Origin of the sequence: Corynebacterium glyciniphilum AJ 3170 (assembly GCF_000626675.1) — a bacterium.
In the GTDB taxonomy this organism is placed as follows: Bacteria; Actinomycetota; Actinomycetes; order Mycobacteriales; family Mycobacteriaceae; genus Corynebacterium; species Corynebacterium glyciniphilum.
Map to the genome: position 1 here is coordinate 170439 of NZ_CP006842.1, position 56974 is coordinate 227412.

At 65.2% G+C, this 56974-nt stretch carries 52 protein-coding genes (2 of these 52 only partly in view); 32 read left to right on the forward strand and 20 right to left on the reverse strand.

The window, feature by feature from the left end; genetic code table 11:
- The 8 genes from CGLY_RS16585 to CGLY_RS00875 all read left to right on the forward strand — a co-directional run.
- Window positions 1-270, forward strand: the 3' portion of a protein-coding gene (locus CGLY_RS16585) for an alpha/beta fold hydrolase (protein WP_052539406.1). The gene continues 2184 nt to the left of window position 1, outside the view; 270 of the gene's 2454 nt are visible here — the last part of the coding sequence; the start codon falls outside the window, past its left edge; its stop codon occupies window positions 268-270.
- Between the two features lie 2 nt (window positions 271-272).
- Entirely contained in the window at window positions 273-1109 is an 837-nt protein-coding gene (locus CGLY_RS00845; protein WP_038545247.1) for an SDR family NAD(P)-dependent oxidoreductase, read from the forward strand.
- Window positions 1110-1179: 70 nt separating this feature from the next.
- Window positions 1180-2184: an esterase/lipase family protein gene (locus tag CGLY_RS00850; RefSeq protein WP_144313610.1), complete on the forward strand. Its 1005-nt coding sequence runs from the start codon at window positions 1180-1182 to the stop codon at window positions 2182-2184.
- A 113-nt stretch (window positions 2185-2297) separates the two neighbouring features.
- Window positions 2298-3053 (forward strand): ABC transporter ATP-binding protein, encoded by a 756-nt coding sequence (locus tag CGLY_RS00855; protein ID WP_038545250.1) that lies wholly within the window; start codon window positions 2298-2300, stop codon window positions 3051-3053.
- A 4-nt stretch (window positions 3054-3057) separates the two neighbouring features.
- Window positions 3058-5658, forward strand: coding sequence for an ABC transporter permease (locus CGLY_RS00860; protein WP_038545253.1), 2601 nt, complete (start codon window positions 3058-3060; stop codon window positions 5656-5658).
- A 104-nt stretch (window positions 5659-5762) separates the two neighbouring features.
- Window positions 5763-7328 carry an MFS transporter gene (locus CGLY_RS00865; RefSeq protein ID WP_227590323.1) on the forward strand — a complete coding sequence of 522 codons (1566 nt, stop codon included), beginning with the start codon at window positions 5763-5765 and terminating at the stop codon, window positions 7326-7328.
- Window positions 7329-7477: 149 nt separating this feature from the next.
- Complete coding sequence (locus CGLY_RS00870) at window positions 7478-9484, forward strand: OPT family oligopeptide transporter (RefSeq protein ID WP_038545259.1); 2007 nt, start codon at window positions 7478-7480, stop codon at window positions 9482-9484.
- Between the two features lie 73 nt (window positions 9485-9557).
- Window positions 9558-10133 (forward strand): NADPH-dependent FMN reductase, encoded by a 576-nt coding sequence (locus CGLY_RS00875; protein ID WP_038545263.1) that lies wholly within the window; start codon window positions 9558-9560, stop codon window positions 10131-10133.
- Between the two features lie 20 nt (window positions 10134-10153).
- Here CGLY_RS00875 and CGLY_RS00880 read toward each other — a convergent pair whose 3' ends face one another.
- On the reverse strand, window positions 10154-12262 hold the full coding sequence (locus CGLY_RS00880; RefSeq protein WP_081803713.1) for an acyltransferase family protein: 2109 nt from the start codon (window positions 12260-12262) through the stop codon (window positions 10154-10156).
- A 224-nt stretch (window positions 12263-12486) separates the two neighbouring features.
- Here CGLY_RS00880 and deoC point away from each other — a divergent pair, with 224 nt between their 5' ends.
- The 3 genes from deoC (at window position 12487) to CGLY_RS00895 (ending at window position 16798) form a co-directional block, all read left to right on the forward strand.
- Window positions 12487-13143 (forward strand): deoxyribose-phosphate aldolase, encoded by a 657-nt coding sequence (gene deoC, locus CGLY_RS00885; RefSeq protein WP_038545266.1) that lies wholly within the window; start codon window positions 12487-12489, stop codon window positions 13141-13143.
- A gap of 62 nt (window positions 13144-13205) precedes the next feature.
- Complete coding sequence (locus CGLY_RS00890; RefSeq protein ID WP_038545269.1) at window positions 13206-14963, forward strand: ABC transporter ATP-binding protein; 1758 nt, start codon at window positions 13206-13208, stop codon at window positions 14961-14963.
- Window positions 14960-16798 carry an ABC transporter ATP-binding protein gene (locus tag CGLY_RS00895; protein WP_038545273.1) on the forward strand — a complete coding sequence of 613 codons (1839 nt, stop codon included), beginning with the start codon at window positions 14960-14962 and terminating at the stop codon, window positions 16796-16798. The genes CGLY_RS00890 and CGLY_RS00895 overlap by 4 nt, the downstream gene beginning before the upstream one ends.
- 4 nt (window positions 16799-16802) lie before the next feature.
- Here the strand turns inward: CGLY_RS00895 and CGLY_RS00900 are convergent, their stop codons facing one another.
- Window positions 16803-17120 (reverse strand): hypothetical protein, encoded by a 318-nt coding sequence (locus tag CGLY_RS00900; RefSeq protein ID WP_052539410.1) that lies wholly within the window; start codon window positions 17118-17120, stop codon window positions 16803-16805.
- 163 nt (window positions 17121-17283) lie between these two features.
- On the opposite strand from CGLY_RS00900, the gene CGLY_RS00905 reads away from it, so the two are divergent.
- The 3 genes from CGLY_RS00905 to CGLY_RS00915 all read left to right on the forward strand — a co-directional run bounded on the left by CGLY_RS00905 (window position 17284) and on the right by CGLY_RS00915 (window position 20534).
- Window positions 17284-17748: an SRPBCC family protein gene (locus tag CGLY_RS00905; RefSeq protein ID WP_038545276.1), complete on the forward strand. Its 465-nt coding sequence runs from the start codon at window positions 17284-17286 to the stop codon at window positions 17746-17748.
- A gap of 89 nt (window positions 17749-17837) precedes the next feature.
- Window positions 17838-18719, forward strand: a complete 882-nt coding sequence (locus tag CGLY_RS00910) for an AraC family transcriptional regulator (protein WP_038545279.1) — start codon at window positions 17838-17840, stop codon at window positions 18717-18719.
- A gap of 165 nt (window positions 18720-18884) precedes the next feature.
- Window positions 18885-20534, forward strand: coding sequence for an ABC-F family ATP-binding cassette domain-containing protein (locus tag CGLY_RS00915; protein WP_038545281.1), 1650 nt, complete (start codon window positions 18885-18887; stop codon window positions 20532-20534).
- 1 nt (window position 20535) lies between these two features.
- Here CGLY_RS00915 and CGLY_RS00920 read toward each other — a convergent pair whose 3' ends face one another.
- Both CGLY_RS00920 and CGLY_RS00925 read right to left on the reverse strand, forming a co-directional pair.
- Window positions 20536-21147: a hypothetical protein gene (locus tag CGLY_RS00920; protein ID WP_144313611.1), complete on the reverse strand. Its 612-nt coding sequence runs from the start codon at window positions 21145-21147 to the stop codon at window positions 20536-20538.
- A 15-nt stretch (window positions 21148-21162) separates the two neighbouring features.
- Window positions 21163-21789, reverse strand: coding sequence for a hypothetical protein (locus CGLY_RS00925; RefSeq protein WP_038545287.1), 627 nt, complete (start codon window positions 21787-21789; stop codon window positions 21163-21165).
- 178 nt (window positions 21790-21967) lie between these two features.
- Here CGLY_RS00925 and CGLY_RS00930 point away from each other — a divergent pair, with 178 nt between their 5' ends.
- A complete protein-coding gene (locus CGLY_RS00930; RefSeq protein ID WP_038545291.1) occupies window positions 21968-22309 on the forward strand; it encodes a hypothetical protein in 342 nt (113 codons plus the stop codon).
- Here the strand turns inward: CGLY_RS00930 and CGLY_RS00935 are convergent.
- On the reverse strand, window positions 22291-22977 hold the full coding sequence (locus CGLY_RS00935) for a response regulator transcription factor (protein ID WP_038545294.1): 687 nt from the start codon (window positions 22975-22977) through the stop codon (window positions 22291-22293). The genes CGLY_RS00930 and CGLY_RS00935 overlap by 19 nt on opposite strands.
- Window positions 22970-24208, reverse strand: coding sequence for a sensor histidine kinase (locus CGLY_RS00940; RefSeq protein ID WP_052539412.1), 1239 nt, complete (start codon window positions 24206-24208; stop codon window positions 22970-22972). The genes CGLY_RS00935 and CGLY_RS00940 overlap by 8 nt, the downstream gene beginning before the upstream one ends.
- Before the next feature lie 110 nt (window positions 24209-24318).
- Here CGLY_RS00940 and CGLY_RS00945 point away from each other — a divergent pair, with 110 nt between their 5' ends.
- Genes CGLY_RS00945 through CGLY_RS00955 form a run of 3 tightly spaced genes read left to right on the forward strand, consistent with a single transcriptional unit; the run spans window position 24319 to window position 27608 of the window.
- The gene (locus CGLY_RS00945) at window positions 24319-25086 is read left to right on the forward strand and encodes an ABC transporter ATP-binding protein (RefSeq protein WP_052539414.1); all 768 of its coding nucleotides are present in this window, start codon (window positions 24319-24321) and stop codon (window positions 25084-25086) included.
- A complete protein-coding gene (locus CGLY_RS00950; RefSeq protein WP_038545297.1) occupies window positions 25083-27041 on the forward strand; it encodes an FtsX-like permease family protein in 1959 nt (652 codons plus the stop codon). The genes CGLY_RS00945 and CGLY_RS00950 overlap by 4 nt, the downstream gene beginning before the upstream one ends.
- Window positions 27042-27050: 9 nt before the next feature.
- Window positions 27051-27608 (forward strand): cysteine hydrolase family protein, encoded by a 558-nt coding sequence (locus tag CGLY_RS00955; RefSeq protein ID WP_038545300.1) that lies wholly within the window; start codon window positions 27051-27053, stop codon window positions 27606-27608.
- 25 nt (window positions 27609-27633) lie between these two features.
- Here the strand turns inward: CGLY_RS00955 and CGLY_RS00960 are convergent, their stop codons facing one another.
- The gene (locus CGLY_RS00960; RefSeq protein WP_227590462.1) at window positions 27634-28860 is read right to left on the reverse strand and encodes a DUF418 domain-containing protein; all 1227 of its coding nucleotides are present in this window, start codon (window positions 28858-28860) and stop codon (window positions 27634-27636) included.
- Between the two features lie 112 nt (window positions 28861-28972).
- Between CGLY_RS00960 and CGLY_RS00965 the strand changes: the two genes are divergently transcribed.
- From CGLY_RS00965 to ggt, 5 genes are all read left to right on the forward strand, one after another.
- Window positions 28973-29734 (forward strand): class I SAM-dependent methyltransferase, encoded by a 762-nt coding sequence (locus tag CGLY_RS00965; protein WP_038545306.1) that lies wholly within the window; start codon window positions 28973-28975, stop codon window positions 29732-29734.
- A gap of 52 nt (window positions 29735-29786) precedes the next feature.
- Window positions 29787-30263, forward strand: a complete 477-nt coding sequence (locus tag CGLY_RS00970; protein WP_227590324.1) for a DoxX family protein — start codon at window positions 29787-29789, stop codon at window positions 30261-30263.
- Window positions 30264-30380: 117 nt separating this feature from the next.
- Complete coding sequence (exaC, locus tag CGLY_RS00975) at window positions 30381-31922, forward strand: acetaldehyde dehydrogenase ExaC (protein ID WP_038545312.1); 1542 nt, start codon at window positions 30381-30383, stop codon at window positions 31920-31922.
- Window positions 31923-31989: 67 nt separating this feature from the next.
- Window positions 31990-32544, forward strand: a complete 555-nt coding sequence (locus CGLY_RS00980) for a type 1 glutamine amidotransferase domain-containing protein (RefSeq protein WP_038545315.1) — start codon at window positions 31990-31992, stop codon at window positions 32542-32544.
- A 102-nt stretch (window positions 32545-32646) separates the two neighbouring features.
- Window positions 32647-34758 (forward strand): gamma-glutamyltransferase, encoded by a 2112-nt coding sequence (ggt, locus tag CGLY_RS00985; protein WP_407080817.1) that lies wholly within the window; start codon window positions 32647-32649, stop codon window positions 34756-34758.
- A 20-nt stretch (window positions 34759-34778) separates the two neighbouring features.
- Here ggt and mgrA read toward each other — a convergent pair whose 3' ends face one another.
- The gene (mgrA, locus tag CGLY_RS00990; protein WP_038545318.1) at window positions 34779-35825 is read right to left on the reverse strand and encodes an L-glyceraldehyde 3-phosphate reductase; all 1047 of its coding nucleotides are present in this window, start codon (window positions 35823-35825) and stop codon (window positions 34779-34781) included.
- Window positions 35826-35987: 162 nt separating this feature from the next.
- Here mgrA and CGLY_RS00995 point away from each other — a divergent pair, with 162 nt between their 5' ends.
- Both CGLY_RS00995 and CGLY_RS01000 read left to right on the forward strand, forming a co-directional pair.
- Window positions 35988-37367 (forward strand): hemolysin family protein, encoded by a 1380-nt coding sequence (locus CGLY_RS00995; protein ID WP_227590326.1) that lies wholly within the window; start codon window positions 35988-35990, stop codon window positions 37365-37367.
- Entirely contained in the window at window positions 37360-38427 is a 1068-nt protein-coding gene (locus CGLY_RS01000; protein WP_038545323.1) for a CNNM domain-containing protein, read from the forward strand. The genes CGLY_RS00995 and CGLY_RS01000 overlap by 8 nt, the downstream gene beginning before the upstream one ends.
- A gap of 153 nt (window positions 38428-38580) precedes the next feature.
- Here the strand turns inward: CGLY_RS01000 and CGLY_RS01005 are convergent, their stop codons facing one another.
- Together CGLY_RS01005 and CGLY_RS01010 are read right to left on the reverse strand one after the other, a co-directional pair.
- Window positions 38581-39435, reverse strand: coding sequence for a PaaI family thioesterase (locus tag CGLY_RS01005; RefSeq protein ID WP_038545326.1), 855 nt, complete (start codon window positions 39433-39435; stop codon window positions 38581-38583).
- Between the two features lie 2 nt (window positions 39436-39437).
- Entirely contained in the window at window positions 39438-40307 is an 870-nt protein-coding gene (locus CGLY_RS01010; RefSeq protein ID WP_052539416.1) for a PaaI family thioesterase, read from the reverse strand.
- 110 nt (window positions 40308-40417) lie between these two features.
- Here CGLY_RS01010 and dps point away from each other — a divergent pair, with 110 nt between their 5' ends.
- The 3 genes from dps to CGLY_RS01025 all read left to right on the forward strand — a co-directional run bounded on the left by dps (window position 40418) and on the right by CGLY_RS01025 (window position 43437).
- Complete coding sequence (gene dps / locus CGLY_RS01015; protein WP_038545329.1) at window positions 40418-40921, forward strand: DNA starvation/stationary phase protection protein Dps; 504 nt, start codon at window positions 40418-40420, stop codon at window positions 40919-40921.
- Between the two features lie 206 nt (window positions 40922-41127).
- Complete coding sequence (locus tag CGLY_RS01020; RefSeq protein WP_052539418.1) at window positions 41128-42378, forward strand: glycosyltransferase 87 family protein; 1251 nt, start codon at window positions 41128-41130, stop codon at window positions 42376-42378.
- A gap of 63 nt (window positions 42379-42441) precedes the next feature.
- Window positions 42442-43437, forward strand: a complete 996-nt coding sequence (locus CGLY_RS01025; protein ID WP_038545333.1) for a GmrSD restriction endonuclease domain-containing protein — start codon at window positions 42442-42444, stop codon at window positions 43435-43437.
- Window positions 43438-43484: 47 nt separating this feature from the next.
- On the opposite strand, the gene CGLY_RS01030 is transcribed toward CGLY_RS01025, so the two are convergent.
- Window positions 43485-44279, reverse strand: a complete 795-nt coding sequence (locus tag CGLY_RS01030) for a CPBP family intramembrane glutamic endopeptidase (protein ID WP_081803715.1) — start codon at window positions 44277-44279, stop codon at window positions 43485-43487.
- Between the two features lie 277 nt (window positions 44280-44556).
- Here CGLY_RS01030 and CGLY_RS01035 point away from each other — a divergent pair, with 277 nt between their 5' ends.
- Window positions 44557-45993, forward strand: a complete 1437-nt coding sequence (locus tag CGLY_RS01035) for a dicarboxylate/amino acid:cation symporter (protein WP_038545336.1) — start codon at window positions 44557-44559, stop codon at window positions 45991-45993.
- Between the two features lie 61 nt (window positions 45994-46054).
- Here the strand turns inward: CGLY_RS01035 and CGLY_RS01040 are convergent, their stop codons facing one another.
- The 6 genes from CGLY_RS01040 to CGLY_RS01065 are packed head-to-tail and all read right to left on the reverse strand — an operon-like array spanning window position 46055 to window position 51028.
- Window positions 46055-47581 carry a carboxylesterase/lipase family protein gene (locus tag CGLY_RS01040; protein WP_038545339.1) on the reverse strand — a complete coding sequence of 509 codons (1527 nt, stop codon included), beginning with the start codon at window positions 47579-47581 and terminating at the stop codon, window positions 46055-46057.
- A 17-nt stretch (window positions 47582-47598) separates the two neighbouring features.
- Window positions 47599-48876 (reverse strand): NAD(P)/FAD-dependent oxidoreductase, encoded by a 1278-nt coding sequence (locus tag CGLY_RS01045; RefSeq protein WP_081803716.1) that lies wholly within the window; start codon window positions 48874-48876, stop codon window positions 47599-47601.
- A gap of 45 nt (window positions 48877-48921) precedes the next feature.
- Complete coding sequence (locus CGLY_RS01050) at window positions 48922-49104, reverse strand: rubredoxin (protein WP_038545341.1); 183 nt, start codon at window positions 49102-49104, stop codon at window positions 48922-48924.
- A gap of 51 nt (window positions 49105-49155) precedes the next feature.
- Window positions 49156-49332, reverse strand: a complete 177-nt coding sequence (locus CGLY_RS01055; RefSeq protein WP_407080801.1) for a rubredoxin — start codon at window positions 49330-49332, stop codon at window positions 49156-49158.
- A 43-nt stretch (window positions 49333-49375) separates the two neighbouring features.
- Complete coding sequence (locus CGLY_RS01060; RefSeq protein ID WP_038545344.1) at window positions 49376-49762, reverse strand: hypothetical protein; 387 nt, start codon at window positions 49760-49762, stop codon at window positions 49376-49378.
- 3 nt (window positions 49763-49765) lie between these two features.
- Complete coding sequence (locus tag CGLY_RS01065; RefSeq protein WP_038545347.1) at window positions 49766-51028, reverse strand: alkane 1-monooxygenase; 1263 nt, start codon at window positions 51026-51028, stop codon at window positions 49766-49768.
- Window positions 51029-51365: 337 nt separating this feature from the next.
- Between CGLY_RS01065 and CGLY_RS01070 the strand changes: the two genes are divergently transcribed.
- From CGLY_RS01070 to lepB, 3 genes are read left to right on the forward strand one after another with little or no spacing between them, the layout of a single operon-like run.
- Window positions 51366-53423, forward strand: coding sequence for a hypothetical protein (locus tag CGLY_RS01070; RefSeq protein WP_038545349.1), 2058 nt, complete (start codon window positions 51366-51368; stop codon window positions 53421-53423).
- 11 nt (window positions 53424-53434) lie between these two features.
- Window positions 53435-54214, forward strand: a complete 780-nt coding sequence (locus tag CGLY_RS01075; RefSeq protein WP_038545351.1) for an ABC transporter ATP-binding protein — start codon at window positions 53435-53437, stop codon at window positions 54212-54214.
- A gap of 10 nt (window positions 54215-54224) precedes the next feature.
- The gene (gene lepB, locus CGLY_RS01080) at window positions 54225-54944 is read left to right on the forward strand and encodes a signal peptidase I (protein WP_038545354.1); all 720 of its coding nucleotides are present in this window, start codon (window positions 54225-54227) and stop codon (window positions 54942-54944) included.
- A gap of 15 nt (window positions 54945-54959) precedes the next feature.
- Here lepB and CGLY_RS01085 read toward each other — a convergent pair whose 3' ends face one another.
- The 3 genes from CGLY_RS01085 to phoA all read right to left on the reverse strand — a co-directional run.
- The gene (locus CGLY_RS01085) at window positions 54960-55583 is read right to left on the reverse strand and encodes a histidine phosphatase family protein (RefSeq protein WP_038545357.1); all 624 of its coding nucleotides are present in this window, start codon (window positions 55581-55583) and stop codon (window positions 54960-54962) included.
- Window positions 55583-56815, reverse strand: coding sequence for a dicarboxylate/amino acid:cation symporter (locus tag CGLY_RS01090; protein ID WP_038550779.1), 1233 nt, complete (start codon window positions 56813-56815; stop codon window positions 55583-55585). The genes CGLY_RS01085 and CGLY_RS01090 overlap by 1 nt, the downstream gene beginning before the upstream one ends.
- Window positions 56816-56899: 84 nt before the next feature.
- Window positions 56900-56974, reverse strand: partial view of an alkaline phosphatase gene (gene phoA, locus CGLY_RS01095; RefSeq protein WP_038545360.1) — the 3' portion only. Its footprint extends 1470 nt past the window's final position; 75 of the gene's 1545 nt are visible here — the last part of the coding sequence; the start codon falls outside the window, past its right edge; it ends in the stop codon at window positions 56900-56902.

The window sequence follows — 56974 nt, forward strand, 5'->3', positions numbered from 1 at the left end:
CTGGTCGCTCGGTTCAACCGGGCCACTGCCGGGACGACACCGGTGATGCTGGCGTGGGGCAGGAAGGACCTGATCCTGCCGTACTCGGACTTCCGGGCGGGTCTCGAGCAGATCGACGTCCGGGATGCCGTGGTCTTCGACGACTGCGGGCACATGCCCCAGCTTGAATACCCGCAGGAATTCGCCGAACAGTACCAGCGCTTCCTGTTCGGTGTCTGGGCGACTCATGACGACTCCGAGCGCTCTGCACAGGAAGAAACGGTGAACTGATCATGATCAGAACGAAGAAGCCCGGCCCCCGTACCGTGCTGGTGACCGGCGCAGCCTCGGGTTTAGGGCTGGAGATCTCCAAGCAGTTCCTGGGCAAGGGCGACCGGGTGATTCTCACCGACCTTCACGAGGACATTCCTCCCGCCGTCCAGTCGCTGGCGGGGGACTGGACGTACCGTACGCTCAACGTGACCAGCGACGAGGACTGGCAAGCTGCAGCGGCTGACGTCGACTCCCTCGACATCCTCGTCAGCAACGCTGGCATTGCCATCGGAGGTCGAATCACCGAGACAAAGATGGACACCTGGCAGAAGGCCCTGGACATCAATGTCCTCGGCTCGGTCAGGGGCCTTCGGGCTTTCGTCCCCAAGATCGGGAAGGGCGGGAGGATCGTGCTCACCGCGTCAGCGGCCGGCCTCGTCCATGCCCCCGCCATGGCGACGTACAACGCCACGAAGGCGGCGACCGTTGCCCTCGGGGAGACCGTGGATGCCGAACTGAGACACCGGAAGATCAGCACGACCGTGATCTGCCCCCAGTTCTTCAAGTCCGGCCTCGCCGATTCCCTCATCGGCGACGACGATGCGATGGATGCGGTAGCGCGCGTGCTTCTCAGTAGAACGTGGCTCACCTCGGAGATCATCGCGCGCCGGGCGGTGAAGGGTATCGAGGCCCGTCGAACCGTGGTGACCCCGGACGGCTTCGCCACGTTCAGCTGGTACTCCAAACGCTTCACTCGGGTTCCCTACCTCTTCCTGGTGCGGACCATCGGTTGGGCCGTGGCGAAGCAGGTCAGGCGGTCCGAGGGGCATGCGAAGGTCCGGAACGGAACAAAATAGGCGAACTGCTCCATCGGCCCTGTGCGGCGACGTTAGTCTGACATCCATACATGCCTTTGGAAGGAAAATTATGATGGATGTCGAGCGTAACGGAGCCTTCACCCGGTGGATTCTGCCAAGGAGCCTCGGTGTATTCGCAACCGCCGTAACGGTGGTGCTGGGAATCCTCGTGGCACCGGTGGCGGGTGCGGGAACGGCGCGGGACGCGGGGCCCGCACTGACCACCGACCAGGCTTCACTGGACCGGTCACTACGCTGCCACGGAGATATGTCCGGCAGCGACCACGACCCGGTCATCCTGCTCCACGGGACGACCTCCAATTCCCGGGCCAACTGGTCCTGGACCTGGGAGCCCGCTCTCGCGCAGGAAGGACGCCCGTACTGCACCGTGGACCTGCCGATGAACGGCATGCAGGACATCCAGGTCTCCGCAGAGAACGTTACCCATGCGATCCGCACGGTGCACGAAAAGAGCGGCAAGAAAGTCGACATCGTCGGCCACAGTCAGGGCGGGATGATCGGGCGGTGGACCACAACATGGTGGCCCGACACCCGCGACATGGTCGGCAACATGGTCGGGCTCGGCTCATCCAATCACGGCTCCGACATGATCTCTCTGCTGTGCACCGTCGCTTGCCCGGAAGCGCTGCGTCAGCAGAGCAGTGGCTCCGACTTCCTCTCTATCCTCAACGAAGCCCCTGAGACGTACCCGGGAATCCGGTACACCACCATCGCCACGCATTTCGACGAGATCGTTTTTCCTCACGACAAGGCATTTCTGCCGGCGGGTCCGAACGTCACCAACATCACCCTCCAGGATCAGTGCCCCAATGAACCGGTGGAGCACTTTCTCCTTGCGGCGAGCAACCCCGTGTGGGAGCTCGCCCTGCAGGCACTTGACGGCCGGGACGCGCCCCGCGTCGAGGCGGTGGACTGCATGAAGCTCATGCCGGGAGTGGACCCGGCCCGCCTACATGAGAACGTACCTGCCGCACTCACGTCGACTGTCGATGCTCTGATCTCGACAGAGTGGACGACCAGCGAACCTGCACCGGCCGACTACACCACGCGATAATCAGGGACGTATCTCAGGGTCTTCCCGGAGGTGCTGCCGAGGCCCAGGCTCTACCCTCAGGAGGTAGAGATTGGGGAGAACCGTTCTCCCCACCGTGAGAGAGGACCAGACCAGTGGATTCCCGGCCGTCCCCGACAACCGCACACTCCGCCGCCCGTGCCGAGGGCCTGACCAAGACCTACGGCGCGGGTGACACCCGCGTCACCGCGCTCGACGACGTGACCGTCGACTTCACCGCAGGTGAGTTCACCGCCATCATGGGGCCGTCCGGTTCCGGAAAATCAACGTTGATGCACTGCATGGCGGGTCTGGACAGTCCGACCTCCGGCTCCGCCTATCTCGGGGACACCGACATTTCAGGTCTCGGTGACAAGGCACTGACCAAGCTGCGCCGCGACCGGCTCGGCTTCATCTTCCAGTCCTTCAACCTGGTGCCGACGCTCACCGCCGCCGAAAACATCACCCTGCCCATCGACATCGCAGGCGACAACGTCGACAAAGACTGGTTCGGGGAGATCACCTCCCGGCTCGGATTGACTGACCGGTTGGGCCACCGTCCTTCCGAACTCTCCGGCGGTCAACAGCAGCGTGTCGCCTGTGCCCGGGCGCTGGTGGCCCGTCCCGAGATCATCGTCGGTGACGAGCCCACCGGCAACCTGGACTCCAACTCCTCGGCGGAGGTCCTGGACATCCTGCGCACCGCCGTCGACCGGGACGACCAGACCGTCGTCATCGTCACCCATGATGCCAAGGCCGCCGCCTACGCTGACCGGGTCGTCTTCCTTGCCGACGGACGGATCGTCCACGAACTCCGCAACCCGGACGTGGAACAGATCCTCTCCACGATGACCGGCATTGAGGGGCTGTAGAACCATGGCTGCCCGATCCTCGGCGGCGACGATGCGGCGCGTCTCGCTCCGCAATCTCGCCGCACACAAGATCCGACTGGTCCTCACCGTCCTGGCAGTGGTGCTCGGCACCGCCTTCATCGCCGGCTCGCTGATGTTCACCTCCTCGCTGCAGAAAACCTTCGACACGCTCACCGAGTCCACCACCAGGGGAATCGACGTCGTCGTGTCTGCGCCGCAGTCCGGCTCCTCCTTGCCCCTCGATCTCGGTGACGACCTCGCCGGAATCCCCGGCGTGGACAAGGTGAACCTCAGCGACCAAGTGACCGTCGTCGTGGCCACCGAGAAGGACGGCACGCAGGAGACCCTGCAGACCGGCGGGGCGCCGGCCTTCGCCATGCCCTGGTACGAGCCGGACGACGCCGTCGGGCCCGAGACCGGCATTGTCGACGGCACCTCGCCGCGCGGACCCGACGAGGTCGCCGTCAACAGCACCGCTGCCGAGTCCCACGACCTCACCGTCGGGCAGAAACTCACCGTCGTGGACGCCTCCGGCAGCCACCCGGTCACCATCTCCGGCATCTACGACATCGACATCGACGGTGGCGGATTCCTTGGTCTGATGATGGACGAGCCCGCGTTCGTCGACACCTTCACCGACGGCTCCACCGGCAACGAGTTCTCCCTCGCCGCGACCCCGGGGACCAGCCCCGACACCCTCGCTTCCCAGGTCAGCGACAGTCTCGCTGCCGACCATCCCGAGTTGGGGGACGTCGACGTCAAGACCGGCGCCCAGGTCGGCGAGGAGCAGGCGGCGCAGATTGACGAGGCACTGAGCTTCGTCAACTACTTCCTCATCGCCTTCGGTCTGATTGCCCTGGTTGTCGGCACATTCATCATCGCCAACACCTTCTCCATGATCGTCGCCCAGCGGATGCGGGAGTTCGCCCTGCTGCGGTCCCTGGGGGTCGCATCACGCCAGCTCACCGTCTCCGTGGTTTTCGAAGCCGTCATCGTCGGTATCGTCGGCTCACTGCTCGGTGTCCTCGCCGGCATCGGACTGACCCAGGTCATCTACGCCGTCATCGGTTCCACGGGTGCGGGGCTGCCGAACACCGGTGTCGATATCACCGTCGGTTCCGTCCTGTTGCCGCTGGTCCTCGGTGTGATCGTCACTGTCCTCTCGGCGTGGGCCCCGGCCCGGCGTGCCGGTGCGGTCCGACCGGTCGAGGCGATGCGCTCCGGTGACCAGTCGTCCAGATCCCCGTTGCGTGGCCGTACCACTGTCGGCGTCGTCCTCTTCCTCCTCGGCGTCGCCGCGGCGCTGGTCGGTGTCCTGCTCAGCGGTTCCGGCACCGGGCCCCGGGCAGCACTGGTCGGAGTCGGTGCACTCGGCGTCATCCTGGGAACCTTCCTGTTGTCCCCTGCCCTGTCGATCCCGGTGGTCCGTGGGATCGGCGGAGTGGTCGGAGCACCCTTCGGTCAGGTCGGCCGCCTCGCCGCCACGAACTCGGGGCGTAACCCACGGCGGACCGCAACCACCGCGTTTGCTCTGACTCTGGGTGTGGCACTGGTGGCCTGTATCGGCATGCTCGGTGCCTCGATGAAAGCCTCTATCAGCGGGTTCATCGGTGATTCCGTGCAGTCCGACTACGTCCTCTCCGGGCCGTCCAACGGTGCCTTCCCGGTTCCCCAGTCGGCCCTGGACGCCGTCCGTGAGGTGGACGGCGTGGAGGCGGCCACCGGTTTCGGTTTCCTGCCCGTCACCGTCGGTGGTTTCAGCGGCGGCACCGGTGTCATCGAGGGTGACCCGACCGTGTCCGGGGGTCTGGTGGCTGCCGAGGGAGACCTCTCCCTGGACGCCCCCGGTGTTATCGCCGACGAGGAGGTCGCCGCTTCTGAAGGCTGGACGGTCGGGGACGAACTTCCTCTCACCGTCCGTATGCCCGACGGGCCCGAGCGTGAGATCGGTGAGGCGACACTGCAGGGCACCTATGAACCCAACGAGCTCTTCGGCCAGCATCTGGTGTCCTGGTCGGCGCTTGAACCCCTGGCGGCCCAGGTCGGTGGCGGTGCATCGGCGAACATCTACGCCGTCTTCGTCAACGGCGACGGGTCGATCGACGCCGATACACTGCGCGACAGGTTGGAGGAGGCCACCGCTGACCAGATTGTGGTCCAGGTGCTCACCCCGGAGGAGTACGCCGGTGAACAGGCCGTCCTCATCGACCAGATGCTCAATGTCCTCTATGCGCTGCTGGCTCTGGCGGTGATCGTGGCGGTGCTCGGCATCATCAACACCCTCGCGCTGAACGTCATCGAGCGGCGTCAGGAGATCGGCATGCTGCGTGCCGTGGGTGCTCTGCGCGGCCAGGTGCGCCGCATGATCACCCTGGAAGCGGTCCAGATCTCGCTCTACGGTGCGCTCGTCGGCGTTGTCATCGGCCTGGGGCTGGGATGGGCGTTCCTCGAGGTGTTGGCTGGGGAAGGACTCACCGAAACCGCCGTGCCGTGGGGTCAGGTTGTCGGCATGGTCGTGGCCTCGGGTGTGGTCGGTGTCGTCGCCGCCGCCTGGCCGGCGGTGAAGGCGTCGCGGGTCCGGCCGCTGGAGGCGATCGCCGACTGAGCCGGTAGGGGTCAGCAGATCCCGGCACGGAGATGGAATATTCCGCACCACCGTCAAGTTAAGGATTAGTTCCTAATTCTTATTCGACGGAGGAGTACCCCAGGGTGAACGACAGCAGCGAGCGACAATCCCGGCGGGATGCCCGCCGGGACGTCAGACAGTCCCGGAGCGCTGAGCGAAAGGCGTTACGGGCAGGTCCACCGCCACCGAAGGCAGGCCCGCCGAACCGTCGTTTCTGGGCGGCCGTGACCGTCCTCTCCCTGGGCGGGCTGCTTTTCGGCTACGACACCGGAGTGATCAACGGTGCACTCCCGTCGATGACCGCCGACCTGGGCCTCGAGGAACGCTATGAGGGGATCGTCACCTCCGCGCTCCAGTTCGGCGCCATCTTCGGTGCGATCTTCGGCGGCCGGGTCGCCGACCGGATCGGGCGCCACCGCACCATCGCGATCGTCGCGGTGATCTTCATCCTCGGTTCCCTGGGGTCGGTCCTGGCGCCGACCTGGGTCGTGCTGATGCTCTGCCGCATCGTCCTGGGTATCGCCGTGGGCTCTGCCTCCGGCATCATCCCGATCTACCTCGCCGAGCTCGCCCCCACCCACCTGCGTGGGCGGGTGGTGAACCAGAACGAGTTCATGGTCGTCTTCGGCCAGTTCCTCGCCTTCAGCTTCAACGCGCTCATCGCCCGGGTCGGTGGTGCCGAAGAAGGTGGGACGTGGCGCTGGATGCTGGCGCTCTGCCTGGTCCCGGCCATCGCGCTGTGGGTCGGCATGACGATCGTCCCGGAATCCCCGCGTTGGCTCGCCGGCCACGGCCGTATCGAGGACATGCTCAACGCCCTGCGCACCATCCGAGAAAAGGTGTACGGCTCACCGGACTACGAGACCTCGCGCTACAGCGGCGGGGACGCGCCCCATCCGGACACCGATGAAATCACCCACCCGGTGTCCGGTGACGTCGAAGGGGTTCGTACCCTCGCCGACCACGACACCCAGGCGTCCTCACGGCGGTTCCGCGATCTCTTCGCTGAACCGTGGATCCGCCGCATCATGCTCATCGGTTTCGGGATGGCGGTGATCAACCAGATCTCCGGTATCAACGTCATCCAGTACTACGGCGTGACGATCCTGACGCAGGCGGGATTCGAAGGCAACACCGCCTTCACCGTCAACTTGTTGATCGGTATCGCCGGCGTGATCGGCATGGTGCTGTCGATGTTCCTGAACACCCGCGTCCGGCGTCGCCGCATGCTGATGAGTGGGCTGACCGGAACGGTCATCACGCTGACTCTCATGGGGTTGGTGTCGATGATGATGCCGGACGATGTCGAGGCGAAGAAGTGGATCATCCTGGCCGCCATCGTGGCCTTTGTCGGCATCATGCAGTGTGCTGTCGGTGCGATGACCTGGCTCTTCATGTCGGAGATCTTCCCGATGCGTGTCCGTGGTGAGGCCATGGGGCTGGCTGCGGGTGTGCAGTGGTCGGTGAACTTCTGCGTCGCCCTGTTCTTCCCGTACCTCATGGATGCCATCGGTTTCGGTCCCACCGTGTTCATCTTCGTTGGCCTGCAGCTCATCGCTCTGGTCTGGGTCTACCGCATCGTGCCCGAGACCAAGGACAAGACCCTCGAGACCATCGAGCAGGAGTTCCGCGACGCGGTGTCGGCTTAGGTCAGCGAAAGAATACATAGCCCGCTGTTGTATCTGTCGGGCCGACGACTAGAGTTTCACAGGTCCCACAACTGAACCTATGACGTCCACGGTGCCGGGCCCACGGCGAAAACCCGGCGCTGTCACGTCCGTGAAAGCGAGCCAACGACATGGCCGACAACAACACTGTCTCCCCGATCCGCGAACTCACCGTTCGCGCGATCATCCTCGGTGGACTGATCACCCTGGTGTTTACCGCGGCGAACGTGTACCTGGGGCTGAAGGTCGGCCTGACCTTCGCCACCTCGATCCCGGCCGCGGTGATCTCGATGGCGGTGCTGCGACGTCTGCAGAACCACAGCATCACCGAGAACAACATCGTGCAGACCATCGCATCTGCCGCCGGCACCCTGTCGGCGATCATCTTCGTGCTGCCCGGTCTGATCATGATCGGCTGGTGGACCGGGTTCCCCTACTGGACGACCATGCTGGTCTGTCTCATCGGCGGCATCCTCGGCGTGCTGTACTCCATCCCGTTGCGCCGGGCGTTGGTGACGGGGTCGGACCTGCCGTTCCCGGAGGGTGTGGCGGCCGCCGAGGTACTCAAGGTCGGCGAGGATGACTCCTCGGACGCTTCCGGCTCCTCCAACCAGGACAACCGCGACGGGCTGCGCGCCATCGTCGTCGGTGGCCTCGCGTCGGCCGGGATGTCCCTGCTCTCGGCGTTGAAGGTCACGGCCGCGGAACTGTCGACGACGTTCCGCGTCGGTGCCGGTGGCACCATGGTCGGTTCCAGCCTCTCGCTGGCGCTGATCGGTGTCGGCCATCTCGTCGGTCCGACGGTGGGCATCGCGATGATCGTCGGCCTGCTGATCTCCTTCGGTGTGCTGTTGCCGGTCTTCACCGGCGGAGAGCTGCCTGTTGTCGGTGACATCTCCGACGTCGTCTCCGAAACCTTCGCCGGCGACGTGCGTTTTGTCGGTGCCGGTGCGATGGCGATCGCCGCGGTCTGGACGCTGCTGAAGATCATCGGCCCGGTGGTCCGCGGGATCGCTGCCTCCTTGGCGGCGTCGCGTGCCCGCAAACAGGGCGAACATGTCGCACTCACTGAGCGCGATATCCCGGTGAAGGTTCTCGTGGTCGGGGTCCTGGTGTCGATGCTGCCGATCGGGTGGCTGCTGTGGTCCTTCCTCAGCGGAACCGGGGTCAGCCACCACACAGGCTCGCTGATCACCCTGAGCATCCTCTTCGTCCTGCTGCTCGGCCTGATCATTGCGGCGGTCTGCGGTTACATGGCCGGTCTGATCGGGTCCTCCAACAGTCCGATCTCCGGTGTCGGTGTCATCGTGGTGCTGCTGGCTGCCCTGCTGATCAAGCTGGTCACCGGTAACGACGACGGTGGTCACCCCACGGCCCTGGTGGCCTACACCCTGTTCACGGCGACCGTCGTCTTCGGTGTCGCCACGATCTCGAACGACAACCTCCAGGATCTCAAGACCGGTCAGCTGGTCGGGGCGACCCCGTGGAAGCAGCAGACGGCTCTGATCATCGGTGTGGTCTTCGGTTCGCTGATCATCCCGCCGGTGATGGGGCTGATGGCCACCGCCTTCGGTTTCGCTGGTGCCCCGGGTGCGGGCCCGGACGCTCTCGCTGCGCCGCAGGCGGGCCTGCTGTCGTCGGTGGCCGAAGGTATCTTCGGCGATTCGCTCGACTGGGGCCTGATCGGGCTGGGTGCGCTGATCGGTGTGGGCGTGATCATCGTGGACGAGGTGGTCCGACGTGCGTCCGGACAGCGCTTCGGTCTGCCGCCGCTCGCGGTCGGCATGGGTATGTACCTCCCGATCAGCCTCACCCTCATCATCCCGTTGGGTGCGTTCCTGGGCTGGTTCTACAACCGGTGGGCTGACGGACGCGCGAATGCGTCCACGGCCAAGCGGCTGGGTGTGCTCGGCGCGACGGGCCTGATCGTCGGTGAGAGTCTCTTCGGTGTGTTGAACGCCGGCATTATCGCCGGTACCGGCGATTCGGATGTGTTGGGGATCATGCCGGACGGCTGGGCGGGACCGTCCCAGTGGGTCGGTGCGCTGGTGTTCGTGGGCATCATCCTGGGTGTGTACCGCTGGGTGCAGGCGCGCTCGTCCCGGTCGGTGGTACAGGAGGAGCGGACGACGATGTAGTTGATGTGTCAACTATGGTAACCTCATGCCGGTAACGTAACCGCGACTCCATCCCTCACCAAGGAGGTCAACCATGACCAGCATCGGCATCATCGCAGGTTCCACCCGACCCGGCGCCTTCAACCCCCAGGTGGTCTCCTGGGTTAAGGAGCAGCTCGACGCGGCAGACGTCGACAGCACCGTAATCAACTTCGCCGACTACAATCTCCCCGTCCTCGATGAGGAGATCCCCGGCGGCGCGCACAAGTACGCCAACGAGCACACCAAGGCGTGGGGTGCGGCCTTGGAGCCTTTCGACGGCTACATCCTGGTGACCCCGGAGTACAACCACAGCGTGCCCGGTCCGTTGAAGAACGCGATCGACTTCGTCGGTTCCGAGTTCGCCCACAAGCCGGTCGCCTTCGTCTCCTACGGTGCCGACAAGGGTGTCCGCGCAGTCGAGGCATGGCGCTCAGTGTTCGCCAACTTCCGCGCCGCGACCGTCCGGGACGTCGCCGCATTCTCGATCTTCACCGATGCCACGGACGGGACGTTCACTCCGCAGGAGGTCTCCACGGCGCCGTTCGCGGGACTGCTCAAGGACCTGCTCGCCTGGGCTGAGGGCTTCGCGGTGGTCCGTGACCGCCTCACCGCGCAGATGGTCGGCTGACTGTCTTTCCCTGACGGCGCTCACATCGCGCAGCTGATCGAAGAATCCTTCGTTCCATCGACGGCCTGCTGCAGGCCTTTTTCCACCGCGTCGGTGTAATAGGCCTGGCCGGCGTCATTGGGGTGGACACCGTCGCCGATGAGGGAATCCGGGTGGTTGAGCGCCATCTGACACCAGGGTGCGAGGTACACGTCGGGGTGGGCCGAGGCGTAGTCGAGAGTCTGCTGGGCGGCTGGTGCGATACCGTCCGCGTACCCGTAGGGGACGACGAGGATGATCTTGTGCCCCGGTCCGATGGTCTCGACGATGCGGTCGAGCTGACCGTCGAAAGCCTGTCCGTTGGTGCCGAACCCGAGGACGACGTACTCGCCGAGGGTTCCGTTGGCGGCCATCGCGGCGATCGGTCCCTCGCCTCCGGTGTAGTGGCGGGAGGTTTCGGCGTCGATGGTGATCCCCGGGAACCGCTGTTGCAGAGACAGGGTGGACGCCAGCATCACCGAGTCGCCGATCGCCGTGATGTCTGTCCCTGAGGGCGTGCCCGGTGTCGCCGGTGCAGCAGGGGTGCCGGGCACTGCGGGCGCCTCTGCGGAATTGTCCTGCAGATCCGCCATCTCCTCCAGCTGGGTCTCCAGTTCTGATGTGGCCGGGCTCTGGCCCAGGGCGGAACCCGCGAGGAGGGCCACGACCAGGACGGCGCCCGGGACGGCAAGCAGCTTCGTGGTCCCCAGGGACTGCAGCGTCCTGCGGTAGCCGTTGCGGCGCAGTGGTGTCTCCACCCACCGGTAGGACGCCTCGGTGAGCACCAGGCTCACCAGCACGGCGATGATGCCGACCACCCAGTCCGGGACGTCCGACCCCGGTTCCTGCAGCAGTGCGCGGGCGAAGACGACGACGGGCCAGTGCCACAGGTACAGGCTGAAGGAGCGTTCACCGAACCACCGCAGCGGGCGCCATCGCAGCAGCCCCGCGACCGGTCCAGCCTCTCTGAGGGAGGTGGCGATCAGCGCGACGGACAACAGCGACGCCAGGAACAGGCCACCGCGGTAAGTCAGGGGGTCGGTGTCGGGCAGCGTCAGGAACATGGCGGCCAGCGTCACCAGGGCCAGCGACCCACCGACCCACGCCAGGATCGCTGATCGACGTGACGCGGTCGCGGGGGAGAACGCAGGCCAGGAGTCCGACGACGACTGCCCGGCCGACGTCGTCACCAGCGCGAGCACCACGCCGGCGAGCATGCCGAAGGCGTGGGTGTCCGTCCCGAAGTACACGCGGGACGGGTCGGCGTCCGGATCGTGCAGGACAATCATCGCCACCAGCGAAGCGATACCCAGCACCGTTGCCACGACGGTGGCGACGCGGAACGGGCCGGCTGTCCGTCCGATCCGGTTCCGTCGCAGGACGCGCCGCGAGAACCACAGGCACGCCAACAGCAGCAACGGCCACAGCACGTAGAACTGTTCCTCGATGGCCAATGACCAGTAGTGCATGAAGATCTGCGGTGTGGTGTCGGCGAAGTAGCTGTTCGACTGGGCGATCTGCACCCAGTTGTTCACGGAGAACAGCGATCCGAGGAACTGCGGCACCAGGGCGACGGCCACGTCACCGCCGATGACCCCGGCCACCGCGGTCGAGACCAGTAGGACGGTGACCGCCGCCGGCAGGATACGTCGGGCCCGTCGCCGCCAGAACTCCTTGAGGTTGATCCGGCCGGACGCACCGATCTCACGCACCAGCAGCGAGGTGATGAGGAACCCGGAGAGGACGAAGAAGACGTCCACCCCGAGGAAGCCGCCGGGCAGCACGTCGCCGAAGAAGTGATAGATGACCACGGCGAGGACGGCGATGCCGCGCAGGCCATCCAGCCCGCTGACCCGTCGGATGCGACCTGGTTTCAGAGGAGCGGTGACAGGGACCGTCGTGGCAGGCGGGGGCGGGGTGACCGTCGGTGTCGACGCCACCACCGGTAGCTCCGGCGCGGGTTCCGTGGTCGGTTCAGGTGCGGGCGCGATGTCCACGTCCGGCACCGTGTCCACGGCCCCCTCGATCGCGGTGGTCGAGGCGACACCGGGTGCCGGTGGTGCACCGCCCGGAGCAGTAAGGACGATGGACGGGCGGGAGCTGGTGGCCATTACGTAAGTGGGGGTCTTTCAGGGGACGACGGTGGTGATGCCATAACGGTAGCCGTGGTGCCCGTGTGCCCCAAAGCATGTGGGGAATGCTCCCGGTACCCCCGGCAGTATTCGTTGCGACCTGCGGATTGTTAGTTTAGCGACCGGCTAATCTCACAAGGTTTCGTCAGAAGCGCGGATCCTTGTGAGATTAGGAATGCATCCCGAACGGTAAGCTGCACACCATGCAGCGCACCGAACTCGCCCGCCTGATCGACCACACCCTGCTCAAGCCGGAATCCACGTCCGTCGACGTGGCCGCCCTCGCCGCAGAGGCCGGGGAACTGGGCGTCTACGCGATCTGCGTGTCGCCGTCACAGTTGCCGGTGGATGCGCCATCGGGTGTGCATGTCGCGACGGTGGTCGGTTTCCCGTCCGGTGCGGTGAAGCCCGAGGTGAAAGCCACTGAAGCGGCCCGTGCGGTAGCGGACGGGGCCGACGAGGTCGACATGGTGATCGACCTGGCGCTGGTGAAGGAGGGTCGGTTCGACGAACTGACCAGGGAGATTGCGGTTGTCCGCGCCGCGGTTCCGGCACCAGGGGTGCTCAAGGTGATCATCGAGTCTGCTGCGCTTGATGACGAGGAGGTCGTCGCGGCCTGCCGCTGTGCGGAGGACGCGGGTGCGGACTTCGTGAAGACCTCGACCGGGTTCCACCCTGCCGGCGGGGCGTCGGTGGAGGCCGTACGGGTGATGCACGAGACAGTCGGCGGACGCCTCGGGATCAAGGCGTCCGGCGGGATCCGCTCACTCGAGGCGGCCGAGGCAATGGTCGCCGCCGGGGCAACGCGCCTGGGCCTGTCCGCCTCCACCGCAATCCTCGACGAAGCCGGGTTATTCTGACCACCGGTCTCTGAGGGCATGCTTCCTGGCAGGTCAACCATATAATCGCCTACACTGTCCGGGTGCAATTACTCCGGCTCGTGGGCAGATACGCCCGACAGTATCCGGGGCTGCTGGTGGCAGTCCTCATCCTCCAGACCGTCTCCACCTTCGCGACGCTCTACCTTCCCCGACTCAACGCAGACATCATCGACAAGGGCGTGTCCCTCGGTGACATCGGCTATATCTGGTCGACCGGCGGCGTGATGATCGCCGTCGCTTTCGTCCAGGTCATCACCGCTGTCGCTGCGACGTGGTGCGCCGCGCGCCTGGCGATGTCGGTGGGCCGTGACATCCGCCGTGACGTGTACCGCAGCGTCGACCGGTTCAGCTCGCAGGACATGGGCACCTTCGGTGTGCCGACTCTGATCACCCGTGGCACCAATGACGTGCAGCAGGTGCAGATGGTGTTCGTCATGTTCCTCAGCTTCATGGTGACCATGCCGATCATGTGTATCGGCGGCATCGTCATGGCGTTGCGGGAGGACGCCGGCCTGTCGTGGTTGGTCTGGGTGTCCGTTGCCGTTCTACTGGTGATCGTCGGGCTGATGGTCGCCCGCCTGGTGCCGCTGTTCGGGTCGATGCAGGAGCGTATCGACACGATCAACGGTGTGATGCGTGAGCAGATTACCGGCATCCGTGTGATCCGTGCCTTCGTCCGGGAGAAGTTCGAGACCAAGCGTTTCGAGGATGCCAACCAGGCGGTCGCCTGGGTGTCCGAGCGTGTCGGACGGGTATTCGTGCTGATGGGCCCGGTGATCATGCTGGTACTGCACGCAGCGACGGCGGCGGTGCTGTGGTTTGGTGGCCACCGGGTGGCCGACGGCGCGATCGAGGTCGGTTCCCTCACCGCGTTCATGCAGTACCTGCTGCAGATTCTCGTGGCGGTGATGATGGGGTCCTTCATGGCCATGATGCTGCCGCGCGCGATCGTGTGTGCCGGACGTATCCAGGACGTTCTCGGCCATGAGCCGTCCATCATTGAGCCGGAGGCGGATCCGTCGGTGCAGACGGTGTCGCCGAGCGAGGTGCGTGGCGAGCTGGAGTTCCGCGACGTGTCCTTCACCTACCCGGGTGCGGACGCCCCGGTGCTCACCGACATCAGTTTCACCGTGCGTCCGGGGGAGACCACTGCGGTGATCGGTGCGACCGGTTCGGGCAAGACCACGCTGGTCAACCTCATCCCCCGGTTGTTCGCACCCACCGCGGGTGAGGTGGTCGTGGACGGTGTGCCGGTCTCGTCGATGCCGCGCACGGACCTGGCCCGGTATGTCGGGTTGGTGCCGCAGAAGGCGTACCTGTTCTCCGGGACGGTGGCGTCCAACCTGCGTTTCGGACGTACCGACGCCACCGATGACGAGCTGTGGGAGGCGCTGCGCGTCGCCCAGGCTGACGGGTTCGTCCGCAGTCGCGGTGACGGCGAGGCGGCAGGGTTGGCCTCACCGATCGCGCAGGGCGGCACGGATGTGTCCGGTGGTCAGCGCCAGCGGTTGTGTATCGCCCGTGCCCTGGTGGCGGCGCCGAAGGTGTATGTCTTCGACGATTCTTTCTCGGCACTGGACGTGCGCACCGATGCTGCGCTGCGCTCGGCGCTGCACCCGATGACCCGCGATGCGGCGGTCGTGACGGTGGCTCAGCGGGTGTCGACGGTGCGTGAAGCCGACCAGATCCTGGTGTTGGAGAAGGGGCGCATCGTCGCCCGGGGAACCCATGATGAGCTGCTGGGGTCGAGTACGACCTACCGGGAGATCGTCGAGTCGCAGATGGAGGCGCAGCGATGAGTGACACAGAAGTGGCTGACCGGGGCGCGGAGTCCGCACCGCGCTCGGCGAAGGCGTTCTGGCCGTCCGCCCTCCGGATGGTGGCGCTCATGGCTCCGCGCAAGATCGCACTGACGTGGGTTTTTGTCCTGTTGGTGGTCTGTGTGGTGCTGACCGTCTACGCACCGAAGGTGCTCGGTGACGCAGTTGATGTGATCTACAACGGTGTGCTCTCGGTGTGGAACAACGAGCCGGGGGCCGGTATCGACTTCACCGAACTCGGACGGTTGATCGGTCTTGTGCTGGGCATGTACCTCGTTGCCGGGGTGTTCAACTGGGCGCAGGGATACATTCTCAACAAGATCGTCGTTGCGGTGATCGTGGAGCTGCGTACCGATGTGGAGCGCAAGGTCCACCGGTTGCCGCTGAGCTTCTACGACTCCCGGCAGACCGGTGACCTGCTGTCGCGCACGACCAATGACGTCGACAATGTCCAGCAGGCACTCCAGCAGGCGCTCAGCCAGTTCGCCTACTCGGCGATGATGATCATCGGTGTGACGGTGATGATGTTCCGGGTGTCGTGGCAGCTCGCGATCGTCGCGCTGCTGGCCCTGCCGCTGACCGCGATCGTGGTGGGTATCGTCGGCACCCGGGCGCAGAAGCAGTACGGTGCGCAGTGGGCCGGGACCGGCAAGGTCAACGGCCACGTCGAGGAGTCCTTCACGGGCCATGACCTGGTGGTGGCCTACGGCCGCCAGGACGAGATGTCGGTGACCTACGACGAGCGGAACGACGAGCTCTACGAGGCCAGCGCGAAGGCCCAGTTCCTGTCGGGCATGATGATGCCGCTGATGCAGTTCCTGAACTACCTCAGCTACGTGGTGATCGCCGTGTTCGGTGGTCTGCGGGTCGCGAACGGGCAGATGACCCTGGGCGCGGCGACGGCCTTCATCCAGTACTCCCGTGAGTTCAACCAGCCGCTCGGCGAGCTGGCCGGCATGATGACGATGGTGCAGTCCGGCGTCGCGTCCGCCGAGCGGGTCTTCGAACTCCTGGATGCCGAGGAGCAGGATCCTGATCCGGAGTCGACTGTGGAACCGGCCACCGGCGTGCGTCGCGGCCGGGTCGAGTTCCGTGACGTCGCCTTCAGCTATTCGCCGGAGACCCCGTTGATTGAGAATCTCGATCTCGAGGTCGAGCCGGGTCAGACCATCGCGATCGTGGGGCCCACCGGCGCGGGAAAGACCACGATGGTGAACCTGATCATGCGGTTCTACGAGGTCACCTCGGGCGCGATCCTCGTCGACGGGGTGGACACCCGGACGATGGGCCGGGCCGAGCTGCGGTCGCGCACCGGCATGGTGCTGCAGGACGCCGTCCTGTTCGACGGCACGATCCTGGAGAACATCCGTTACGGGCGTCTCGACGCCACCGATGACGAGGTCAAGGCGGCGGCGAAGGCCGCATACGTCGACCGGTTCGTCCACGCGTTGCCGGAGGGGTACGACACCGTCATCGACCAGGACGGTGGGTCGGTGTCCGCCGGTGAGCGTCAGCTGATCACGATTGCGCGTGCGTTCCTGGCGGAGCCGGAGATCCTGATCCTGGACGAGGCCACGTCGTCTGTGGATACCCGCACCGAGGTTCTGGTCCAGAAGGCGATGAATGCGATCCGTGCGCGACGCACCTCGTTCGTGATCGCGCACCGGTTGTCGACGATCCGCGACGCCGACCGCATCCTGGTGATGGTCGACGGGTCGATCGTGGAGCAGGGATCGCACGACGAGTTGCTGGAGGCCGACGGTGCCTATGCCGAGCTGTACCGGAGTCAGTTCGCCGCCGGCGGAGCGGTGTAGGCGGTCACCTGCTCGTGATGCTGGTTTCCCAGTAGTCCAGGTCGACGGTGTCCTCGGGTAAGGCGGCGACGACCTGCTCGTGCAGGCGTCGCCCCTCCTCCTCGTGGGCGCGGGCCATGTCGCTGGAGGGCCAGCCGGTCTCCCAGCTGAAATGGTCATTGAACTGACGTGACCACTGGCGGATCTTCTGCGACAGTTCTTCCGGGAGATAGGGGAGAGGCGGGTCCTCTTCCGCGCAGAGGTAGGGATGTTCGCTTGTCGTGGCCCAGACGTTCCAGAACGGCCAGTCGACGGTGTATTCGTTCATCATCTTGTAGTGCATCGCGGGTGTTCTCCTGTCATCAGATTCCGTGTAGCTGTGCTTCAGCCCTACCGTCCTGCAGTGGGTGGCACAACCCGGCATGTTGTGGCACGAAGCCCCGGATTGTGTCACCCACACCAGGACTCTGGTAGCAGGTGTGGGCGGGAGAGCTACGCTGAGACCCATGGCCTATGAGATCAGCGACTCCGTCACCGTCCACGCCGCCCCGTCGAAGGTCTTCGACCTCGTCAGTGACGTCACGCGCACAGGGGAGTGGAGCGCCCAGTGCTACCGCGCGGAATGGGACTCGGATGACAGAGGTGAAGGGGCGACGTTCACCGGGCACAACCGCAGAGGGGAGCGGGAGTGGTCGACGGTTTCCGAGGTTGTCTCCGCCCGTCCGGGGCAGGAGTTCTCCTGGCGGGTCACCTCCAGCGGAACACGGTGGGGCTTCCGGATGGAACCGGTGAACCGCCGGGAAGATGCCACGGTGCTCACGGAATTCACTGCTTTCACAGAGGAGGGTGAGGCGTACTTCCAGCAGAAGTTCGGTGATGACGCCCCTGCCCAGGAAGCGGATCGTCGCGACGCCGCCACTTACGGGATCACCGAGACCCTGCAGAGTATCAAGGAGATCCTCGAGGGGTGACCTCGGTCCACATCTGACCACAACGGTCCGCAGAAGTCGGGCGCCGACTGGTCCCCGAGCGGCAGCATGAGAGTCGAAGGAGGTCAACCGTGATCAATGACCTGAACCGGCTCGTCGACTACGTCGAAGGAAACTTGTGTGGGGATGTCGACATCACCGTCGTCGCCCGTTCGTCCGGTGTCACCGGGTACCACCTGCGGCGCATGTTTTCGTCGCTGGCCGGGATGCCGTTGTCGGAGTACGTTCGTCGGCGTCGCATGACGGTTGCCGCAGGTGACGTCCTCGGTGGTGATGATCTGCTGTCGATCGCCGTGCGGTACGGCTACGGTTCGGCGGAAGCATTCGGGAGAGCGTTCCGCGCTGTCCACGGCATCGGCCCTACCGAGGTACGTCGCACGGGAGGCCCCCTTCGCACACAACAGCAACTCAGGTTCCGCCTGACCGTCGAAGGGAGCAGTCGTATGGACGCCCGAATAATCAACCGACCCACCATCCGTCTCGTGGGGCATGCCACGCGGGTCCCGCTGATCTACGAAGGTGTGAATCCGCACATCGCGGAGTTCACGGAGTCACTGTCGGCAGAGGCGCACAGTCGTCTCCATGCACTCGGTGACACCCATGAAGAGGGGCCCACCGGCCTTCTCGCTGTCAACGACGACGTCGCACCGGATTCGGCCGAAGGAACGGAACTGACGTACATGCATGGCGTGGCCGTCACCGGAGACGCGGCCCTGCCGGACGATCTGGACGTCATCACGGTGCCTGCGGGGGACTGGGTGGTGTTCCGTTCTTCTGGAGCGTTCCCCGAGTCGCTGCAGACGATGTGGGCCGCGACCGCAACGGACTGGTTCCCCTCGAACCCGTGGCAACTGCGCCCGGGGCCGTCCCTGGTGTCGACGCTCGAGCACGACGAGGATTTCACTACCGCAACCTGCGAACTCTGGTTCCCGGTGGAGCCACATAACGTCTGATCGTCGTGATGAACCGGTGGTCGGGGACGCCCAGTCTCTTGCGGGTGGTCGTCGCCGCTGCTAGGTTCAGGGTCATGCGGAAGTAGAACCCCTGAATCGTCCTGCGCCTGAGGCGTTGCCATCTGCCCGGTGGGACACACCTTTTCTCCACTCAGGGAGTTCCTCATGTTTACGCAGTCCCCCACGCCGTCCGTGTCCCCGCTTCGTGTCGACGGCCTGTCCGTCCAGATCGCCGGAACCCGGATCCTCACCGATATCTCATTCACTGTGTCGCCCGGTCAACGCGTCGGCCTGATCGGTGAAAACGGTTCGGGGAAATCCACCGTGCTGCACGCGATTCACGGCTCCCTGCCACCCGGGGCGACGACTACCGGGACAGTGGATGTCGGGCGCTCCCGTGTCGGACTGCTGCACCAGCAGGCTCCTTTCCAGGATGAGGAAAATGTCCACGATGCCCTGGAGACCGCCGTCGCAGCTGAGAGACAGGCCGCGATCGACCTGGAACACGCAGCGGATCCCTATGATGCGGATGCTTACGCGGCTGCCCTGGATGTCGCTGAACGTCTCGACGTGTGGGAGACAGACGCCCGAATCTCGACGACCCTCGCCGGCCTTGGCCTGGCCGCAGTGCCGCAGGAACGCCGTACCGGGGAGCTGTCCGGCGGCCAGCGTGCCCGCCTGTCGTTGGCATGGTTGCTGCTGAACCGTCCGGACATCCTGCTGCTCGATGAACCGACGAACCACCTTGACGATGCTGCAACACAGTACCTGGCCAGTGTTCTGAACGCCTGGAAAGGTCCAGTGCTGTTCGCTAGCCACGACCGGGCATTTCTCGACCGTGCCGCGTCCTCGTTGATCGACCTGGACCCGGCACCCTCACAGGTCGGTGTGGACGGCGGCGTCACCCGGTACACAGGTAACTACACCGACTACCTGGCTGCCCGACAGGATCTCCGGGCGCGGTGGGAACGCCAGTACCGCGATGAACAGGCCGAGCTGAAGCGACTGCGTGCCGGGGTGCGGGACAACCACCAGGTCGGACACGTGAACTTCAAACCCCGGACCGAAACGCGCATGGCGCAGAAGTTCTACGGTGACCGGAATGCGAAGGTTGTGTCACGCCGGGTCAACGATTCACGCTCGAGGCTGGAGAAGCTGGAGGAGTCGCAGGTCCGCAAGCCGCCGGAGGAGCTGACGTTCACCGGGCTCACGGCGGCGGGACGCAAGAACACCGACGGGCAGACAGGGCCCGTACTTGTTGCCTCGGAGGTGGCTGTCGCTGGTCGTCTGGCGCAGACCTCCCTCACGGTCAACGGTGATGAGAAGTTACTGGTGACCGGTCCCAACGGCTCCGGTAAATCGACGTTGCTGGAGGTGCTGGCAGGGGTGCTGACCCCGTCCTCGGGGACGGTGACTGTGGCAGGGGTGAGCGTGGGCCACCTGACACAGGAGGTGGAACTGCCTGATCCTGCCGGGCGAGGCCCGGACAGGACGGTGGAGCGCGTCTACCGTGATTTGCTCGGCGACGATCTTGCGGAGACGGTGCCGTTGTCGACCTTCGGATTGATTCATCCGAGGGACGAATCCCGACCGCTCGGTGAGCTCAGTCTGGGACAGCAGCGCCGCGTCGCGCTGGCGGTGCTCCTCGCCGCACCGCCGGATGTCCTGCTGTTGGACGAGCCCGACAATCACCTGTCGTTGTCCCTGGTCAACGCCTTGGAGGAAGCGATCCCGGCCTACCCGGGTGCCGTGGTTGTCGCCTCCCATGACATGTGGCTCCGACAGCGGTGGAGCGGGGAGCGGTTGGAGTTGTAGCTCAGCCGATCGGCGGGAAGTTCGGCTCTGGGACCCAGTCAGGACGGGGTGTCCAGAATCTGGTGACGTGTTGAACTGCAACGAAGAAGTCGCCTCCGGCCTTGCCACCGAAGCCGTACTCATCTTCGGTTTCTACCGTGGCCCGGTAGCCGCCGACCGTGAGCTCGGACTGTGGGCCCAGAGGTTCAGCGTCAGAATCGGTGAACTTCTTCTGGAGCTGCGGATCCGCCAGTGCGGCACTCGGAGTGAACATGTTGTCCCGGTACTCGATGCCTGATGTGGGCTCGCCGTCCTCATCTTTCATCGGCTCGTCCAGCGTGAGCAGGCAGGTGAAGTCAGATCCGACCTCGTCATTGAGCGCACCGTCGATGGAGCAGACCCCACCGTCGGGAAGTGTGAACATGTAGCCGCCGTCGTCGACGGCATAGTGTTCCGGGTCCTCTGTCGTCGGGGACGCAGGCGGTTGAGACGCGGTGGCGGATTCGGAGGCCGATGCTCCGAGCGCCTCCGGAGCCGCGGACGACTCTTCGGCCTCGCCATTCCCGCCACATGCGCTCAGAGCGCCGACAGTACCGATCACCATCAGACTGACACCGACTCTTGCGGGGCTCATCAGCTTCATTTTCCTTCACTCTCCTTGTGGAAGTTCAGGTTCGGGGACCCAGCTTGGACGGGGCGTCCAGAATGGGCTGACTTTTTGCTCGGCGACGAAGAAGCTCGCGTAACTGTTGTCCTTCATGATGGCGGTTTCAGCGGTGCCCTCCGCAACAACTTCGAACCCACCGACAGCAATTCGTGATGCAGGTTCCAGACGTTCGGCCTCCGCCCCTGCATCGGTGAATGCTGACTGGAGGTCCTCGTCGGCGAGCGCCTGGCTCGGTATGAACATGTCGTCCCGAAACTCCAGGCCCTGCGTGGGGTTTCCGTCCTCGGTTTTCATCGGTTCGTCCAGCCTGAGCAGGCAGGCGAAGTCGGATCCGACCCGGTCGTTGAGTTCACTGTCGATGGAGCAGGTCCCACCGTCGGGAAGAGTGAATATGTATCCGCCGTTGTCGACAGCGAAAGGCTCGGCTTCAGCGATCCCGCGGCCTGGGTCGTCGTAAAGGTCCGCCGGCTCCGCAGTGTCGGAGGACACGGACGTGGTCGCGGGATTCGCCGCCGACGGGTCGGCATCCCCCTCACTACCGCATGCGCTCAGCATCAGTGCTGCACCGGTGACCAGCGCCAGTCCAGTAGATTTTCTTCCGACTTTCACAGGGCACTCTCCAGTGTCGTGGAATTACGCAGGGTAAGTTTCCTTAGCAACACTACTCCTGATCGTAGGGCTACCCCCACCAACAAAAGACTGTTCCAGTGGATGGAGACTCGTGGTCAGGCACGATGAACTGTGAAGTATGAAGAAAACACTTTGCAAAGCTTTCATTCTCGTTCCCATGATCGGCACTCTCGCCCTGGTGGGCTGTGGGACGTCCGAACACTCTGAGCAGGAGTCATTCAGTTTCACGGGGTCAGAACTCTGGGTAAGCCACGGAAACAAGAACCAGCCCGTCAATGTCGTCGAATCGACGGAGTCGGAAGGTGAAGTCACCGTCGGCGTCAGCAGTCGGACGTTGGGGCAGAAACCGGAGACGCCGGCATGGTCACTCTCCGATGATGTGCTGACTCTGGACACTCCCTGCGGCGGGAGTGTCATCGGCTACTGCGAGGCTAACTGGTCGATCACCGTGCCCGATGGTGTCGAGGTCATGGTCGACGGTCAGCGAACAGCTCCCTGAAGGTAGGCGAGAACCGCAGCGACGCGGCGGTTCCGACCGTCGTCCGGCGGAAGATCCAGTTTCATCAGGATGTTGCCGATATGTTTGACGACAGCGGCGTCCGAAATAAACAGACGCTGCGCGATCGAGGCATTGGAGTGCCCCTCCGCCATCACGCTGAGGACCTCGCGTTCCCGGGGGGTCAGCCGTCCCAGTGGGTCCTGTCGGCGATTGATCAACTGGCTGATCACGGCCGGGTCGACGGCCGTGCCTCCCGCTGCGACACGGCGTACGGTGTCGGCGAACTCGGCGACGTCGCTGACCCGGTCTTTCAGAAGATATCCGATGCCTGCACCGCGGCTGCCACCTGGGCCGCCGGGGCTGTCCAGAAGCTCGGCGACGTAACTCTGTTCGATGTACTGGCTCAGCACGACGACCGGCAGGCCTGGCTGTTCCTCACGCAGCTGCACTGCCGCGGTAAGTCCTTCACACCGGAAGTCCGGTGGCATACGGACATCCGTGATGACGACGTCCGGCGAAAGCCGGCGGACTGTGCCAATGAGTTCTTCGGCATCGCCCACTACGTCGGCCACCATGAATCCGTTGCGCTCCAGCAGAATCTGGAGTCCCTCCCGCAGCAGGGTGTTATCTTCCGCCACGACGACCCGGCATGACGTGTTGTCAGTCATGTTCTTCTCCTTCTGTGGCGACGGTGACGGTGACGAGTGTCGGGCCACCCGGAGGTGAGTCGATGATGACGTCCCCGCCGAATGCGGCGGCACGGTCGGCGATGCCGTCGAGTCCACTGCCCTCGTGGCGCCGCGCTCCGGCTCCACCCGTTCCGTTGTCGTGAATGCTGACCTGGATGTGGTGTGCATCCGGACGGCTGAGCCTAATGACCGCTCTCGTGGCACCGCTGTGCTTGGCGACATTGGTCAGGAGTTCTGCGACACAGAAGTACAGGTTCGACTCCACATCCGTGGAGGGGCGTGGGCCGAGCTCGTCATCGGTGGCGACGGAGAGAGTGAGAGAGTCCGCGAGCTCTTTGACTGCGGCACCGAGGCCATGGTCGGTGAGTACCTGGGGATGGATGTTCCTCACGAAGCGCCGCATCGTCTCCAATGTTCTGCCTGCCTGCTCTCGTGCGCGCAGGACGTCCTCGCGTCCTGGCGCGTCCGGCGGCATCTCATCCAGCGCGAGCCCGAGGGCCATGCTCACGGACATGAGTTGCGGTTGCACCCCGTCGTGAAGGTCTCGCTCGATACGCCGGCGTTCGACGTCGAAGGCACGTACCAGTCGTGAACGTGACCTGCTGGTGGTGGAGAGGTCGCGGTGTAGGCGTTGTTCGGGCCGGGTCAGGATCTGGACGGCAAAGGAGGCGTGCATGCGGGCGACCCGGGGAGCGACTATGCCGAGTGCGGCGAACAGTACCAGCGCCAGCCCGGCGGACGTCAGCGATTGGGGGATCGTGGTGATCGTGAAGGGGCCGATGACCGCCTGGTCTCCGACACCGACGAGAAGCGGAGTCACCAGAGCCACGCCCGCCCCCACCACGAGTAATGAGACCAGGACGGCAGCTGCCCCGCCGAGGGTGAGCATCACAGCGGTATAGGCCAATGGTCGGACCAGCGTCCTCGGCTCCGTGACACGGGGTGCAGGGCCATCGTCACCGGGACGGTCCAGGAGCGTGTTGGCTCCCGCCCAGTCGGTGCGGGTGAGTACAAGTGCGACGAGGGGTAACCCGCCTCCGAGGAACGCCAGTCCCGCCACGAGAAGCAGCCCCGTCCCCGCTGCGTTCCACTGTGAATCCGAGAGGCCGAACCCGAGAGGAAGCAGAAGGACGCAGACGACGGTCATCGCGACGAGAGTGCGCACGCAGACAGCGGCCATGTAGAAGGAGCCGCGCCATCGTCCGGTCATTCTCTCATCGTATCGGCGGTGATGACGGCAACGGAGTATGGCCAGCCCTACCATTAACCGGCTGTCACACCCCACTGTGCCGACGTCCTCGGACTGGTGGTCTGGAGTACATGGACGCATACACTCCTCCGGTTTCCACCGACACCATGCTCAACATCCGAGGTATCACCCGCACCTACCAGTCTGGAGCGACCACACTCACAGCGCTTGACAGAGTGACGCTCAGTTGCCGGCGCGGCTCGTGGACAGCCGTCATGGGGCCGTCTGGATCCGGGAAATCCACCCTTCTGAACTGCGCGGCCGGCCTTGACCGTCCGGATACGGGGCAGGTGTTCCTCGACGGACAGGACATTGCTTCGTTTGGGGAGGACGCGCTGACCACCATGCGACGCACCGATATCGGCTTCATCTTCCAGAGGTTCAATCTGGTGGCCGCGTTGACGGCAGAGCAGAACGTGTCGCTTCCGTTGCGCCTGGCTGGCGGTGCCCGGGCACGCTCCGCAGGGTCTGTCACGGCCGAAACCCTTGACATTCTCGGGCTCGGAGACCACCTGCACCATAAACCACGTGAGCTCTCCGGCGGGCAGCAGCAGCGGGTGGCGGTCGCCCGCGCGCTCGCGACACGTCCGAGAATCCTCTTCGCTGATGAACCGACGGGAGCACTGGACAGCGCTTCGGCGAGAACGGTGCTGCAGCTGCTCAGGCAACTCGTGGACCGACAGGCACAGACGATCATGATGGTCACGCACGACCCACAGGCCGCCGCGCAGGCGGACCACGTCACCTTCCTTCGCGACGGCCGAATCATCACCACCTTGAGCGGTGCCGATGCCGGCCAGATCGCTGCAACACTCGCCGAACTGGAGACGGAACGATGATCGGGCTCGCGGCACGGACATTCGCCGACCGCTGGCAGTTGTTCATCGGGACGGTGCTGGCGGTGACGATCGGTGTGGCAATCATCCACGCCGGTATGACCATCATTCTCGGAGTCGAAAGTGCCGCTGCCCCGGGGACCATGCCACCCGAGCAGATGGAGGATTTTCATCAGGCGGCAGAGGGCGCCAGCACACTGACCGGGATGACTGTGATGCTCGGCGCGTTTCTGACAGTCTTCGTCGTCGGATCAACGGTGACCTTCGCCATTGACCAACGTCGGGGGGACCTTGCCCTGCTCAGGCTTGGAGGTGTCACTGGGCGGCAGATACGGCGGCTCCTCCTGGTTGAGGCGCTGCTCACCGCAGTGCCGGGAGCCGTCCTCGGAGCGGTTGTCGGAATCGGGTTGACCGTGGTGCAGAGCAAGATCCTCGCAGGTCTAGGTGCTTTCCCAGAGGGGCTGGATACCCCGATGCGGCCTGCTGTGCTGGCGCTCGATATGGCTGCCGCAGTCACGGTGTGTCTGGTGGGAGCGTGGGGTGCTGCGCGCCGGGCAACACGGATCAGTCCACTGGACGCCCTCCGTCGTAGTCCCGCCGACCAGCGGGTGATGACCGTCAGACGGTGGATGGTTGCGTTGCTCGCCGCTGTGGTGACGGCTGTTCAAGTTGCTTTCTCCGTGGTAGCTGGTGGGGTCTTGATCCCGCTGCTCCTGGGGCTGGGGATCGTCGTGACCGCGTCTGTCGCGATGAGTCAGCTGGCGCCGTTGCTCGTGCCGGCGGTGGCACGGATACTTCTCCTGGCACCGGGGTTGAGGCAGTCGGTGATTGCCGGACTCTCTGTCGCGAACCTTCGCGATGCGGTCCGCCGTACAGCGTCCTGCGCCGCTCCGATGATTGTGCTGGTCAGTCTTGTCATGGGGCTCCAGGGCATCCTGGACACACAGACGGAGGCTGCGGAAACGGAGGCCTCCCGGCTCCTTGACGCAGATCTCGTGGGGACCGTGACCGGCGGCGACGGTCGTCGAGACGTCGTCGACGAGGTGAGGGACATCGAGGGAGTTTCACTGGCCGCCCCGGAGACAGTGGTCCCGCTCAACGTCCAGTTGACCAACGGTGGTGTCGCGACGAATGGTCCCGGAACCGTTGTTGCCGTCGATCCGGATGCTTTCCGGGAAACCCACCGGCAGAGTCCCGACACCGGCGACGTCGCTGACTTCGGCCCCGACAGTGTGGTGCTCGGACCGGGCCTGGAGGGAATCGCCGTCCGTGGACATCCGGACCAGATCACCGTCGACATTGCCGGCGAGCCCGTCGTCCTGCGGGAGGCGGCACGTATGGCGGAGACGCTGGCGGGGAAAGATGGTTTCTACATCGACCGCACACTGTTGTCGCTCACAGAACCGGCACTCCTGGACAGGGAAACATCCCTGCTCATCCAGGTGGAGTCGGGTGCTGAGCGCGGGGAGGTCACCGCGGCGCTCGAACGTGCAGGGGTTTCTGATGTTCAGACACCTGCCGATCTGGCCTCTGAGGAGGGAAGCGCGTCAGATAGCGAGAACCGTGCGGTGATGCTCGCGATCGTGGGGCTCGGCAGCATCTACGCCCTGATCAGCGTTTTGAGCACTCTCGCGATATCGATCAGTCAGCGACGGTCGGAACTGGCGGCATTGAGACTGTCCGGATTCACCCGAGCGCAGGTCCAGGGTGTGACGGTGGTGGAGGCGTTGGCGGCGACGACGATCGGACTTTTCCTGGGTGCGGTCGCTGCCGTGTTGTCGTTGGTTGGTTTGTGGGGTGCGACTGCCCGGATATACGGGACGCCGGTGGTCGCGATCCCCTGGACACTGTTGGCAGGAATCACCGCGCTGGCGTTCGCCCTGACGGCGGTCACCGCGGTGGTGGCGACACGACGAGCTATCAAACCACCTCCGGTACAGGTGATCGGCGGGGACTAAACTGTGGATATGTCTTCATTCCAGGATCGTCCCAACACTGCGCTGCTGGTCATTGACCTGCAGAACCTTGTCGTCGACGGTGCGTTCCGTCGGGACGAGGTCGTCGGCACCGTAAAAGACCTGGTCGACCGAGCCCACGAGGAGAATGTCCCGGTGGTCTGGGTTCAGCACGAGGCCGAGCACCTCCTACCGAACACCCACGAGTGGGAATTCGTCCCTGAACTGCAGCAGGAAGACGGGGATCGTCTGGTCCCGAAGACCTACGGGGATGCCTTCGAGGGGACGATCCTGAACGAGGTTCTGGAGGATCTCGGCGTCGGGCATATCGTTGTCACCGGTGCCGAGACCGACGCTTGCATCCGCTCCACCATCCACGGCGGTTTCACCCGCGGCTACGACGTCACGCTCGTCGCCGACGCACACACCGCCGGCGACAAGACGGAGTGGGGGGCACCACCCGTTGAACAGGTGATTGACCACACGAACCTCTACTGGCAGTTTCAGGGTGGTGTCGGAAAGACCGCCGCCGTCGAGACTGCAGACCAGGTGTCGTTCGTGACAGGCTGACCGGCCGTGCGCCGGGAAGCTGAACCTAGACCGAGGTCTTTTCCGCCTGGGCGGGCTGCGTCGCTTCCGCTTCCGGCCTCTCTGACCTGCGGCGCTCCCAGGTCGATGCCACATGCATGGCCTGTTCCAGGGGGCCGCGTCGGAAGAAGCGTTTCCATATCATGCAGAACGCCAGGGAGATGCCCAGGTAGAAGACCAGTGGCAGAAGTGAGAGTCCCGGTTCGTCGTGGACATCGGGCAGCCAGTGGTTGATCGCCGCTGACACCAGCGCCTGGCCGACGTACACCGTGAATGCGCACGACCCCAGGGCGGCCAGCGGGAATGTCCACTGCCCGAGGAGATCACCGGCATACAGGCAGACCGCGACGAGAACCAGGCTGATACCGGTGTTGAGCAGCAGGTCCGGCGTAGATCCCGAATGTGCACCATTGAGCAGGAGTTCGCCGGCCGAGGAGGTTGTCCCCATCGAGGCGCTGTACATGCGCCATGCTCCGAAGACGCTGGTCTCCGTCGCGTCGGCGAGGTCGCGCAGAGGGAGACCCATGAACTGCATCATCATCGGCGTTATATCGAAGCGGGCGACCATGATCCAGCTGAAGATGCTTGAGGCCACGGCTGCGCCGGCACCGACGGACAACCACACGATGCGTTTCATGCCGTCGACACCGACGGTCATCACCCCCATGCCGAGCACGATGACCGGCAGCCAGGTCAGTGTCGGGTACATGCCGTCCAACAGCAGCGCACGAAGCGCCACACCCGCACCTTCCACCGAGGTGAGGTGGTCCAGGCGGGGGACGACGGCGAGTTCATCTCCGGTCATGGGGAAGACGTTCTGCCGCAGCCAGTAGGACAGTTGCGGCAGGACGAACATGCCCGCGGTGCCGAGGGCGACCAACGTCGGCCCGCTCAGGGAGACCAGGGTGGTGCAGAGCAGGAAGGATGCGCCGAGCGTCGCAAGGACGATGATCATGTCCGGCCCAGCGGAGGCGAGCAGTATGCCGATGACCAGGAGGATCAGGCCGCGGATGGCGATGCGCCGACGGATTCGCGACATCGGGACGCCGGTCGCGAGTCCACGGCTGGTCATCAGGGCCATGGATATGCCGGAGAGGAAGGCGAAGAGGATCGACGGCCAGCCCATCACCCAGGGTGCCCAGGACGCGGGGCCGAAGTGGTCGGCGGTCATGCCGATGATGGCGACAGCCCGCGCGACATCCAGTCCGATGATGCGTTTCTTCTGTGTGTTCATGGTGGTCACGGATTCCGAGAATGCCACCTGAGGATGCGGTGGTCGTCAGCCCCGGGTATGACTCCGGGACGATGACGGTATGATCCCGTGAGGTCCCGGTACCCTGAACCACATGAATGACAAGCGGGAGGCCCCGAGCAGCAACTGGTTCACCGGCGGTGCGGAGTATGCGACGTTCCGCCCGTCCTACCCCACGCAGGTGTCCGGGTTCCTCGCGGAGCACACGTCGGCGACTGGTGTGGCTGTAGACGTCGGTTGTGGAACGGGGCAACTCTCAACGCAGTTGGCCGACTACTTCGACCGTGTGCTGGCTTTCGATCCAAGTGAGTCACAGATCGCGTCGGCGACGGAGCATCCGAATGTCGCCTACGAGGTGGCCTCAGCGGAGGCGCTTCCGGTGCTGGACGCGGCCGCCGACCTGGTCACCGCCGCGCAGGCTGCGCACTGGTTCACACTGCCGGACTTCTACGCTGAGGCCCGCCGTATCGGGCGTCCAGGCGCGCTCATCGCCCTGGTGAGTTACGGGATCCTCCGGATCTCCGACCAGGACGTCCAGGAGCGTTTTGGACGGTTCTACTACGACGAGATCGGCCCGTACTGGGATCCGGAGCGTCGGTATGTCGATGAGGGGTACCGGACGATGCCGTTTCCGTTTGAGGAGCTGGACGCGCCGGAGCTCAGCATCGACGCTGACCTGGATCGTGAGGCGTTCCTGGGGTACATCGGGACGTGGTCGGCGGTGCGGAAGGCAGAACAGCAGGGCAGGTCGGACCTGTTTCAGAATTTCACGTCGGACATCGTGGACATCTGGGGCGACAATGGTCGTCCGCGCCAGGTGTCCTGGCCGGTGGCGGTGCGCGTCGGGCGGCTCTGACGTATGGTGAGCGCTGCGTCACACAGAGGTTGACACGTCAACTATCGCCTATATGGTGGACACGTCAACTACTCTCCTCAAGAAAGACCGCGAGGTTCTCTCTATGTCCACGACCGTCAGTAACGTCGTCATTCTCCTTGCCCGGATCGCTCTCGGTGTCACGCTCTTCGCCCACGGATGGCAGAAGTTCTTCACCGACGGTATCGATGCCACTGCCCAGGGATTCGACTCCATGGGCATTCCTGCGGCCACTGCGTCGGCGATCTTCGCCGCCGCTGTCGAGCTGGTCGGTGGTGTCCTGTTGATTATCGGTCTGTTGACCCCGTTGGTCGCGGTACTGGTTGTCGTCGACATGGCAGGGGCTTTCTGGTTCGCGCACCGTACCGCCGGGACGATCTTCGTCGGTGACGGTGGCTACGAGCTGGTCCTGGTCCTGGCTGCCGGGGCGGCGCTCGTTGGCGCCGTCGCTGGAGGACGGTACGGCGTGGATGGGGTGCTGCGTCGACGTCGTGGTGCCGCCGCCCGCTGAGTATTGTGATCGGTACAACACTATGAATAAATAGTGGTCGTTATCACGGTGAAAAAGGGTTACGTTGGTCGGTGGCACGACAAGCACCGACGAACCCTGCACGGGAGGCACCACGCCATGACCACCACAGCAACCGCTAGTAACGCCTACGCCGCCCCGGGAACCGAAGGTTCCCTCGTATCCTTCAAACCCCGTTACGAGAACTTCATCGGCGGACAGTGGGTGCCCCCGGTCGACGGGCAGTACATCGAGAACATCAGCCCGGTCGACGGCAAGGTCTTCACCGAGGTCGCCCGCTCACAGGCCGCGGACATCGACAAGGCGGTCGACGCTGCCCATGCCGCCGCACCCGCCTGGGGTAAGACCAGTGTTCAGGAACGCTCGCGGGTGCTGCTGAAGATCGCCGACGTGCTCGAGGAGAACCTCGAGATGCTGGCTGTCGCCGAGACCTGGGACAACGGCAAGTCCGTGCGCGAGACCCTCGCCGCGGACATGCCGTTGGCCGTCGACCACTTCCGCTACTATGCCGGAGCACTGCGCGCTCAGGAGGGCACGCTGTCGCAGATCGACGAGAACACTGTCGCCTACCACTTCCATGAGCCCCTCGGTGTGGTCGGTCAGATCATCCCGTGGAACTTCCCGATCCTCATGGCCGCGTGGAAGATCTGCCCGGCGCTCGCCGCCGGCAACGCCATCGTGCTCAAACCCGCCGAGCAGACCCCCGCATCGATCCTGCTGGTCGCCGAACTCATCGCCGATCTGCTGCCCGACGGGGTGCTCAACATCGTCAACGGGCTCGGTGAGGAAGCCGGTGCGGCACTGACCGCCAATGACCGGATCGCCAAGATCGCTTTCACCGGTTCCACCGAGGTCGGCAAGATCATCAACAAGTCGGTGGCCGACAAGCTCATCCCGGTCACCCTGGAGCTCGGCGGGAAGTCGCCTAATGTCTTCTTCGGCGACATCATGGACGCTGACGACTCTTTCCGGGAGAAGACCCTGGAGGGGTTGGCGATGTTCGCCCTGAACCAGGGGGAGGTGTGCACCTGCCCGTCGCGTGCGTTGATCCAAGAGGACATTGCCGACGAGTTCCTTGAGCTGGCTGTTGAGCGGGTCCGCTCGATCACGGCCGGCAATCCGTTGGATCCGGCGACGATGATCGGTGCGCAGGCGTCGCTGGAGCAGATGGACAAGATCACCGGTTACCTCAAGTCCGGTCCTGAGGAGGGCGCCGAGGTGCTCATCGGTGGTGGGGTGCGCACCGTTGAGGGTCTGGAGAACGGGCTGTACGTCGAGCCGACGATTCTCAAGGGTAACAATGCGATGCGGTGTTTCCAGGAGGAGATCTTCGGTCCGGTGCTGGCTGTGACCACGTTCAAGGACTTCGATGAGGCCATCGAGATCGCCAATGACACAGACTATGGTCTTGGTGCCGGTGTCTGGGCCCGCGACGGCCGCACCGCCTATCGGGCAGGTCGTGCTATCGAGTCGGGTCGGGTGTGGGTGAACAACTACCACTCCTACCCGGCGCATGCGGCGTTCGGTGGGTACAAGAAGTCCGGTATCGGCCGGGAGACTCACCTGATGATGTTGGACCACTACCAGCAGACGAAGAACCTGCTGTGGTCTTACGACGAGAACCCGAACGGCTTGTTCTGATCCGGTCCGGTCAGGGCGCGTACCCTTGTGGGCGGACGAGTAATCGACCCCACAGGAGGTATCACCCATGTCTGACCAGAAGAAGCTCACGGGACGCACCGTCGTCGTCCTGGCGACGGACGGCTTTGAAGACTCCGAACTGACCTCCCCGCGCGACGCGGTCTCCGACGCGGGAGCCACCGTCGTCATCGCCACGCCCGGTGGTGACACGATCACCGGAAAGAACGGCACCGACGTCCCCGCCGACGCCAGGACGGCCGATATCGAGGCCGCGACCGTCGACGCCATCCTGTTGCCGGGTGGCACGTCCAATGCGGACGCACTGCGCCTCGACGCGGACGCGGTATCCCTGGTGCGCAAGGTCGTCACCGCGGGCAAGCCGGTCGGCGTGATCTGTCACGGTGGCTGGATCCTCACGGACGCTGACGTGCTGAAGGGCAGGACGTTGACCTCCTTCCCGAGCCTGAAGACCGACCTGATCAATGCCGGTGCCACCTGGGTCGACGAAGAGGCGCACACTTGTGAGGGAACCGGGGGCGCCGGCACTATCGTCTCGTCCCGCACCCCGGATGACCTGCCGGCGTTCAACGACGCCGTGGTCGCAGCCTTCGCCAGCGCCTGACGCCAGCGCCCGGGGTCGTCTGTCTGTCGGTCCTTTCCGGATTCTCCTTTTCCGGGGCTACACACCCGCGGCCCGCGTGGCTAGGATCGGGGAATGAGTGGAATGCGACGCAGCAGACGCAGTACGTGGAAGCCTGTCCTCGCCCTCGGTGCCTCGGCAGCACTTCTCCTGGCAGGATGTCAGATGCCGGAGGATGACTCGGGTGGGGACGGAGACTCCACCACCGGCACAGCAGGAGCAGCCCATTCCAGCAACGCTGCCGAGCCCTCACCCACATCCGCTGCGCCAGCGACTCCGGACACCTGCGAAGAAGCGGAGCCGGCGTCCGGAGACGCCGGTGGCGAGGCGACAGCAGAACCATCTGCGACGATGTCAGAGTCTGCCTCAGCGTCTGCCTCAGCGGAGGCGGAACGCGACATCTCCACCAACCCGGAGATCGCCACGGGATTCCGCGAGGGGATGGCGCCGGTCCAGACCGACAACTTCTCTGTCGCCACCGCGAACCCCCTCGCCACAGAGGCGGCGTGTGAGGTGCTCCGTGACGGCGGTGATGCTGCGGATGCACTGGTCACCGCCCAGTTCGTCCTTGGTCTCGTAGAGCCCCAGGCTTCCGGAGTCGGCGGTGGCGGCTACATCCTCTACAACGACGCCGAGTCAGGGAACTTGACCGCCATCGACGGCCGCGAAACCGCACCCATCGCCGCCACCGGCACTTACCTCAGCCAGGTGTCCCGGGAGGACACCAGTGCCCCGACCCCCGATGCGCGACGCTCCGGACGCTCCATCGGAGTGCCCGGTGTTGTCGCCGCCCTCGGCGACCTGCATGAGCAACACGGCTCGACCGACTGGGCCGACCTGCTGGCACCGGCGGAAAGCATGGCGACCGACGGTTTCCGGATCAGTGAGAGGCTCTCGGCGTCCATCGACGACTCCGCTGAGGATCTCGCCCGCGACCAGGATGCCAGCACCTATTTCCTGGACAACGGTGGGAACGCCAAGAAGGCAGGGGACCTGCTGAAGAACCCGGAGTACGCCGCCACCCTCTCAACCCTCGCGGACGGTGGCGCCGACGCTCTCTACACCGGCGATCTTGCACGCCGCATCGTCGAACGCGTCAACAGTCGTGACGGCGGCACCACTCCCGGAAAGATGAGTACCGCCGACCTCGCCGCCTACTCGCCGGAGACCCACGACGCCGTGTGCGGCCCCTACCGTGACACGGTGGTCTGCGGGATGCCACCGTCGAGCTCGGGAGGGATCACCGTCCTCAGCGCCCTGGGCATCCTGGAGAACGCCGACCTGGAGCAGTACACCCCGTCGGTCGTGACCGCCGACGGCGCGGTCCCTGACGCTGACGCCGTCCACCTCATCAGCGAAGCGGAGCGGTTGGCTTACGCCGACCGCGACACCTATGTCGCAGACACCGCGTTCACTCCGTTGCCGGGTGATTCGCCGGACGCCTTGCTGGACAAGGACTACCTGCGCAGCAGATTCGACAGCATCGACCCGGAGACGTCGGTGGGGGAGGCCGATCCGGGTGAACTCGAGATGGCGATGGCCCGGGGTGCGGACCAGCCGGAAAACGGCACCAGTCACATCAGCGTCATCGACGGTGACGGCAACGCCGCATCAATGACCACCAGCGTGGAAGCCGCTTTCGGCTCATTTCACATGGTCGGCGGCTTCATGCTGAACAATCAGCTCACCGATTTCTCCGAGGACGCTGTCGATGAGGACGGCAACCCGGTGGCCAACCGGGTGGAGGGGGCGAAACGGCCCCGGTCCTCGATGGCGCCGATGATCATCTTCGACCGTCAAGACGGCCGTGACGCCAATGGCGGCAGCGCTGCCGCCGACGAGGCCCGCGGTGACGTTCGGATGGTGCTCGGTTCCCCCGGAGGAGCCGTGATTCCCCAGTTCGTCGTGAAGACGATCGTCGGTCTCGTCGACTGGGGTATGGACCCTCAGCAGGCCGTGAGCGCACCCAACTTCGGCGCACGGAACACCGAGGAGACGGGTATCGGAGGCGAGAATCCGCTGATCGGTGACGGTGGAGAGGCCGTGGACCGACTCATCACCGGTCTCGAGGACCGTGGCCACGACGTCAGTACCGAGGATCAGTCCAGCGGACTGTCGGCCATCGTCCGTCAGGAGGACGGCACGCTTATCGGCGGTGCAGACCCCCGCCGGGAGGGCATCGTCCTGGGCGGCTGAGCGGGACGGCGAGACCGGTACTACGTCGTCGACTCCGTGGCTCCTGCCCACTGGTTGATGCCCCGGTCCACCGCCCACCGGTCGATCTCGGTGAGCTCCTCGTCCGTGAAGTCCAGGTTCTCCAGGGCATCGAGGGAATCATCCAGCTGGTTCACCGAGGACGCTCCGATCAGGGCACTGGTGACCTCCGGACGCCGCAGTACCCAGGCGATTGCCATCTGCGCCAGCGACTGCCCGCGTCGCGCGGCGATGGCGTTCAGCGCGCGGATCGCCTCAAGCGTCTCGTCGGTGAGGAAGGACTCCGACATCTTGTGGTCGCCCAGGCGCGACCCTGCCGGTACGCCGTCGAGGTACTTCCCGGTCAGCAGTCCCTGCGCCAGAGCGGAGAAGGCGATGACGCCAAGCCCGGAGTCGGCACAGGTGGACAACAACTCGTCCTCGACCCATCTGTTGAACATGGAATAGGACGGTTGGTGGATGGTCAGAGGGGTTCCCAGGTCGCGGGCCACCTCCGCTGCCTGCCGGGTGAGGGCGGGGGAGTAGGAGCTGATGCCCACGTACAGCGCCCGGCCTGAGCGCACGAGGTGGTCCAGGGCGCTGACAGTCTCCTCGACGGGTGTCTCGGGGTCCGGGCGATGGTGGTAGAAGATGTCGACGTAGTCTAGGCCCATCCGCGCCAGGGAGGCGTCGCAGCTGGCCACCAGGTACTTCCGCGAGCCACCGAAGCCGTAGGGGCCGTCCTGCATGTACCACCCGGCCTTGGAACTGATGACCAGCTCATCCCGGTAGGGGCGGAAATCGGACGCGAGGATCCGTCCGAAGTTCTCCTCGGCCGATCCGGCCGGCGGCCCGTAGTTGTTCGCCAGATCAAAATGCGTCACACCCCGGTCGAAGGCATGTCGGAGGATGGCACGCTGGGTGTCGAGTGGGCGGTCAGCACCGAAGTTGTGCCACAGACCGAGGGTGATCGCCGGGAGTTTCAGCCCGGAACTCCCACTGCGGTTGTAGGGCATACTGCCGTAGCGGTCATCGGCGGCGCGGTAGATATCAGGGAAGATGTCACTCATGGACGCCGAGGGTACGCGTCATCGTGTATCCTGCGTATCACTTACATTCACTACCTGAAGGAGTTGAGCGTCCACCATGGACGATGGCCCTTGTCCGAGTATGAAGGGCGGCCACAGCCGCCCGCCCCGTGCAACGTCTGCACCGGCCTCAGGGGGTGACCGGTGAGCCCGTTGCTGATGCTGTTGCTCGGCATCGTCCTCATCCTGGCCCTCATCGTCGCCAACGGTTACTTCGTCGCCCAGGAATTCGCCTACATGTCGGTCGACCGGGCGCGGCTGCGTGCCCTGTCCGCGGACGGTGACGCTTCCGCCGGGCGTGCTCTCGCCGTGACCAGACGGACGAGCTTCATGCTCTCCGGTGCCCAGCTGGGTATCACCGTCACCGGCCTGCTCGTCGGTGAGCTTGCCGAGCCACTGATCGGCGGCTCGGTGGGGGAGATAATCGGTGGCGCGGGGACTGCCGCGGTCGCCGCGACCGTCACGCTGCTTGTCGCCACTGTGGTCCAGATGATCTTCGCCGAGCTGTACCCGAAGAACCTCGCCATCGCGGCACCGGAACCGTTGGCCCGCGCGCTCGCCCGGTCGACACAGGTCTACCTGTTCCTCTTCGGCTGGCTCATCGCCTTCTTCGACTGGTCGAGCAACGCTCTGCTGCGGCTGGTGGGTGTCACCCCGGTGGAAGACGTGGACTCCACCGCAGACCGGAAGGACCTGGGGCGCATCGTCGCCGATTCCCGGGCCTCCGGTGACCTGCCCCGGGACCTGTCGATGCTCATCGACCGTATCCTGGACTTTCCGGAACGCACCGTCGAACATGCGATGGTCCCGCGCGCACGGCTGGGTGAGATGGATCCCGGCACCACCGTGGCCGAGGCCCGTACCCGGATGTCCGGTGGGCACACCCGCTACCCCGTGCTGGGATCGGTGGAGGACGAGGAGACACACGAGGAAGAGGAGAAGCTCTACGGTGTCCTGCACCTGGAGGACGTCCTCGACCCGGATCTCGACCCGGAGACCACGGTCGGAACCCTCGTACGTGAATCTGTGGTGGTGCCCGAGGTGATGGCACTTCCGGACGCCCTGATTGCCCTGGAGGAGTCTGACAACCGACTGGCCTGCGTCGTCGACGAGTACGGCGGTGTGTCCGGCGTGCTCACCGCCGAGGATCTGGCGGAGGAGCTCGTCGGTGAGCTCACCGACGAACACGATGCCCCGGAACACCACATCAGTCGCGAAGACGGTGTCCCCGGTGACGTCGAAACATGGCGGATCGCCGGGGACGAGCACCTCGACGAGGTATCGCGTGTCCTTGATGTGCGATTGCCCGACGGCGAATTCGAGACGCTCGCGGGCCTGGTCATCGAGGAACTCGGCTCACTGCCGGAGGTCGGCGACATCATTCCGGTGCCGTTGCCGAGGGATCCACGGGAGGTCGTCGACGACCGGCCGCAGAACCGGGTCCTCATCGCCGAGGTGACCGAGATCGGTAACCACGTGCCCACTGAACTCCTCGTCCACCTGGAGGTGACCGAATATGAATGATCTGACCGTGATCCTGGTGACGCTGTTGCTTCTGGTGGCGAGCGCGTTCTTCGTGATGGTCGAGTTCGCGCTGCTCGGCGCACGACGTCACCGTCTCGAGGAGATCGCCGACACAAGTGTGGCAGCCAGAGCCGCGCTCCGTGGTGTCAACGAACTGACCGTGATGCTCGCGGTCGCCCAGTTGGGTATCACCGCCTGTACGTTCGCCCTCGGTGCAGTGACCAAACCGGCCGTGTCGGGCTGGCTGAACCCGCTGTTCACCGCCTGGGGTATCCCGGACGGGGCTGCGTACACCGTGTCGTTCCTGGTTGCCTTGCTCATCGTCACCTTCCTGCACCTGGTGATCGGGGAGATGGCGCCGAAGTCGTGGGCGATCGCGTTCCCGGAGCGTGCTGCACGCCTGGTGTCGCTGCCGGCACGCGGTCTTGCCTGGATCCTGCGACCTCTGCTGCTGTGGATGAACCGGGTGGCGAACCGCCTGGTGAAGCTCTCCGGGGTGGAGCCCGTCGACCGTGCCGCGGCCGCGGGCCATGACGCTGCCACACTGCGTCACCTGGTTGCCCACTCCGCGGAGGAAGGTGCTCTGGAGGCAGAGTTCCAGTCGCAGATCGCCGGTGCCCTGGATCTGCAGCAACGGACCCTCGGCGAGCTCCCGGGGACGAGGGTTCCCCACCTGCCGTCATCGGCGACGGTGGCAGAGGTACAGGACGCCGCCCGCGACACCGCGCAGATGCGTGTCCTGCTGGAGGCGTCGCAGGACGGGGCCCAGATGCGCGTACTGCATGTGCGCGACACCCTGCCGGAGGCCAGGACCTCTCCAGTCGCCCCGTTGGCCCGCGAGTTGCTGGTGCTGCCGGCATCGATGCCGGTCTACGAGGCGTTTCACCGGATGAGGGAGGAGAGCGAGCAGCTCGTCGGCGTCCGTAATGACGTCGACAGTGGACAGGCGGCGGATGACGCACTGCTGCCCAGGGTGGTCACCCTGCCCGAGATCCTTGCCTTCGTCCTGCCCCGGGAACCGGGTGCCGGCCGGGGACGTACTGCACAGTCGGCATCCTGATCGCCGCCAGCAGCACCCCCGGACAGGTGGTGTCTCTGGCCCTGGGGAAATAGGCACCATGTGGTGCACAGGTATCGGCCTGATTCCATGCACAGGATGGTGCCTTTTCAGAGCACCTCCAGAGTCTTGCCGGGGACATACCGGGGCGTACACCTACGCCTCGGGAACCAGGCGCTCCGGGATCCGCATGCCGATGATCTCGTCACGGGTCAGCGCCCCGTCCGCCAGGACCTCCGCGCACACATACCGGGCGCGGTCCTCCGGAAGGGGGATCCTGCGGACGTGGCTGAGGACGGAGTTCAGGCGTCCGTCGGAGGCAGTGACATTGTCGGGGCCGCCCCAGGCCCGCCACGCCACCGCGGTGGTCAGAGAGACCAGGGTGATTCCGGCGGGTTCGTACGGCGGGGCCGCCTCGGACTCTGACCGGGGCGTCGTTGAACCGTCGACGGAGAACGCACGGCTCGCCTCGCGTCCCTTCCGGGGGCGCACATGCAGGTCCTGCTGCCCGATCCCCACAACGGTGCCGTCAGGGTTGCTGATCACCGAGGTGTAACTGACGTTGTCGTACCCGTCCGCGGCGACACGTTGGCGGATGCGGGCGACCATCTCGTCGTCCACATCGACCATGAGGGCGGCACCGTCCTGGCCCGGGTTGAGGAACTGGAAGGTACCCGTCCGGGTCCATGCCTCATAGTCAGAGCCCAGGCGCCGCATCACCAGGGTTCCGAACAGGATATCGGTCATGGCGAACAACGTGCCGCCGAACGCGGCGTTGTTCGGGGTGCGGTTCATCGGGCTGAGGCGGAGTACGACCTCCCCGTGGGACCAGTCCTCGGCGATGTTGCGGAACTTCACCCCGGACCCCGCGAGGGGTGGCCAGAACCGGGTGACCTGCTGCAGTCCACGAGGCGTCGAGAAGACGTAGCGGGTGATGTAGCTTTCCACCGACCGGTAGATCCGCACCGGCAGCGGCCGACGGCGTCCCTGGCCAGGGCGGGTGCGCTGCATGGTCACGACCCACCGTCCCGGGTGTCTCCCGGAGCTGTCTCCGGCAGGAGCCGTTCGGGGATGTGCAGTTCCAGGATCTGCTCCCGGGTCAGCGCCCCGGTGTCGAGAGCCTCGGCGGCGACGTACCGGGCCTGGTCTTCGGGCTGCGGGATGCGTCGCGCATGGCTGAGCACGGAGTTGAGCTGGCCACCACGGTCCGAGGCATCGTCAGCGCTGCCCCAGGCGCGCCAGGCGACGGCGGTGACCAGTGACGCCAGGGTGATGCCACGCGGTTCCAGCGGCGGTGCGGACTCCCCGATGCCACGGGCGGTGGTGGAGCCGTCCTTGGAGGTCGGACGGCTGGCCTCGCGTCCCTTGCGGGGACGGACGTGCAGGTCCTGTTGCCCGATGCCCACGACCGTGCCGTCGGGGTTGCGGATCACCGAGGTGAAGGCGACGTTGTAGTAGCCGTGGTCCGACACCTTGTCGACGATGTCCGCGATCAGTGCATCGTCAACGTCCACGACAAGTTTCGCGCCGTTGCGGCCCGGGTTCAGATACTGGAAGCTTCCCGTCCTGGTCCACGCCTCGTAGTCCTTACCGAGGCGTTTCATCACCAGCGTGCCGAACAGGATGTCGGTCATGGCGAACAAGGTGCCTCCGAAGGCGGCACCGTGCATGTTGCGGTTCAACGGGCCCAGACGCAGGATCACGTCACCCCGGGACCAGTCATCGGCGATGTTGCGGATCTTTACCCCGGCACCGGCCAAGGGTGGCCAGACGTCGAGGGAACGCTCGAAGGCCTGGGGGCCCGAGAACACACGCTTCATGACCTGCCCCTGGGCCTTACGGACCAACTGACGGGCTCGGGAGGGGTTTGTTCGCGAAGTCATAATATCCGTAACACTACATTCTGCCTCTGGCCCGCGAGAACATTTATGTGAACATGGCGAGCTTCGCGAGGGCAGCGTACTCTGAGACAGTGAAAGGAGCGATTCACACCATGAGTAACTTCACTGTCCCGGGCCTGTCCGAAGGCGACGCCAAGCAGGTCATCGACATTCTGCAGGAGAGGCTCACCGCCTACAACGACCTGCACCTGATCCTCAAGCACGCACACTGGAACGTTGTCGGACCGACGTTCATCGGTGTCCATGAGATGCTCGACCCGGAGGTTGAGCGCGTCCGTGGCGACGCTGACGATGTCGCCGAGCGCATCGCTGCCCTCGGTGGCGAGCCCGTCGGCACCCCGGACTCCCACGCCCCGGGCCGCGACCCGCTGCAGTACCCGATCAACAAGGGCACCGTCCAGCAGCATCTCTCTGCGCTGAACGAGGTTTACGACAAGGTCATCGTCGACACCCGCGAGGCGGATTCCGCCGTGGACCAGCTTGACCCGGTCACCGAGGATCTCATCGTGGGCCAGGTCCGCGAAATGGAGAAGTTCCAGTGGTTTATCCGTGCCCACCTCGAGGACGGTAACGGCAACATCTCCGGTGGCGCATAGTCGCACCGTCCGTTCCCCGGTTAGCCTCCGGGGTTAGCTACCAGTGAGCCGCTGTCAGCCCTGTAGGGTTGTCAGCGGCTTCCCGGTATCTCGGGGAGGTCCGCTCAGCGGGCGACCCTACGCTTGCCCCCGTTTCTTGCCCTGACCCCTGCGCCATTCACTGCGCCAACCTCTGGCCCGGCACCTTACGGAGTTGATTCCACCCCATGACCATTGCCGCATCGTCGCGTCCCGACGCCTCCCGAGGTTCTGCGGATCTGCCACGGCGTGTGCCGCGGACCCGGAGGGGACAGATCATCGCCGGTGCCGTCGCGCTGCTGGGGATGGTGTTGCTGGTCTGGCAGGTGGTGGGGGTGGTCGGGCACTTCCGGGAGAATTTCCTCCTGGACGTCGGTGTCTTCCGTGATGCAGGGCGGGCCATCGTCGAGGGGGGCGGACTCTACGGGGACGATTTTGACTCACGCAGCGGTTTCGCCTTCATCTACCCGCCGTTGGCGGCCGCGCTGTTCGTGCCGCTGACCTGGTTCGACGAAGGCCTGATGGAGACCCTCTGGACGATGGCCTCCCTGGTGGCGGCCTGGGGCGTGCTGGCGATGGTCGCCGATCGGCTACGACTGCGGTGGGCGCCACTGGTGGCGGTGCCCATGCTGGGTTTCGCCCTGTGCCTGGAGCCGCTGCAGACCCACCTGATGTACGGCCAGATCAACGTCTTTCTCGTGGCGATGGTCACGGCTGACCTGTTGGGGTACACGCCCCGGTGGTTGCGAGGAGCCGGTGTGGGTCTGGCGGCGGGCATCAAGATCACCCCGGCGGCTTATGCGCTGGTGTTCCTGGTCTCGCGACGATGGGGTGACCTGGCACGGTCGGCGGGGACGTTCCTGCTCACCGTGGTTCTCGGTTGGGTGATGCGACCAACGGAATCCCTGTTCTACTGGACCGAGGAATTCTTCAACGGCGACCGTGGCGGCCCGCCGGAGTTCAACGCCAACCAGGCGATCACCGGATTGCTGGCCAAGGCGGGCATGGACGGCGAACTGGCGCAGACCGTGATGATCCCGGGACTGCTGGTCATCGCCGTGGTGTCCGGGTGGGCAGCATGGCGGTTGGTTCGGGCCGGGCGTCCGGTCACCACGCTGTTGCTGCTCATTCTGGCGGTCAGCATCTCCGCTCCGGTGGCGGTGACGCACCACTGGACTGGCATTATCGTTGCCGTCGGTCTGCTGGTGTCGCTGGTGCTGGGGGTCGAGGGACAGCCGAGGGACCGGCTGACACTGGTGGCCGTGTCGGTCCTGCTGATGGCGAACCTGCTGCTCGACAACAGCGTGGGTACGCGTGAACCGCTCTACCGCATGTTCGAGGGCACCTGGTTGCTGGAGAATGTGCAGGGGATCGCCGGTATCGTGTGCTTCGTCCTGCTGCTCGTAGTCGCACGGCGGGCCACTCCGGTGGCCGAATAACACCGCTGTCGTTCTGCCCCTTAGTATGTGACCCGTAACTATCACACCAGACTCAGGGGTCACATGAGGTTCTTCGGGCGGCCGGTCGCCGTCGTACTCGCCACCACGGCTGCGCTTGCCCTGTCGTCCTGCGACGACACCGGGGACAGTGCTGCCGGGGCAGCCGGTGTCACCACGGAGGCGCCGCAGCTGACGGGGTCCGGCACCACAGAGGCCGGCGAGACGGGTGAGCGCGGGGGCCCCGGTGATGACCGGGATTCTGATGTCGCGGCCGGTCACGCAGACCCCGCGGTGCAGGACGCCGTCACGACCCTGGCGACCCTGGAGGTCAAGGGGCGGGCGCCGAAGACCGGCTACAGCCGGGATGAATTCGGCCAGCGGTGGAAAGACACCGACCGCAACGGCTGCGACCAACGTAACGACGTCCTGGCCAGGGATATGTCCGATGTGCACCGGGAGGGGCCGTGCAAGGTCCTCACGGGGACCCTCGAGGACCCCTACACCGCCACAACGATCAACTTCGTGCGGGGTCAGGACACCAGTACAGACGTGCACATCGACCATGTCGTCGCAATGTCTGACGCCTGGCAGAAGGGTGCCCAGCAGCTCAGCGCCGAGCGACGCGAAGAGTTCGCCAATGACCATCTCAACCTCCTCGCCGTCGACGGTCCGGCGAACATGCAGAAGGGTGACGGGGACGCCGCCACCTGGCTACCGGCGAACCGGGCGTTCCGGTGCAGCTACGTGTCCACACAGGTGCAGGTCAAGGCGAAGTACGGTCTCTGGGTGACCGCTGCTGAACGGGATGCCATCAGCCGTGAGCTGGAGAAATGCGGGGCGGACACCGTCGCGCCGGTCGATGAGGTTCCGGCACCGGCGGTTGAGCCTGAGCCAGCTCCTGAACCGGAGCCCGCCGTCCCCGCGGCGGAACCGGGTGGGGATGTCTACTACGAGAACTGCACCGCGGCCCGCGCCGCTGGTGCGGCACCGCTCCTGCGAGGCGAACCCGGGTACCGGCCGCAGATGGACGGCGACAACGACGGTGTCGCCTGCGAGTGAGTGCTCCGACTCTCGTCAGGGGGCGAGAGCAGGAGAGTCGGAGAGGTTTACAGCAGCTGCCAGGCTGCCGCTGCGGCAAGTGCACCGACGGCATTGAGCGCCCAGTGCAGCCCGATCGGGGCGATCACACTGCCAGTGTGGTGGCGTAGCCAGGTCAATCCGGCGCCCGCGGCGGCGGTGGCGACCACAGCGGCGCCTACGCCCGTCCACTGGGCCGCAGTTCCCGACCCCAGGAAGGCGGTGAGCCCGGCGTTGCTCGCCGTCAGATTCAGCGAGCTGGCGATATGCCACAGACCGAAGAGCAGGGAACTGCCGATGAACACCAGCTTCGTCCCACCCATGCGTGCCAGCGTGCCGTGCAGTACCCCGCGGAACGCCAGCTCCTCCGGCAGGACGGTCTGCAGGGGGATGATGACCAGGGCGGCGATGAGAGCTGTGCGCAGGCTCGCGTACGATTCGTTGAAGAAGAACTCCCTGGTGAACGGCAGTGCGACGGCGATGCCCACACCCACGACGACCAGGGCGGCCGCGCCCAGGCCGTAGAGCAGCCCACGACCGTGCGTGTGACGCCCCAGGCCGAGGTCGCGCCAGGTCATGCCGTTGGCACGGGCGATGACCAGGAGAATCGCGACACCGACGGGGACGGTCGTGGCAACGGCGGCCAGCTGTGAGAAGTGCGCGGTGATGTTGATCACCGCCAGGGCGGTGATGACCGCGATGACATTGAGGATGTCGCGCGTGCGGATGCGCCGCGGGGAGATCACGGCGGTGGCGGCAGCGGCGGTGGTGCGGCGCCGACGCAGAAAGGAAGACGGGGTGAAACGTGTGGTGGTCAGGCTCATTGCTCTCCCACGTTATACCTGTGGCGACCCCGGTCGCGAGCCCGCGGACGCTGTCGGGGCGGATCGACATGGACTCCAGACGCGCCTGCCAGCAAACCCCCAGGAACATGGTGATCTGTTCAACGTGACGGGGCGGGAATGGATATCGGGACCCGTGGCGTTAAAGTATGGACACAACAGATAGACAGATAAGTCTGTCCGGCTCCGTGCATCGACGGGGACCGGGACAGAGTCAGGGTGCTCGCCACGCAGGGCCCAGAGAGTCAGGTAAACGCGTATGTCGACAACACAGGAACACCGGACCGGCCGTATACCCGGCTGGCTCACCGGGTTCGGAGCGCAGGTCATCGCCGGCCTCGTCATCGGGCTGATCCTCGGGTTCATTGCCCGCGCCCAGGGAGCAGACCTCCCGGAGGACGACCAGAGCTGGCTCGGTACTCTTCTCGACGAGGTCGGGTCCACCTACGTCACACTGCTGAAGTTGATGATCCCGCCGTTGATCATCGCTGCGGTGATCACCTCGGTGGCGAACCTGCGCAAGGTCGCCAATGCCGCACGGCTGGCCATCAGCACATTGATCTGGTTCGCGATCACCGCCTTCTTCTCCGTGCTCGTCGGCATCGGGGTCGGACTCGTGATGAAGCCGGGTGAGGGGACCTCGGTGGACGCCTCCAGCGCTGCCGAGCCGTCCAGCTCCGGCTCCTGGCTCGGTTTCCTCGAGTCCATCGTCCCGGACAACATCCTGGGACTCGCCGCCTCCGCCAACTCGGACGGGGACATCGGACTGAGCTTCAACGTGCTGCAGCTGCTGGTCATCTCCATCGTGCTCGGTGTGGCCGCGGTGAAGGCCGGCAAGTCCGCTGAACCGTTCCTGGCCGTCACGGAGTCGCTGCTCACCGTGGTGCAGAAGGTGCTGTGGTGGATCATCCGCCTCGCCCCGATCGGCACGGGCGCGTTGATCGGTCACGCCGTCTCCGACTACGGGTGGGACGCCCTGGGGTCGCTCGGTAAGTTCGTGCTTGCCATCTACATCGGCCTGGCGATCGTCATGCTCGTCATCTACCCGGCCGTGCTCGCGTTCAACGGTCTGCCTGTGATCGGCTTCTTCCGTCGTGTGTGGCCGGTGACGTCCCTGGGATTCATCACCCGCTCCTCGATGGGCGTGATGCCGGTGACCCAGCGTGTCACGGAGCGTTCCATGGGTGTTCCCACCGAGTACGCGTCCTTCGCCGTGCCCCTGGGTGCGACCACGAAGATGGACGGTTGCGCCGCGGTCTACCCGGCGATCGCCGCCCTGTTCGTCGCCCAGTTCTACGGCATCGACCTCGGCTTTACCGACTACCTGCTGATCATCTTCGTGTCTGTGATCGGATCGGCCGCCACTGCCGGTACCACCGGGGCTACCGTGATGCTCACGCTGACGCTGTCGACGCTGGGCCTGCCGCTCGCTGGTGTCGGCCTGTTGCTCGCCATCGAGCCGATCATCGACATGGGGCGCACGGCCGTGAATGTCACCGGCCAGTCGTTGGCGGCGACCGTGGTCGCGAAGCGGGCCGGGATCTGGGACCGGGAGATCTGGGACGCCGCGCAGGAAGGCGGATTCGAAAGTGCCGCCGGGGAGGACAGCCACCGGGCGCATATCGACCAGGAGCCAGTAGGGGCTTCAGAGGAGAACGCGGTCACCGACAGGGCCGATTCTTCCGTGCGGAGCTGATATCGCGGGTGCCTGCCGCTGCCGAGCCCTCCACGTGGAGGACGGGCTGAACGGGAAGTAGCTAACCGGTCAGCCGTACCTGCGACCAGGCTTCACGGAGTTCCGGGACAGGGTCGGCGACCGTCTGCTCCCCGGCGTCGAAGATCTGGGTGGCGAAGCCGTCCCGGTAGGGTGTCCAGCCCGGATCACCACGGTGAATGAATCGGCGCCACCGCTGCTGCATCACCGTGGTCGTCGCCGCCATCCGGTCCCGCCCGCCCAGGGCCAGCGCGCCGGGACCGCGTCCCGAGTCGTAGCGTCCGAAGAGGATCGGCAGGTCCAGGGCGTGGGTTGCTCCGATACCCGAGACATTCAGGGACGGGGTGGACAGGTCCAACCGGTACATCCAGGCGCGGCCCGAGGGGTGCTGGTCGGCAAGTCGCATCGACGGGGCCGTGAACAGGGCATCTCCGATGAAACGTCCGGCGTCCCCGCGGCGTCGACCGTCGGAGTAGAACCTCGACAGGATATCCGGGGCACGGTCGCCGTCGATGAGTGACGCGAACCCCTGGGTCTGCCCCTGCAGGGCGCGCCGGGACACGCGGTTCCAGCGCATCAGAACATACTCATCGAGGTTGGTGCCGATGAGCAGTGGCACGTCCAGCTGTGCTGCCGGTTCAAGGGGGTGCTGTGGTAGCAGGTCATCGATCACCGGTGCGAAGGCGCCGGCAATTCCTGCAGTACCCCAGGAGGCGGCGTTGAGCTTCTCGGTCAGCCACGCAAGATCCTGGTGCGGGGCGCTCAGCGGATTCGCATCGGGGCGTTCGCTGAAGATGTCCAGCGCGGTGTTGCCGAGATGCCGGGCCTGGTCGGGGGAGTGGACCATGGCCCCGGCGGGGGACTGGGCGATGAATCCGGCGATCAGGCCGTCCATGCGCGGTGATGCACTCAGCGCGGTCACCATGGCGCCTCCGCTGGACTCACCCATGACGGTGATGCGGGAGGGATCACCGCCGAAGCAGCGGGCGTTGGCGTGCACCCATTCGATGGCGGTGATGATGTCGGAGAGCCCCGCATTGGTCTCGTACCGGTCGGTGTCGAGGGAGTCTGCGTGCCCCAGGGCGAGCTGGCCGAGAACGCCGACCCGGTAGTTCACGGCGACGTAGACGGCGTCGGTGGCGGCGGCGAAGTACTCGCCGGAGAGCAGGGGCTCGCGGGCGGAGCCGTGAATGTTGGAGCCGCCGTGCAGGTACACGACGACGGGACGGTTCGCTTCCTCGTCGATGACGCCACCGGTGCCTGGTGTGGTGCCGCTGCGGGGGACAACCACGTTGAGCCAGAGGCAGTCCTCGGAGCCGATCCACCCGTGACGGGCGTCGCGCCATTGACTGCAGTAGTCGCCGGGACGGTCGGCGAGGAGGGTACCCTCCCAGGGCGTCTTCGGGACGGCCCGCCGGAAGCGGCGGGCACCGAGGGGCGGTTCAGCGTAGGGGACACCCCGAAAGGCCACGCCGTGGTTGACGGCGTGGCCTCGGAGGTCACCGGTGGTCGTGGTCACGGTCCACCGGTCGGCGACGGTCGTGCGGAGCGTGTGTGGTCCCTGATGCATGGGGACCAGCCTATCCCTCAGGTGGAGGAGGGGATGAGTGTTTCATCGGTGAAGAACTCCGATTCGACCTCGTTCAGGGTCATGCCCAGAGCATTCTTCGCCTTGCGGACGATCGGGCTGCGTCCCACGGTGGTGATACCGGAAACGACGGACTCGCCGCCGGACCGGGATTCCAGGCTGAAGACCACAAGCTCATCCTCGTCGCTGGTCAGGACTAATTCGTGGTCGGACGGGTGGCTGGAGGGGCCGGGCTGGCCGCTCTGCACCGGGCGGCCGGTGGCACCCAGGAGGTTCAGCATGAGCCCGTACTGACGGGACCAGCCCTTCGGTGGGCTGAGGAGGAAGCGGTCGGTCTCCTGTCCGGCCATCGTCAGCCCGACGATGCCGCCGAGCAGACGCGCGGAGCCTTCGTCCTCGGGGAGGGTGACGGTTCCGTCTTCGGCGTGGATCTCGACGCAGTCGCCTGCGGCCCAGACGCCGGGGACGGAGGTGCGGCCGTACTCGTCGATGACGATTCCGCGTCCGACGTCCAGACCGGCGGAGCGGGCCAGGGAAATGTCACGGTCAAGCCCGACGGAGACGACCACGACCGCCGGATCCAGTTCGGCGACGGTCGCGCTGAGCTCGTCGTCGGACAGCCCGCACCGGATGTCGATGCTGTGAGCGGTGTGCTTGTCGCGCAACCATCCGGCCGCGGCGGCGGGCAGAATGCGGCGGCAGATGTCGTCCTGCGCTTCCAGCACGGTGACGGTGGCCTCGGTGAGCGATGCCGCGGCTGCCGCGGCCTCAAGCCCCAGGATTCCTGCGCCGACGATGACGACGTTGTCGCCGGACGTCAGGGCGGTGAGAGATTCCCGCAGGGAGGTCGAGTGCTCCGGAGTGCGGATGTAGTGGACGTTGCGTCCGTCGAGCCACGGGGTGTCGAGGTGCCGTGGCGAGGCTCCGGTGGCGAAGATCAGCTGATCCCAGGAGTACTGCTCGCCGTTGACGGTGAGGGTGCGGTCAGTGGTGTCCACGGCGGTGACATCGCTGGACAGGTGCAGTGAAACGTCGATGTTGTCGGAGCCGTCGAAGACTGCACCGGGCAGGGCGACGTCTTCGGCACCTTTGCCGTCGATGAGGATGTCCTTGTTCACGGACGGACGACGGTACGGCCGGTGGGCCTCGCGGGTGAAGATGTCCACAGTGGTGGAGCCGACGGTGTCCCCGGCCGCAGCGAGGAAGGCCTTGAGCGCCGAGTGGGCGGCCACGCCGCCGCCAATGACGGCGATGCGCTGGTGGTCGGGTTGAGTCATGTGCTGATCCTGTCTGTGTCTGTCTGCGGAGTCGGGGAGCGCCATCTACTTGCGGCTGATCTGGACCATCTCGAAGTCGGCCTTCGCCGCTCCGCAGTCCGGGCACTCCCAGTCATCGGGGATATCGGCCCACAGGGTGCCCGGGGGGAAGCCCTCCGCCGGGTCGCCTTCTGCCTCGTCGTAGATGTACCCGCACTGCAGGCATTCGTAGACTTTGTAGTCGTCCATGGTGAGCTCCTTTCCTGAGCTGGTCGTCGGTGATGCTGTTGCTGTAGTCATCTAGCTGACCTTGTCGAAATCGACCTTGTCGCGGACGCCGCAGTCCGGGCAGAACCAGTCTTCGGGGACTTCGGCGTCCCAGTCGAATCCAGGGGAGAATCCTTCGGCCTGGTCGCCTGCTTCGGTGTCGACTCGGTAATCACACAGGGGGCACTGGTACACAGCCACAGTGGTCACCTGTCCTTTCTCTTCTCAGGATGCAGTTGGTGGGGTTGGCTGGTCAGGCCGTGGGGGCGGGGCCGGCGGCTCCGCCAGCTCCGGCAGCGTAGTCAATCGGCTTGCGGTTCTTCGGACGTGGGATCACGTGGGTTGAGGGGACTCCGGGGCCGCGGTAGATGCCGACGACACCGGGAAGGAGGAAGAACAGGGAGATCAGGATCAGCCAGGGGGCAACTGCCTCGGCATAGGGCGTACCGAAAGCGCCGAAGATGCCCAGTGCGAGTGCGGCGGCGCCGACCAGGCCTGACGCGACGCAGAGCAGGTAGTGCTTCTTCGGGTTGGTCATTTTCTGCGGTGGCGCCTGGTTCTCAGGGATGTCGGCGCCGCCGGTGGAACGCAACGACTCGAGATCGGGCGACTGCTGGTTCGGGTCAGCTGTGGCGGTCATGTCTCAGGACTCCTTTGTCGCAGTGCCGACGGGTGCCTTCTTGGCCCACTTGGCACGCAGCTTGGCGGCCTTGCGGGGGTAGAGGTTCGCACGCTCGGTGTCGTAGTTGTAGTACTGCATCAGACGCTTGTCCATGATCGCGAACCACAGGGGCGGGAACGAAGCGACGGCGATCATCGTTGCGTAACCCTGCGGCAGCTCCGGAGCAAAGACGTCCGAGCGCAGGGACTGGTAACGCCGGGTCGGGTTGGCGTGGTGGTCCGAGTGGCGCTGCAGCTGGTACAGGAAGATGTTGGTGGTCAGGTTGTCGGAGTTCCAGGAGTGCTCCGGGGAGCAGCGCTCGTAGCGGCCGTCCTCGAGCTTCTGTCGCAGCAGGCCGTAGTGCTCCAGGTAGTTGACGAACTCCAGCAGAGCGATGCCGATGACTGCCTGGATCAGCAGGTAGGGCAGGATGCCGATGCCGAAGCCGATCAGCAGGCCGCCCCAGATCAGGATGGTGATCAACCAGGCGTTGAGGACATCATTGTCAAGGTTGAACTGGCTCTTGCCACCGCGGGCGAGACGCTTCTTCTCGATGTCCCAGGCACGGGGGATCTGACGGGGGATGGAGCGGATCAGGTAGGCGTAGACGTTCTCGCCCATACGGGAGCTGACCGGATCCTCCGGGGTGGCGACCTTCACATGGTGGCCCTTGTTGTGCTCGACGTAGAAGTGACCGTAGGCGGGAACCGCCAGGACGATCTTGCCGAGCCAGCGCTCGAAGCTGCCCTTCTTGTGGCCGAGTTCGTGGGCGGCGACGATGCCGATGCCCGAGGTCATGCCCATGGTCCAGGCCAGGCCGACCTTCTCGTACCACTCGAGACCGCCGTAGGTCCACTGCCAGCAGCACAGCACCAGGCTGGCCAGCATAAGTGGGAAGTAGAGGTAGGAGATGATCCGGTAGTACTTGGTCTCCTCCAACCAGGGGACGAACTCCTCCGGCGCGTTTTCGCCGTCGCGTCCGAGGACCCAGTCCCCGATCGGCACGATGATGAACACGGCGATGGGACCCAGGAACCAGGAGGCCGAGATGAGGGCCTCGGGGGCGTTGATCGCCTTCATCCACTCGACGATGCCCCAGATGATCAGGGGAATGGACGCGGGGACCATGCTGAGGATCCAGGCGTACTTTTTCTTGTCCACCCACTGTTGCTCTTCAGTGGTGAACCCGTTGTCTGCGGCGACACCACCCTTGGTAGGTGACGTCTTCTTATCTGTTGTCGTCATGGCTAGGCGACCTCCATCTGACTGGCGCGAAGTGTGTTGTGGAACACACACTATGTAAAGTGTGGTTCACAGTACAATATGTATTCCTGGAACACAATGTTTATCGGGAAAAATCTGGATTGGTCGCTACGGAACGCCATGACCAGCGGGTATCGAACCATAAAGGGGTAGGTGCAGAAGGTCCGGCGCTTAGCAGGGCGACCCGAAAGTTATGCACACGGGGGCGTTTTAGCGCGCGTCTGCTCCGGGCGCAGTGCCTAGGTCCAGGGCCGGGGGAGGGGGCAAGATACGTTCCCTCGAGAATCCACGTGGACGAAGACACTGTAACGTGATCGCCATGCCGACATGGTCTGAACTGCGCGATCTCATCGAGCACGGCAATGGTCTGGACGGGCCGCCTGTCCGCGCTACTCTCCGACTGCACAGTGATCCCGGCAGCCTGGATCTGACCGTGCAGGCCGAGGAACCGACGGAGATCCTCCGGCTCCCCGCCGGTGACTACCGGTTTCTCTGGGCGGACGGTCGATGGTCACTCACCAGGCTCGACGGCACTCCGCTGCTGCTCCAGGACGGTCAGCGGACCCTCGTCCTCGCAGAGGACGGCGCAGTTGTCGATGCGACGGACGGGCAGGTCCACGTCCACTGCGTGGAATCCGCGCTCATCACGCGACACCAGTACGTTCCGGATCGCAGGGGAGACGTCTGTCCCGTACAACGTGACGGCCGGGACGCATGGTCGATCACCGGCAAGCGCTCCGAGTGCATCGTCGATGCGGAGACCGGTGTGCTTGTGTCTCTCTCATCGATGTGGCGGGATGGCGGCGAGTGCGCAGAATTCATCGACGTGGATTTCCCCGACCGTATCGGTGACGAGGAGTTCCGGTGGGCCGGTGAACCGGCCGACAGTATCCTCGTCGACCGTCTGGCGCGTCCCATTGACGAGACCCGGGCACGTGCGATCGTCGCCGGGGAACTCGACCGGATCGCCGTACCCGACCCACCTGCCGCGCCCGCGGACCACCGGATCCTGCCGGTCACCGTTGCATGGTGGGTCTACATGGACCTGAATCGTCCGGCGTATGACGTGGGGAGCACAGTCGACATGTTCCTTTGGTTCGAGGAAATCGATGCGGGCGACACAGACGGCACGGTGGTGACGGTCGACGCCTACGCCGAGGAAACGACGGTGGAGCGCCCCGTGGGCCTGACCAACGGGCGGTGGTCAATGATCCTGCGTGGCGACGGGTGGTCGGCATTGTGGGAGGCGCCGCGGCCCGTTCTGGGGCAGGTGCGGTTGACCGGCCGCTTCCACCAGAGCTCTGACAGGGCGGCGGAGACACCACTCACCCCGACCCGTGGGCGTGTGACCAGACTGCGGTACCGGTCCGGGTATACGACGGTCGACGTCCCTGCCGTCCGACGGTCCGTCCCGAAGGTATGGATCCAGGGTGGAGGCCAGTTCGGCGTCGATCCCATCCTCGTCACCCTGGACCTGGACACGGCCTCTCCGCCGGAGCCGGCGCAGCTGGAGCGTCCGACAGCACTGCAGGGGTTCGCCGTCACCGGTGGCGTCGAGGCTCCCGTCCTGTGGCGCGGTGACCTCCGTCTGCCGATCGTCTGGCGGACCGACGTGACCTCGGGCGAATCGACGGCGGTCGCGCTACCGGTACGGATCAACGCCGCCCCCATGTACATCGCACGGGTCCGTGGCAAGGCCGGGGACGGCTGCCGGGTAGACGCGGCGGGACATACGTTCCTGGTGGGGGACGACGGCAGCGTTGTCGAGGAAGAACGTCCTGCAGTGCTGGAAGACTTCCCCGGCGCCGTCCGGCATCCGCACAGCGGATGGGTGGTGAGCAGGTACGACATCGAGGAATCCTGGACGCACATGGTGAAAGGCGGAATGTACGGTTTCCCTGTGGACCGGGGTGTCCAACGACTCGGCCGCCTCGCCGACGACGGCACCGTGGACTGGAAACGGGAACTGCCCGTTGGTCCGTTCGAATCCCCGGCGGCGCTGCTCGTTGCTCGCGACATGCTGATGATCTGGCAGGGAACGACAGTGAGCTATCTCGACGAGGAGCTGCAGGAGATCCGCACCGCGAAGATCGAGAGCGCCGACGGCTACCGCATCCACCATGTGACCGCGTCCGACGGCTGCCTCCTGGTGAACAGTGAGACCTACGACGGGCAGAGTGAACTCCGGCGTCTCGACCCCGAGACACTGGAGGTGCTGCTCCTGGTGGACGGCCCCGGGTCGCGCCGTCACCTGCAGGTCGACGACGCCACGACAGCCTGGTTCGCCGATCGCTCGTCGTTACGCCTCTACACCCGCGGTGCGGACGGCGAATGGACGTCGAGGGAGATTGAGTGGCAGCACTCCGGTGGGGAGTAGCCTCACCCCGTATGAACGAGCGCAACGCACTGCAGATCACCGACGTCACCGTCCGCCGTGGGGAGAACCACCTTGTCGAGGATGTCAGCCTCACGATTCCGGCCGGGAGTCACTGGGCGGTCCTGGGGCCGAATGGGGCAGGCAAGTCCACGATCCTCAAACTCGCCGGAGGACGGTTGTACCCCACGACCGGCAGCGTGCAGATCCTCGGCGAACAGATCGGACGCACCGATGTTCGTGAATTGCAGAAACGCATCGGCTATGTCGACCCGAAACAACGCCTCGACGACATCTCAGCCTACGAGGCCGTGCTCTCCGGGGTGTCGGCATCCAACGGCTACATCCAACGCTTCGACTACGCCCCGCACCAGGCGCACGCTACTGGGATGCTGGAGCTGGTGGGAATGGACGACAAGTCCGACCGGCTGTGGAGCCAGATGAGTCAGGGTGAGAAAGCCCGGACGCTCATTGCCCGTGCCCTGGTCACGGATCCGCAGATGCTGCTGCTCGACGAGCCGTCCACCGGACTGGACCTGCCGGGACGCGAGACGTTGCTGCGGGTCGTCGACGACTTGCGGGCGTCCCACCCGACGCTGACGACGGTGCTGATCACCCACCACGTGGAGGAGGTCGCAGCCTCTACCACCGACGTGCTGATGGTCCGGGACGGCGGCATCCAGGCGTCCGGGCCGGTCGACGAGGTGATGACCGCGGCGAACCTCGGGGTTCTCTACGACATGGACGTGCAGCTCCAGCGGGTCGAGGGGCGGTGGTTCGCCTTCAGCGGATAGGCTCTCAAGGGTGACTGACTCCAGTGAACCCGTGACAGAGAAGAAGAAGCGCCCGGCATGGGTGGAGTATCTGGTCACCTTCGTGGTGGCGATACTGCTGCTCGGCCTGTTCAACACCTTCATCGGTCGGCTGTACCAGATCCCGTCGGAGTCGATGGAGCCCACGCTCGTCGGGTGTGAAGGCTGCACCGACGACCGCATCTTCGTGGACAAGGTGTCCTACCGCTTCGGTGACGTGGACCCCGGCGACGTCGTCGTCTTCACCGGCACGGGTGCATGGTCGGAAGACTATGTGTCGACCAGATCGTCCCAGCCGCTGGTCAAGGGGATCCAGACCGGCCTGGAGAAGATCGGCATTCTCGCACCGGACGAGTTCACACTGGTCAAACGCGTCATCGCCACCGGTGGGCAGACGGTGCAGTGCCAGGACGGGGACCCGGGCATCATGGTCGACGGAGAGAAGGTCGACGACTCGTTCACGCTGGATCCGAAGGCCTACCCGGTTGACCCGACCACGGGGTCTGACGCCTGTCAGGGCGAGTACTTCGGCCCCGTGACCGTGCCGGACGACAAAGTGTGGCTGATGGGCGACAACCGGACCAACTCGAAGGACTCCCGGTACTACAACCTCGCCGGAGACCCGGAGCAGGGGATGATTCCGCTGGACGACATCGTGGGCAAGGTGCAGTTCAAGGTCTGGCCGCTGAGCCGGATCGGTGGCGTCGACTAGCCACGCCTAACCGGTTCAGTCGGCCAGGTGCCTGGTCTCGTTCATGCTGACCAGCGTCCGGTTGTGGAAGTAGTCATCCTCCTGCAGCACGCTGATGCTGCCCGGCGTCACGCGGAAGCGCGCGTATTCCAGCGCGTCGATGGGCAGGCGCAGCCAATGTGCAACGACCATCGTCGCCGTCCCACCGTGGGTGACCACTACGGTGTCGGGCTGTCGTGCCGCGAGGACTTCGCCCATACAGGTGTAGACGCGCCGGGCGAAGTTCTCCATCGTCTCTGCCCCCATCCCCTCGTCGTGCCCCAGGCGCTCACCGACGGCGGGCGGCGGGGTGAACCGTTCGCGGAACCACGCATCCGGGCGTCCCTCCCCCTCGCCGTAGGACTTCTCCCGCAACGCAGGTAGGAACCTGGCCTTCACGCCCAGGCCCGCGGCGACGGGGGCGGCGGTCTCGCGGCAGCGCGTTAGGTCGGACGCGACGAGCACCGCACCGTCTGCACAGCCGTAGGACTTCACGGCGTCGGCGATGCGCGCGGCGTCCTGCCGTCCGCGGGTGGTGAGTGCAGAGTCGAACCAACCGCCGACCAGGCCATCGACATGGTGTGTGGCTTCAGGGTGAGTGACGACGTACAGCTGACGCATCAGGCTTCGCTGGTGTTCAGCACGCCTTCGGTGTCGATCTTGTCCTCGTCGGCGGTGGCGCTGATGCGGCCTTTGGAGAGCTTGTTGATCAGCATGGAGATCGCGCCGTCACCGGTGACGTTCGCCGCGGTGCCGAAGGAGTCGATGGCGATGTAGGCGGCGATCATCAGGGCGATCTGATCGGCGTCGAAACCGAGGTTGGTCTGCAGGACGCCGACGGCAGCCATGATCGCGCCACCGGGCACGCCGGGGGCGGCAACCATCATGATGCCGAGCAACAGCAGGAAGCCGATGATCTGGCCGGTACTCACGTCCATGTCGAACATGTGGATCACCGCGAGGGCGAACAGCGTGATCTTCATCATCGACCCGGCGAGGTGGATCGTCGCACACAGGGGGATGACGAAGCCTGCGACGTTGTCGGGCACACCGTTCTTCTTCGCGCATTCCAAGGTCACGGGAATCGTCGCTGCTGAGGAGGAGGTACCCAGCGCTGTGGCGTAGGCGGGCATCATCGTGGCCAGCGCCTTGAGCGGGTTGCGCCTGGCGATGACCCCGACGAAGAGGAACTGGGCGAGGAGCAGCAGAATCGTCATGATCACAGCGAGGACGAGAACCTTGGCGAAGGACGAGATCACGTCCATGAGGTTGCCGTTCATGCCCATCGACAGGAAGACACCGAACACGAAGACCGGCAGCAGGGGGATCACGAACGTCTTGATGACCTTCATGACCACGCTCTCGAGCTCCCGGGCGGCGGTATGGAGGGTGTCCGACTTCACTGCAGTCATGGCCAGGCCGACACAGAAGGCGAGGATCAGTGCCGTCATCACCTCGAAGGGCGCAGGCATCTCGATGTCGAAGTAGGGGCTCAGGGCACCCTCGTCGATGTCGACGAGGGTGTTGATCTTCTCGTCGCCGAGCAGCCAGCTGTAACTTGCCGCGGCGACGCCGAAGGCGATGAGGCCGGAGATGATGGTGGAGGCGTAGGCGATGCCTGCGGTGAGGCCGAGCCACTTTCCGGCTCCGCGTCCGATGCCCGCGATCGCCGGGGTGATCAGTGCAAAGATCAGGACCGGGATGAACAGGTCCAGGAAGTTGCTGAACAGGCCGTTGAATGTCACGAACACCCTGGCCAGCCACTCAGGGAAGAAGAGACTGAAGACGATACCGAGGATGATCGCGACGACGATCCGGAACAGCAGAGAGCCCGCCAGCTTCTTGAAAGTCATGGTGGTGACGATATGCCACCAGACGCCCCCGGGCATAGCGGGGGTAGTACTTTTGGCTCCCGTAGTGCTCTGTCGGGTCGGTCGTTACCCGTTGTCGAGTCCGAGTGCGTCGGCGATGGTGAAGTGCAGGTCGGTCTGGTCGGTGAGCCCGGAGACGTT

Excerpts from the sequence above, each read along its gene's own strand:
- CGLY_RS00970 (WP_227590324.1), top strand. The coding sequence starts at position 29,787 with ATGGTGGACACGTCAACTACTCTCCTCAAGAAAGACCGCGAGGTTCTC.
- CGLY_RS00850 (WP_144313610.1), top strand. The coding sequence starts at position 1,180 with ATGATGGATGTCGAGCGTAACGGAGCCTTCACCCGGTGGATTCTGCCA.
- CGLY_RS00870 (WP_038545259.1), top strand. The coding sequence starts at position 7,478 with ATGGCCGACAACAACACTGTCTCCCCGATCCGCGAACTCACCGTTCGC.
- CGLY_RS01050 (WP_038545341.1), bottom strand. The coding sequence starts at position 49,104 with ATGGACGACTACAAAGTCTACGAATGCCTGCAGTGCGGGTACATCTAC.
- CGLY_RS00940 (WP_052539412.1), bottom strand. The coding sequence starts at position 24,208 with ATGACCGGACGATGGCGCGGCTCCTTCTACATGGCCGCTGTCTGCGTG.
- exaC (WP_038545312.1), top strand. The coding sequence starts at position 30,381 with ATGACCACCACAGCAACCGCTAGTAACGCCTACGCCGCCCCGGGAACC.
- CGLY_RS01075 (WP_038545351.1), top strand. The coding sequence starts at position 53,435 with ATGAACGAGCGCAACGCACTGCAGATCACCGACGTCACCGTCCGCCGT.
- CGLY_RS01035 (WP_038545336.1), top strand. The coding sequence starts at position 44,557 with ATGTCGACAACACAGGAACACCGGACCGGCCGTATACCCGGCTGGCTC.
- dps (WP_038545329.1), top strand. The coding sequence starts at position 40,418 with ATGAGTAACTTCACTGTCCCGGGCCTGTCCGAAGGCGACGCCAAGCAG.
- CGLY_RS00945 (WP_052539414.1), top strand. The coding sequence starts at position 24,319 with ATGGACGCATACACTCCTCCGGTTTCCACCGACACCATGCTCAACATC.
- CGLY_RS00950 (WP_038545297.1), top strand. The coding sequence starts at position 25,083 with ATGATCGGGCTCGCGGCACGGACATTCGCCGACCGCTGGCAGTTGTTC.
- CGLY_RS01045 (WP_081803716.1), bottom strand. The coding sequence starts at position 48,876 with ATGACTCAACCCGACCACCAGCGCATCGCCGTCATTGGCGGCGGCGTG.
- CGLY_RS01010 (WP_052539416.1), bottom strand. The coding sequence starts at position 40,307 with ATGACTTCGCGAACAAACCCCTCCCGAGCCCGTCAGTTGGTCCGTAAG.
- CGLY_RS00960 (WP_227590462.1), bottom strand. The coding sequence starts at position 28,860 with ATGAACACACAGAAGAAACGCATCATCGGACTGGATGTCGCGCGGGCT.
- CGLY_RS00905 (WP_038545276.1), top strand. The coding sequence starts at position 17,284 with ATGGCCTATGAGATCAGCGACTCCGTCACCGTCCACGCCGCCCCGTCG.
- mgrA (WP_038545318.1), bottom strand. The coding sequence starts at position 35,825 with ATGAGTGACATCTTCCCTGATATCTACCGCGCCGCCGATGACCGCTAC.
- CGLY_RS00980 (WP_038545315.1), top strand. The coding sequence starts at position 31,990 with ATGTCTGACCAGAAGAAGCTCACGGGACGCACCGTCGTCGTCCTGGCG.
- CGLY_RS00935 (WP_038545294.1), bottom strand. The coding sequence starts at position 22,977 with ATGACTGACAACACGTCATGCCGGGTCGTCGTGGCGGAAGATAACACC.
- ggt (WP_407080817.1), top strand. The coding sequence starts at position 32,647 with ATGCGACGCAGCAGACGCAGTACGTGGAAGCCTGTCCTCGCCCTCGGT.
- CGLY_RS01040 (WP_038545339.1), bottom strand. The coding sequence starts at position 47,581 with ATGCATCAGGGACCACACACGCTCCGCACGACCGTCGCCGACCGGTGG.
- CGLY_RS00900 (WP_052539410.1), bottom strand. The coding sequence starts at position 17,120 with ATGCACTACAAGATGATGAACGAATACACCGTCGACTGGCCGTTCTGG.
- CGLY_RS00895 (WP_038545273.1), top strand. The coding sequence starts at position 14,960 with ATGAGTGACACAGAAGTGGCTGACCGGGGCGCGGAGTCCGCACCGCGC.
- CGLY_RS01060 (WP_038545344.1), bottom strand. The coding sequence starts at position 49,762 with ATGACCGCCACAGCTGACCCGAACCAGCAGTCGCCCGATCTCGAGTCG.
- CGLY_RS01065 (WP_038545347.1), bottom strand. The coding sequence starts at position 51,028 with ATGACGACAACAGATAAGAAGACGTCACCTACCAAGGGTGGTGTCGCC.
- CGLY_RS01085 (WP_038545357.1), bottom strand. The coding sequence starts at position 55,583 with ATGCGTCAGCTGTACGTCGTCACTCACCCTGAAGCCACACACCATGTC.
- CGLY_RS01025 (WP_038545333.1), top strand. The coding sequence starts at position 42,442 with ATGAGGTTCTTCGGGCGGCCGGTCGCCGTCGTACTCGCCACCACGGCT.
- CGLY_RS00875 (WP_038545263.1), top strand. The coding sequence starts at position 9,558 with ATGACCAGCATCGGCATCATCGCAGGTTCCACCCGACCCGGCGCCTTC.
- CGLY_RS01000 (WP_038545323.1), top strand. The coding sequence starts at position 37,360 with ATGAATGATCTGACCGTGATCCTGGTGACGCTGTTGCTTCTGGTGGCG.
- CGLY_RS00920 (WP_144313611.1), bottom strand. The coding sequence starts at position 21,147 with ATGAGCCCCGCAAGAGTCGGTGTCAGTCTGATGGTGATCGGTACTGTC.
- CGLY_RS01090 (WP_038550779.1), bottom strand. The coding sequence starts at position 56,815 with ATGACTTTCAAGAAGCTGGCGGGCTCTCTGCTGTTCCGGATCGTCGTC.
- deoC (WP_038545266.1), top strand. The coding sequence starts at position 12,487 with ATGCAGCGCACCGAACTCGCCCGCCTGATCGACCACACCCTGCTCAAG.
- CGLY_RS01020 (WP_052539418.1), top strand. The coding sequence starts at position 41,128 with ATGACCATTGCCGCATCGTCGCGTCCCGACGCCTCCCGAGGTTCTGCG.
- CGLY_RS00965 (WP_038545306.1), top strand. The coding sequence starts at position 28,973 with ATGAATGACAAGCGGGAGGCCCCGAGCAGCAACTGGTTCACCGGCGGT.
- CGLY_RS01030 (WP_081803715.1), bottom strand. The coding sequence starts at position 44,279 with ATGAGCCTGACCACCACACGTTTCACCCCGTCTTCCTTTCTGCGTCGG.
- CGLY_RS00930 (WP_038545291.1), top strand. The coding sequence starts at position 21,968 with ATGATCGGCACTCTCGCCCTGGTGGGCTGTGGGACGTCCGAACACTCT.
- CGLY_RS01005 (WP_038545326.1), bottom strand. The coding sequence starts at position 39,435 with ATGCAGCGCACCCGCCCTGGCCAGGGACGCCGTCGGCCGCTGCCGGTG.
- CGLY_RS00915 (WP_038545281.1), top strand. The coding sequence starts at position 18,885 with ATGTTTACGCAGTCCCCCACGCCGTCCGTGTCCCCGCTTCGTGTCGAC.
- CGLY_RS00880 (WP_081803713.1), bottom strand. The coding sequence starts at position 12,262 with ATGGCCACCAGCTCCCGCCCGTCCATCGTCCTTACTGCTCCGGGCGGT.
- CGLY_RS00860 (WP_038545253.1), top strand. The coding sequence starts at position 3,058 with ATGGCTGCCCGATCCTCGGCGGCGACGATGCGGCGCGTCTCGCTCCGC.
- CGLY_RS00845 (WP_038545247.1), top strand. The coding sequence starts at position 273 with ATGATCAGAACGAAGAAGCCCGGCCCCCGTACCGTGCTGGTGACCGGC.
- CGLY_RS00955 (WP_038545300.1), top strand. The coding sequence starts at position 27,051 with ATGTCTTCATTCCAGGATCGTCCCAACACTGCGCTGCTGGTCATTGAC.
- CGLY_RS01070 (WP_038545349.1), top strand. The coding sequence starts at position 51,366 with ATGCCGACATGGTCTGAACTGCGCGATCTCATCGAGCACGGCAATGGT.